The following is a 56360-nucleotide window of genomic DNA, read 5'->3' as shown; positions in this document are numbered from 1 at the left end:
GGACACCCGGCAATGGTCGCGCGAAGGTCATTTCGGGCTCGAGTTGCCCGAATGGGGCGCTTTGCATGTGGATTGCGGCGATACGCTCGTGTGCGCGCCGCATAGCACGGTGCCGGTCTGCGTGCTCGAGGGGCTCGATCTGAATCAGCTTGACGGGCCGTTCGAAGGCGAGGTCGGCCGCGTGCAGTGGTGCGTGGAACGCGGCCGCAGCCTGATGTGTGGCCACTGGCGCGTGCAATGCATCGACGTGGAACGGGCGGAACCGGAAAACAGCGTATTCGCAAGCGACGAAAACGCCTGAATCGGGGCGTCGCAAGCGGGGAGGCGATCGCCATGGCTCTCGTCGCTGATCTCGATGGCGTGCGGCAAGCGTACGCTTTGTGCTTCATCCGTACGCCGTGGGCCTATTTCACGCGACTGCGGCTCGATCAGCAATGGGGCGACGGCACCACCGCTCCGTACCGCCTTAGACGTTACGAAAAGAGGCCTCGAGCTGCGTCAGGTTATGGACATCTAGTTTCGCGTAAATTTTTCGCACGTGGTCGATCACAGTGCTTTCGCGAATACCCATCAATTGCGCAATATCCCCATGCGAGCGTCGGAGCAACAGGTAAATGCAGAGTTGCCGCTGCCGTTCGCTCAAGCCAAGCTGAAATCCCCGCGTCTCGATTTCGAACGCGAGCGGAGGGAAATGCTCAGTGTAGATAGCGATACATGCGTGGTCCGCGCTCGCTGCTGCGTGGTCGAAGCGATACGCCCTGAACGTAAATCGACCGGCGGCGTTGAACCGTTCCAGGAAAGGTGGCGCTGCGGCGCAGCCTCGCCAGATTCCGTTGAAATTGGCGAGTAGCGGCGCTAGCCAACCCGGGAGCCGTGTGTGTTGCGCGCGGCTGGCCGACTCTCCGCCTGCCAGCGCAAGCATCCGCATGCCGTCCTCATTCTGCAACATGATCTTGCCGGTGTCGTCGACCACGATAACCGACGAACGACCATCTTCCGTGTGATTGGGATGCCGGCCTTTGGGTGACGTGAGCGCATGCGCGATATGTGCCGACAAAGGTCGAATGTCCGCGAGGTCCCGTTCGGAAAACGGCCGGCCGCCGGGCATTCTCTTGAGCGTCACGCTGCCCCACCCGCGCTTCCCATCGAAGGCCGTCAGTTCCAGGCTGTGCCGGATGTACATAGGCCGGTAAAGCTCGTTATACATCGTGCTGTTGAGCAACACCCCATCATGGCGCGCCGAGTTTTCGTACCCTCGTCCTCGCCGCATCGCAGTCGAAAAGCTAACCCCCATCGCATCAACCTGCATTTCCGTATTGTGCACTTCGGACATGTAGAGCGGCATCATTGCGTAGATGGCCTCGTTCTGGCTGAACATGTCGCTAAGCGCATACTGCGCGTCGGCGTAGAAGAACATGCCCCAGTCCGCCCCGACCAACGTACGAAGCGTTTCGACGACGTGCGGAATGACGATGTGCGGATCAGATCCAAGCAGGCACAGCCGCCGGACGTGACCTGACAAAGCAGCGTGTTTTGAAGACATTTCTGTCTCCGGGGAGCGTAGAAGTCCGCTATGCCTTTGGTTGCTTTCTATACTGTCAGACGTTAGGCACGACTGTTACTCCCATTTGCGAGGGAGTCAGTCCAGCGGAGATGTAAAGATGGGACGAGTCGATGACATTCACGCGGCCGTGCGGCTCGTCTATCAGGCGGCGCTCGATCCCGGGGAATGGCATGCGGCGCTCTATTCGGTCGTGAACGCTATTGGTGCACATAAGGCGGTGCTCAACGGAGTGACCGGAGATGCCGTTGGTGTCGTCGCGTCGACCGGCATCGAGCTATCTTCCGCGTTACGACTGCACCACGAGTTCGCGTCACGAATGCCGGACTGGATCAGCGCCATTCCGGCAGGAACGTCCTTGCGTCAATCGTCAGCGATCTCGGACGCGGATTTCAGACGCTCTGATCTGTATAACGAGGCGGTTCGGCCAGCTGGCGGATTCTACGGGATCGTCACGCCACTTGTGCGCACGCCTGTGCGTCAGGTCTATCTTTCGTCCGGCCGCGAATTAGGTGCAGCGGATTTCGATAACGAAGATGTAGACGCCTTGAATCTCGTTGTGCCCCACCTTATCAACTCGCTTGAACTTGGCAAGCGCCTCGTGCGCGCGGACGCGAACGTCAAGTCGGTATTTGATCTGCTTGACCGCGCGAGCGTCGGCGTCATTCTGTTCGACGCCGCGCTGTGCCCTGTGTTCGTGAACAGACGCGCCGAGGCGCTTGCATCGAGCGGCGACGGATTGATGCTGTCTAAACGCACGGTGGCGGCGACGAAGCACGCGGAAACACTGTTGTTGCAGAAGGCGATGGCCGGCTCGGTTGGCTTGCACGACATAAAACGCAACGGCCGCGAGAGTGCGATACAACAAGCCGCCCCTACGCGTTGCTATCTTTCGCGCGATCCGCCGCGCCTGCCACTCGTCGTCAGGATCATGCCATTCGACCTGCACCAGCGCTCTGGCGCGTATGGAGATGCGGGCGAATCCAACACCACACGTGGCGCTCTGTTCCTGACGGAGGCCGACCGTGCGCCGAACGTCGATGCGGACGTACTCGTTGAAACGTTCCGACTCACGCGCCGCGAGGCGCAACTTGCAGTGTTACTTGCCAACGGCTACTGCCTCGAAGAGGCGGCGACGAAGCTCACAATCGGCTTAGGCACAGCGCGGGGATACCTGAAACAGATATTGGGCAAGACGTTCACTCATAGACAGGCCGAGCTCGTCGCGCTAATCCTGCGCAGCAGCCTGCAAGCTTTCGAATCTGCCGATGGCCGCTAGAGTCGCGGCGGCGAGGCCGTCTCCGCCAGACCGGCAAGCGGACGTTTTTCGCGCACGCGCTGACTCAGCATGCCGAGCGCGAGTAGTGCTATCGGATAGAGGATCTTGTAGTTCGAATCCGCCATCAGGAAACCACAGGACAGAAATGCGAGCGGTGTCAGAAGCCATCGCTGTGCTCCGCGTTCGATCTTCCAGCAAGCGAAAATACATATCAGGTAGAGCACCAGGAAATTCTGGTTAGCAACGATCAATAGATCCGGGATCTGGATGTGAAATGCCGTCACCCCTGCCAGTACGGCCGCAAAGCTTGCCGCCACCAACAATACTGCGTTGCGAGGCGTTCCTTGCCCGTCCAGGCGCGCAAAGACTCCGGGCAGCAGGCGGTTCCTGCTGGCGGCATAGAAAAGACGGCTGGCAGCGAAGACCCACGCATTGGCTGTCGCCTGGATAATCACAACTGTCACGAGCGCGAATGCAGACTGCCAGCGCAAGGGAACGAGATGGGCAATCCCTTCCGCCGCGTTCACTGACGATTGGTTACTTGACGCACCGTTTACGGTGCCTGCCAGCAGGGAATACAGCACCACCACGACGAGAAAGCTAGCCAGATAAACGAGCTTGATCGTTCGCTGCGGCTGCTGGAACTCCTCGAGACCGAACGAGACGTTCTCCCAGCCTATAAATGCCCAGAAAAGCAGAGCACTCACTCTCCAGACTTGCGATGGCTTCACGCCTGTCCAGTCGGGACGAGTCCACAGCAGCATACCGGTGCGCAGGTCGGCGTGCCTCGTCACGCAAAGGGCGAGCACGGCAGCGACGATCAATGCGAGCGAGAGCTTATTGACGAGTGCGGCCTTGCGAATGCCGAACAGGTTGAACGTGATGGCAACCAGCAAGATCGATATGCAGATAGGGACATGAGCACTCTTGTCGAGGCCAAAGGCAACGAGCGCATAGCTTGCCCCGATCATCGATTGAGCCGGAACGGTAAGCGGGAACGTGCCGCATAGAACGGCCGTGACGGCAGATTCGGCGCGCCGCCCGAGCGCGGCTTCGGCGTAACGCGAAACTCCCGCGGCGGAGGCGTAGCGCGTGCCAAGGATTGCAAACACCCAAAGCAGCGGAAGACAGGCGATCGCGCAGGCCAACCATCCGAATGCCGCGATTTGCGGCGAGCCGAGCTGCAGCGCAAGGCCGGGAAGACCAAACACGCCGGAGCCGACGACCATTCCGACAGCCAGCGCCGTGCCGCCGAACAGCGAAATCTGCCGACGCAATTCTGGCACTTCTTTCTCCTTCGCTGTTTCCTGTGCTGTGACTCGATGCAAGTCCAGATCGATTGCGGTGACTAGTACGGTCGTATTCATGCTAGATGTCGCGCGAAGGCGAAACACCCCATGTGCAGGGGGCATCTGCGACTCGGCCGTGAGCGGCCGGAGCGTCCGTTGGACGTACCGTCGCCACGCGCGAATCGGCTGGAAGCACAGCGGAAGGTTCTCTGAGACCACCCGCCGCGTCAGGCTGTCGTCAATGGCAGCGCCACACGTGCCTCCGGAATGCATTGGAGGCGATGGGCAGTCTGGAGGGGGCTCGACACGTGCGGGTCAGCACAAGCGAGGCGGGCGCGGCCGTTCAGTTCACGGTGCCCCTGCACGCGTCGCCAATGCTATGACGCACCGCCGGATATTTTCGCGAGAACGCTCGCAACGATGCGATCGCACTGCGCCCCGCCGAATTCGAACGCATCGCGCTCGGCGAGATCGAGCGCCTGAGCAAGCGACTCGCGCAACATGCTGCGCGCGCGAAAATGCCGGCTCCGCACCGTCGCTTCGGGAATGCTCAGACACTGCGCGGTCTCCTCGACGCTCATTTCCTCTATCGCGCGCAGCACGAAGACGACGCGAAACGGCTCGGGCAATTCATCGAGTGTGCGTTCGAGCAGCACGCGCACTTGCGAACCCGCAAGCGCCCGGTCGGGGGCATCGTCGTCGTGTGTGGTCATTGCATCGTCATGTTCGATGTATTCGGGCGCGTCCACGATCGGAATCACATTCTGACGCCGCGCCGCGCGCCGCAATCGAGCAAAGCATTCGTTGAGCACGAGCCGCGACAGCCACGTGAACAATTGCGACTCACCGCGAAACTGGCTGATCGATCTGTACGCATGCAAATACGCGTCCTGCAGCGCATCTTCCGCCTCGGCGTCGTTGCGCAAGGTCGCGCGCGCCATGCGATAGAGCCGGCGGTTGTGCCTTCGCATCAGCAGTTCGAACGCGTCGATCACGACGACGTACGTCGCCGCCATCGCATCGACGTGCAACACGAGCAGGCCCATCAGACAAACGAGCAGGCGCATATCACGCACCGCTCTTTGCCAGTTCCGCCTGCACATGGCGCGCATGTTCGAGATGCGCAACGAACGCCGGCCGCACCTTCACGAGCAGCGCCTTCAGTTCCTCGTTCTTCGCGCTCGGAATGACGAGTTTCATATGACATCTCCCCATATTCCATTGCGGATATGGGATTGGATGTCACGTCGGAGAAGCGCGTTCCGGATCGACCAGCAACGCGCCCGGAATGCGCGCGCCACGTTGACGCGTGACGCCGGAAACCACCGCACACTACATCGCGATCACCTTGCCGGGGTTCAGGATATTGTGCGGATCGAGCGCAAGCTTGATCGCCTTCATCGCGGCGAGTTCGGCCGGCGAGCGCGACATGCCGAGCACGCTCAGCTTTTCCTCGCCGATCCCATGCTCGGCCGATACCGAGCCGCCCATTTCCCCCGTGAGTTCATAGACGACGCGCTTGACCTCGTCGATGTCCTCGTCGGTCCAGCCCGGTTCCTGCGCCACCACGTGCAGATTGCCATCGCCGAGATGCCCGTAGACGAGGATCGTCGCTTGCGGCCAGCGCGCGCGCAGCCGCTCGTCGCAACGCTGCGCCGCATCGCCCGCCTGCGCGACCGCGAAGCTGATGTCGAACGAGATGCGTCCGGGGATCAGGCGCGGATATTCGGCCGGCGCGTCGCGAATCGCCCAGAACGCCGCGGCGTCGGCGTCCGATTGCGCGATCGCGGCGTCGGAGATCACGCCGGCGTCGAGCATGTCGGCGAGAAAGTCCTCGAACGCCGCCGACTGCCGCTCCGGGTCCGCGCCGCAAGTCTCGAGCAATACGTAGTAAGCGTGATCGCTGCCGAGCGGCACGCGCAATTCGGGCAGGCGTTCCCGCACGAAGTCGCAATAGCTGGGCCACATGACCTCGAACGCGGACACGCCGGCCGGCAGCCGCTCCTGCGCGCGGCCGAGCAGCGTGGTTACCGCCTCGTAATCCGGCATGCCGCACCATGCGGTCGAGATTGCGCGCGGTTTGGCGCGCAGGCGCAGTACCGCGCGCGTAATGACCCCGAGCGTGCCTTCGCTGCCGGTCAGCAGGTTGCGCAGGTCGTAGCCGGTATTGTTCTTGATCATCTTGCGCTCGCCGCCGATCACGCTGCCGTCGGCGAGCACCGCTTCGACGTCGAGCACCTGGTCGCGCATCATCCCGTAGCGGATCACGCGGTTGCCGCCCGCATTGGTTGCGATGTTGCCGCCGATCGTGCAACTGCCGCGCGCGCCAAGGTCGAGCGCGAACATGAAGCCGGCGTGATCGGCCGCTTCCTGCACCGCCTGCAGCGGCGTGCCCGCGAACACGGTGATGGTCGCGCTGACCGGATCGATGTCGATGACGCCGTTCATCCGCTCGACGCTCAGCGCAACCTCGCCGCCGAGCACGCAGGCGCCGCCCGCATGCCCGGTCATGCCGCCTTGCGTGACGACCGGCTGGCGGAATTGATGACAGATCCTGAGCGCGGTGGCGACTTCTTCGGTCGTGCGCGGTCGGATCAGCGCGATCGGATCGGTCGATGGCGTGCCGCTCCAGTCGGCGAACTGCCGCCCGCCAAATTCGGCCGGCAAACTCACGATGTCCGCGCCGAGCGTTTCGCGCAGCGCGGCGACGGCTTCGTTACGGCGGGTCGCGACGTTCGGTTCTTGCTGCATCAGATATCTCCAGTTCGTCAGGCGGACAGAGCCGCTGCGCGCGCCTGCACCGTTTGGGTCTGCGTTTGCGATTGCACGTGCGACAGTGGCGCCTGCTGCCCTGGCCAACGCAGATAACTACGGTCGAGCCCGGCGATATCGCAGCAACCGAGCAAGCCGAGCGCCCGGTCGATCTCGGTCTGCAGAATCTCGATAGCCCGCTCGGCGCCCGGCTGACCGCCCGCGCTCAGACCATAGGTGGTCGCGCGTCCGAGCAATACCGCATCGGCGCCCAGCGCGACCGCCTTCAGGATCTCGGAGCCGCGGCGAAATCCGCCGTCGAGCATCACGCACAGCTTACCCCCAACCTGCTCGACGACTTCGGGCAGCACGTCCATCGCCGATACCGCGCTGTCGAGCTGCCGCCCACCGTGGTTCGACAGCACGATGCCGTCGACGCCGGCCTCCAGCGCCTTCAGCGCATCCGGCGCACCCAGCACGCCTTTGACGATCAGCCGACGCGGCCACAGATCGCGCAGCCAGCGGATATCGTCCCACGACAACGACGGGTCGAGTTCCCGGCCCAGTGTGATCGTCGCGCCCTTCACGCTGTCCTGCCCCGGCGGCAGCAGGTCGCCGAGATTGGCGAAGCGCGGCATGCCGTTCGGCCACAGCACGTTGGCCATCCAGCCCGGATGGCGCAGCACGTCGAACTTGTTGCGCCAGTCGAGTTTCAGCGGCTCGATGTAGTTGCGCAGGTCCCATTCGCGTTTGCCGAACACCGCGCTGTCGGTCGTGACGACCAGCGCCTCGATGCCCGCGGCCTTCGCGCGCTGCGCCAGTTTCGCGAGAGATTCGCGCGTGCGGTACATGTAGACCTGCATCCACACGCGACCGCCCGCGCGCCGCACGACGTCCTCCAGCGAGACCGTCGACACGTTGCTCAGCACGAATGGAATGCCGGCCGCTGCCGCCGCGCTGGCCAGCTTGACGTCGCCTTCGCGAAACATCAGGCCGCTATAGCCGGTCGGGCCGATCATGAACGGCGACGCGCTGCGCTCGCCGAACAGCGTCACGCTCTGATTGCGCTTTTCGACGTTCACCAGCGTGCGCGGCAGAAAAGCGATTTCGCGGAACACGTCGCGGTTGCGCCGCAGTGTCGCTTCGTCTTCGGCGCCGCCCTCCACATACTCGAAACAGAAATTCGGCAGACGCTTGCGGGCCATCGCGCGCAGATCATCGATGCTGTGCGCGCGCTTCACGTCGCGGCCTGAATAAAGGCGGCGTTCCAATTGCATCCTCCAGTGCGTGATTGACTCGTCTATTTGATTGTTGGCTGTGTCGCTGCGCAGCCGTTCAGGTCACCACGCCGACCTGCCACGGCACGAACTCGCTCTGCCCGTAGCCGTGCAGCTCGCTCTTGGTGCGCGTACCGGAAGCGCAGTCGAGCATCATGCGGAAGATCGCTTCGCCGAGTTCGTCGATACTCGCGGTGCCGTCGATCACTCCGCCGCAATTGATATCGATGTCGTCCTGCTGGCGCTCCCACAACGCGGTGTTGGTCGCCAGCTTCAACGACGGCGACGGCGCGCAGCCGTAAGCGGAGCCGCGCCCGGTCGTGAAGCAGATCAGGTTCGCGCCCGAGGCGACCTGTCCCGTCGCGGACACCGGGTCGTAGCCGGGCGAATCCATGAACACGAAGCCCTTCGCGGCGATCGGCTGCGCGTATTCGTAGACGTCGACCAGATTCGTCGTGCCGCCCTTCGCGACCGCGCCGAGCGATTTTTCGAGGATCGTCGTCAGACCGCCCACCTTGTTGCCCGCCGATGGATTGTTGTCCATCGCGCCGCCATTGCGCGCGCAATAGTCCTGCCACCATGCGATGCGCGCGAGCAGTTTGTCGCCGACCGCGGCGCTCACCGCGCGGCGCGTCAGCAGATGCTCGGCGCCGTAGATTTCCGGCGTTTCCGACAGAATCGCGGTGCCGCCGTGCCGCACGAGCCGATCGACCGCGGCGCCGAGCGCCGGATTCGCGGAGATGCCCGAGTAGCCGTCCGAGCCGCCGCATTGCAGACCGACGCATAGATGCGCAGCCGGTACCGGCACGCGCTGCACGCGGTTCGCGTCGGCGAGCATCTCGCGCACCATCGTGACACCGCGTTCGATCGTCTTGCGCGTGCCGCCGCTGTCCTGGATCGTGAAGCTGCGCAGCTTCGTCGAGCTGGCGTCGAGGCCGCCCGCCGCGAGCACACCGTCGATCTGATTCGTCTCGCAGCCCAGCCCGACGAACAGCACCGACGCGAAGTTCGGATGCACCGCATAACCGGCGAGCGTACGACGCAGGATCGCAATGCCCTCGCCTTGCATGTCGATGCCGCAGCCGAGCCCGTGCGTCAAGGCGATTACACCGTCGACGTTCGGATAGTCGGCGAGCGCGTCGGGACGCACGTCGCGCCGGAAATGATCGGCAATCGCGCGCGCAACCGTCGCCGAGCAGTTCACACTGGTCAGAATGCCGATGTAATTGCGCGTCGCGATGCGGCCGTCGTCGCGACGAATCCCCATGAAATGCGCCGGTTCATCGACGTAGACGGTCGGCTGCGCATCGGCGCCGAACGCGTGCTCGCGCGCGAACTCGGACATGCCGAGATTGTGCGTATGAACATGCTGGCCGCGCGCGATCGCTTCACGCGCTACGCCGATGATCTGGTTGTAGCGCTTGACCGGTTCGCCCTGCGCGATGTCGCGCGTCGCGATCTTGTGTCCCGGCGGAATCAGCCCGGCGACGACCAGTTGTTCCGCGTCGATGCGCGTGCCCGGCAACAACTGCCGGGTCGCGATGATGACGTCGTCGGCGGGATGCAGGCGAATGATCGGGCACGCGCCGCTAGCTTGAGTCGACATGAAAAGCCTCGAAGACAGGGTTATCCGTAAGCGTTCGAACAGAATACGTCAGATCGTGGAGCCCACGCCCTTGGGCAGATCGCGGCTGTCCGATTCCAGCGACAGCGGCTCGATGCGTCCCACGATGAAAAGATAGCTGAACGCGCCAAGAAAGCAGAAGCCGCCCGCGACGACGAGCGGAATCGTGAACGAGCCCTTCGACATCGCCACCATCACGCCGGTGAACGTCGTGATCACGATCCCCGCCAGATTCGATGCGAAGTTCTGAATGCCGCCGATCGACGCGACATGACCCGGCGTCGGCGCGACGTCGCCTGGCAGCGACCAGATGCTCGCCGCGGCGAACGCGAGGCTGCCATAGGCGATGCCGAAGAACGCGAGCATCAGATACGTGTTCTCCGTGAACGCCGACAGCGTGATCACCGACGACAACAGCATGCCGCCGACCATGCAGGTCTTGCGCGCGGCCGTCAGGCTCCAACCGCGCCGGAACAGCGCGTCGGACACGAAGCCGCCGAGCCAGCCGCCCGGAATCGCGATCAACGCCGGAATCATTCCGAGCGTGCCGAGCGATTTGAGCGAGAAGCCACGGGTCTCCACGAGGTAGCTCGGAAACCACGTAATGAAGAAATAGATCACGAAGTTCAGGCAGAAGAAGCCGAGCATCATGCCCCACAGCGTGCGGTGGCGAAACAGCGACGCCCATGTCACCTTCTCCGCGCTTACCTGAGCCGCGGGAGTAGCCTCGAGTGCGACGGCCATCTCGTCTTGCACAGGATTGCGATAGATCACGAACCAGCCGACGATCCAGACCGCGCCGAGCAAGCCGGTGAGAACAAAAGCCGCCTTCCAGCCGAGCGTGCTGATGATCAGCGCAACCACGGGAATCGACAGCGCGGAGCCGACCCGCGAGCCGCTATCGAAGATGCTCGTCGCGAGCGCACGTTCCTTGGGCTGGAACCATTGGCTCACGAGCTTCGTGCAGGACGGATACGCGCCCGCCTCGCCGACGCCGAGCAACAGGCGGCAGCCGAACATGCCCGCGACGCTGGTCGTGACCGCGGTGGCCGCGGTAAACACCGACCACCAGCCGACCGCGAGCGGCAGCGCGATGCGCGCGCCGACGCGATCGACGAACCAGCCGAACGGCATCTGCATGAACGCGTAGGTCCAGAAGAAGCCGCTCAGGATGAAGCCCATCTCGGCGGGGCCGATGCCGAGCGCCTTTTCGATTTGCGGCGCGGCGACCGCGAGATTCGCACGATCGATGTAGTTCACCGCGATCGCGAGAAAGCACAGAAAAATCACTACCCAACGCATCTTCTTCATGAAACCGTCTCCTCCTAGCCAGGCTAAGCCTATGTTTAGATGAACCTTGCGACCTCGTGAGCCGCTGGTGTACTGCGGGGTCGACGACCCGATTTACTGCGGATTTGCGGCCCGCGCCTCTAGCCGCGTTGCACGCACGCGGCAAGCGCCGCGTTCAGACGCGGTTGCTCGACACGCACGCCGAGCTTGCGGGCGAGTTCGATCACCGGCTTGAAGCGCCGCTCTTTCTTTTGCTCGTGATTGCGCGCGATGTCGGCGAGGCGATGATCGAGGAACGGATTTTCGAATCGCTCGCGCACGTCGTCGAGATAGGCGCGCGCGTCGCTGCCCTGACCGAGCGCATCGAAGACCGGCAGTACCTCGTCGCGCCACAGCGATTCGAGATCGGCGCGCAACAGCGGATCGCGCATCGCGTGCAGTACGTTCTCGTCGGGATCGCGCGCGTCGGCCTGCCAGCGCTCGGCGAGCCACGTATGCCCGAGATTCAGCAGCAGCAGCTTCAGGCGTTCGTAGTGCAACAGATCGTCGGTGACGATCATCGCTTCGTGCTCGCACGGCAGCACCATGCCGGCACGCCGCTCGATCGCCCACAACGCGTAGGGTTCGGCAACCGCGCCGACCGGCCGGATCGGCTCGGACACGATGCGGTCCACCAGCGAATTGACCCAGATGCAGGTGTGCTCGATGTAGCGCAGGAACTCGGTCCCGCCGCCCCACCCGCGCGCGATATCGGCGACGAGGCCACGCAGCGTGTCGCCGTTGCCCGATACGAGTTCGCATGGCAGCAGCGTCAGCGGCGCGGCGCCGGCTTTGAAGCGCGCGTGCAGCAGCACTACGAGCTTCGCCGCGAATCCGCGCGGCACGCTCTTGTCGTTGCGCAATAGCTCGGCGGTGTCGTCGGCGAAACACTCGTAGCCTCGGTCGCCGGTGTTCGAGATCACCACGCGCGCGTCGCGCGCAAAGCGCTCAACCACCGTCGGCCAATCGGTATTCGCGTTCAATGCCTCGCTGATCGCATGACATTGCGTGGTCGTATCGATCACCGCTTCGCGACGCAGACCGCGAATGCGCACCTCGTACTGCCGGTGTGCGCGCAACGCGTCGATGCGCGCGAGGCTCTCGGGGTTGGCCGTCGTCTGCACGACGCTCACGTGCCCCAGCGCGCGGCCCGAGTCGAGCGCCGCCGATACGAACAGATCCGCGTGCGCCTGCAGAAAGCGACTCGTGCCGAATTGAAGAATCGGGTTGCCCATCGTCCGGTTTCCCCGCTCGCTCAACAGGCAACCAGCGCCTTGATGACGCCGGCATCCGGTTTCAGCAGCTCGGGGAATTCGCCCGGCAGATTGGCGAGTTCGACGACGTGGGTATTGAGCGCGGCCGTCGGAATCTTGCCGGCGCGCATCGCTTCGAGCACCGTTTCGAAGTCCGCGACGGTCGCGTTGCGGCTCGCGAGCAAGGTCGTCTCGCGCTTGTGGAACTCGGGATCGGCAAACGAAATGCGCTCGCTGACGATCGACACCAGCACGTACTTGCCGCCGTGCGCGACGAACTGCAGCCCGCGCTCCATCGCCTTCACGTTGCCGGTCGCGTCGAATACCACGTCGAAGAACTCGTTATCGGTCAGCGCGGCGAGTTGGGCGGCATCGGTCGCGGCGTCGGTGGTGTCGAGCAGCACCGTGTGACCGGCCTGCAACGCGCCGGCGCACACGGACAGGCGGTCCGCGCGGCCGTCGAGCACGCTGACCTCGGCGCCGCGCAGTTTCGCGAAGATCGTCACGGCCATGCCGATCGGCCCAGCCCCGACTACCAACGCACGCTGCCCGGCTTGCACGTCGGCGCGCGCGACCGCGTGTGCGCCGATAGCCAGGAACTCGAGCATCGCGGCCTGGTCGAGCGTCACGCCGTCGGCCTTGAAGACGAACGCCTGCGGCACCGCGAGGTACTCGGTCATGCCGCCGTCGGTATGGACGCCGAGCACGCGGATGTTCACGCAGCAGTTGCCCTTGCCCGCGCGGCAGGCCACGCAGCGCCCGCACGACAGATACGGCATCACGTACACCTGATCGCCGGCCGCGACGCGCGCGCCGGCCGGCGCCGCTTCGACGATGCCGGCAAGCTCGTGCCCCATCACGCGCGGATACGACAGATACGGCTGATTGCCGGTGAAGATATGGAAGTCGGTGCCGCAAATGCCGACTCGGCGGATGCGGATCAGCACATCGTCAGGGCCGGCGTTCGGCATCGCGCGTTCGGTGAGCGCGAGCTGGCCGGGTTGTTCGCAAATGACTGTCTTCATCGTCATGGAGGAATTGATCGGGTATCGGGAGCGGAGCGGCCTGCAGGGCTGCTCGCCTGGCGTCTACTTGGCGTCGATCTGGCCTTACCAATTTGCAAAAGTAACGGCACATGCGATACTGGTCAAGCCAATTTGCACGGAGTTGGGGGAAACCCCGAACGCTGTCAGCGCGCTGCCGAGCGCGCGCGATTTGCGCGCCGGGCGCTTCGATCTACAATCGGCGCTCGCCTTATCGGGATTGCACAAGCTCCATTGCCGGGAAACGTTTCGTGAACACCAAACCTGCCGACACGCGCCGTCTGTATCTTCAGATCGCGGAAAAATTGCGCGATCTGATCGCTCAGCCGGAGTTCGCGCCGAACGGCCGCCTGCCGCCCGAGCGCGCGCTGGCGGAAACGCTCGGCGTATCGCGGCCGTCGGTGCGCGAGGCGCTGGTCGCGCTGGAACTGGAAGGCCTCGTCGAGATTCGCATGGGCTCGGGCGTCTATCTGTGCGCGACGCCGTCCGCGCAAAGTGATGCGTCGCTGTCGCAGGCCGAACTCGGCGATAGCCTGCTCGACATCCTCGGCGCGCGCTGCCTGATCGAAGGCTCGATCATTGCGAGCGTCGCACCGTTCTGCAAACCGAAAGACCTGAAGATGCTGCGCGCGATCTACAACGAGATGGAGCGCGAAGTGAAGGCGGGCAGAATTCCGGTCGCCGCCGATCGCGCGTTCCATCTGGCGATCGCGCAGATGTCCGGCAACGAAGTGCTGGTGCGCACCGTCAGCTCGCTATTCGATGCGCGACATAGTCCGCTGTCGGAAAAGCTGCGTGGCCACTTCGAAAACGAAACGACGTGGCGCGCCGTGCCCGAAGAACATCTGGTGATTCTGGAAGCGCTGGAAGCGCACGATCCGCTGCAGGCGCAGGCGGCGATGCAGCGCCACTTGAAGCTGTCGTTGGAGCGGGTGATTACGGGGGGACAGCGGACGACTTAGAAACGGTTTCATCAAGACTTCTGGGCACGCTTGAGCGTATTCCAGCAGATCAAGGAACAACCGAGTCTGAGAAACGCCTCATCAACGGTTCGTCGTCAACGATTGGTTTTCCCATCTCCTCAGTCCGCTTGTTTGCGCCGCAACGGCAAACGTGCCAGCGTCGACGCGGCTCGTGTCAGCGCGCCGCCTCGGCCCGTGCGCTGCGCGATTTCACGCGCCAGTTCGCGAGCGCGCCGAACGCCATCAGCACGCTGGTGCCGAGAAACACCGCGCGCATGCCGATGTGGCCGCCGACGAAACCGCCCAGCAGCGGACCGGCCACCTGCCCCGCGTACTGCGACGACACCGAGTAGCCGAGAATCGCGCCCGTCACGCTCGCCGGCACGTTGTGCCGGATCACGCTCGCGATGCACGGCAACAGGCCGCCGAGTGCGATGCCCATCAGGAAACGCAGCACGATCAGCTGCCAGCTCGCGGTGACGAACGCCTGCGGCACGAGCAACACCGCCGATACCGCGAGGCAGCCGACGACCACGTTCCAGTGCCCGGCGCGATCCGCGAACCTGCCGAGGCGCGACGACGAGATCACGCTGCCGAGCGCCGCGCCCGACATGACGAAGCCCGCGACCATCGTCACGCTTTGAGGCTTCGTGAGCTGGGCGACGTAGACGGTGATGATCGGTTCGATCGACATGTTCGCGACCATCAGCAGCAGGCCGGTGGCAAGCATCGCGATGGCCGGCCGCTTGTCGTCCACCGAGGCCCACGCGCCTTTCTTCGACGCGCTGTCCGCGCGCTTGCGGACCGGCTGCTCGCGAATCAGAAACGCGGTCGCGAGAAAGGCGACGAAGATTGCCGCGCCCGAGGCCCAGAAGGTCGCGCGGATGCCGATCAGCGGCGGCAGGAAGCCGCCGATCAGCGGGCCGACCAGATTGCCCGCCATGATCCCCGACGACAGCACCCCGAGCGCCCAGCCCGAACGCGCCTTCGGCGTCTGCGTCGCGACGAGGATCATCGAGCCCGACGCATAGCCGCCGAGCAGCCCAGCGAGCAGCCGCAACGCGACCAGTTGCCAAGCCGAGTGCGCCATGCCGATCAGCGACATCGCGACCGCCATGCCGAGGCTCGAGCGGATCAGCATCAGCTTGCGGCCGTAGAGGTCCGCGAGCTTGCCCCACAGCGGCGCGACGAGCGCGGCGCTGAAAAACGTCGCGCCGAACGCGGCGCCGGACCACTGCACGATCGCCGCATGATCCTTCACGCCGAGTTGCTCGACGTAAAGCGGCAGGAACGGCAGCAGCAGCGTCATCGCGACGATGGTCGTGAACGAGCCGAACACGCACACGCACAGGTTGCGCTGCCAATGCGCGGCGGCTTCATCGCCGGCCGCAGGGGCGGCCTTGGCCGCCGCCGTCGCCTGCGGCGGCACCGGTTCGGCCGTCGGTACGTCGAGCTTGCGATTCATCTTCGAGACTTTCCAGGTGATTAGGGGCCGTTCGAGCTATCCGAAGCATGCTAACGGGCTGCGTCGCCGTCAGGCAGTCAACCCATCATCCTGGTATCGCTACTACCTCTTCCGACTAGTGGCCCGCGGGCGACGCGCTGTGCGACGTCTGCGGCGCGGCCGCCGCCGATGCCGCCGCATCCGACACCCCCGCCGCGCCGCCCGGCAGATCGGCCGGCTTCGTCGAACTCACCGCATCCGGATAGAGCTGCATCAGCACGCGCAGCACACCATTGGTCCAGCCAAAGCCGTCCTGTAGCGGATACTCGCCGCCGCCCGCCGACTTGTCGCTCGCGTCGACGTCGTACTTCTCGACCAGCTTGCCGGTGCGCTGGTAGTACGCGACGTTGGTGCGAATCCAGCGGGTCGCGATATCACGCGCGAGCTCCGGCTCGCTGTAGCGGCGCAGCCCGATCACCGCGAGGTACTGCAGCGGCGCCCAGCCGTTCGGTTCGTCCCACTGCTGTCCGGTATCGGTCCGCGTCGTCGCGAGACCGCCCGGGCGCAGTAGATCCCGCCGGATCGTCTGCGCCACTTCGCGCGCGTCGTTGCGTGTCGCGACGCCGGTGTAAAGCGGGTAGACGGTCGCGGCGGTCAGCCGGTGCGTGAGCGTGCGGTGCACGAAGTCGTAGTCGGCGAAAGCGTGCAGTTGCGGATCCCACAGCATCCGGCGGATCGCATCGGCTCGCACGCGGGCGCGTAGTTCGAGATTCTCCGCGTGGCCTGCGTCGCCGGTCACCCGGTAGGCTTTCGCGAGCGCGCGTTCGAGCTCCACTATCAGGCAGTTCAGGTCCACTGGCACGAGCGAGGTCACGTCGATGGTCGCGAGCGTCCTGCCGTCGGCGAACCAGCGCGAACTGAAATCCCAGCCGGTTTCGCCGCCCGCGCGCAGGTTGCGCCACAAATCCTGCGCGTCGCGTTGCGGTATCTGCTGCGCCGTCATCACATCCTCGCGGTACGACTCGTCGCGCGGCGCCGCGCGCTCGTCCCAGTAGCGATTGAGCAGCGTGCCGTCGGCGAGGCGCACCAGATGGCGCGCCGCGTTGCCGGGCGACAGATGATCGCTGCCCGCCATCCAGTACGCGTATTCACGGCGCAGCTCGGGCAGATAGCGGGCGTAGACCTGATCGCCCTCTTTGCGCGCGACGAGCTGCACCATCTGCGCGAAGAACGGCGGCTGCGAACGGCTCAGGTAATACGTGCGATTGCCGTTGGGAATATGGCCATAGCGGTCGATCAACGTTGAGAAATTGTTCAACTCGTCGTCGACGAGCGCGCGCTGGCCGCTCGCGTCGAGCCCCAGCAGAATGAAGTACGAGTCCCAGTAGTAGATCTCGTCGAAGCGGTCGCCCGGCACGATGTACGACGACGGCAGCGGCAACAGCGAAGCGTACGGGCTGGCGCTCGCATCCGGTTCGCGGCGCAGCACGCTCCACAGCGTATCGATGTGCGCGGTGACGCTTTCGTTCGGATCGGACACATAGCGCTTCGGCTCGCGCGGAGGCAGCGTGAAGCGCTGTTCGACGAATTGCTTCAGGTCGAAGCGCGGCTGAGCACGCTGGCTTTCGTAGTCGGCGTTGACTTGCGGCGGCGGCTCGTTGGGTGACATGTCGGCGAACGTCTTGCTGTCCGGGTACAGATGCGCGAGTTCGACGTCGCGATACAGCTCGCCATACAGCTCGGATGGCGGCGTCGGCACGACCGGCGACGGCTGCGCGTGATCCGTGTTGCCAACGCGCCCGGCCGCGGCGCTGCTCCCGGCATTCGCAGCGGCAGCCGATGCGGGCAGCGTAAGGGCCGGCACGGCCGGCTCGGTCGGCGCGACCGTCGGCGCGGATTGCGCGGTGACGCTGCTGCTTGCGGCGAGCGCCAGCGCGGTGGCCACGGAGGCTAGAACGCTGCGGTACGGCCGCTCGCGGGAAGACCAAACGGGAAGATCGGAACGAAATGGCATCGGCGGACCCGTTGAGGACGACGCGGTGACGTCGACGTAGGCGGCCCGCCGCGCGTGCCGATCCTATGCTGCACGCAACCGCGGGGCTTCGAGAGGGTCTCGCCAGCAAATGCGGGGCCCGCTCCGCAAAACGATGTCGCGTTAGCCTCCGGTCGCGAATCCTAATGACGCCGCCTTCGCGCGCAGATCCGCGAAGCGGTCCGCCGTCGGGTTGATCGCCCGCTTTTGCGACTGATCGATCGCCGATACCGAGCTCGACGGCGAAGGCACGACCGCCCCCAGGCAGGTTCCGCCGAACGGCCCCTGGGCGACAGTGAACGCGGGAGCGTCGGTGCGCGGCGCGTCGTTGAAATCGAGCGCGTAAGCGAGATTGAAGGTCGCCGGATCGCCGCCGCGCACGCCGAGCGGCTGCAAGCCGAAGCGCCATTGCAGCAGCGCGTGAATCGAGCTGGGGTCGAACGGATAGCGCGTGATCGAACCCGCGCGCACGTGCGGGCCCAGCAGCGCGAGCGGCACGCGAAAGCCGAGCTTGCCGTCGTTGCCGAGCGTGAGCTCGTTGTTGCTGATCCGCCTGGTGGGCGGCACCACGTGCTCGAGAAACCCGCCCCATTCGTCGTAGACGACGATCATCAGCGTGCGGCTCCACGTCGGGCTCGTGCGCAGCGCCTCGTAGACCTGCGCGAGAAACGCCTCGCCGTCGCGGATGTCGGCATGGGGATGATCGTCGGAGGAAACGCCTTCCGGCTCGCCCGTAAATGACGGATCGACCATGCAGAATGGCGGCAGCGTCCCCGCCGCGGCATTCACGAGGAAATCCGCAAACGGGCGGGAAATGCCGACATACCGCGTGCTATAAAGCGCCGTGATCGGCACGTCGTGGTAGTAGTAGCGAGCGTCGACATCGGCGTCGCTCAGCTTGTCCCAGATCGTCGCGAGCGACGATGTGTCGGCGCTGTCGTCGAGCCGGTCCGTTGCGCCGCTGTGCAGATAGAGGCGATTGGGAAACGTGCTGGTCAGGATGCCGCTGAAGTAAAAGTCGCCGATCGTGTAACTGCTGGCCACGGCGTTGAAAAATTGCAGGTCGGCCTGCGTGTAGAAGCCGATAGGCAGCAGGTCGCCCCGGCTCAGGCTCGTGCCCGGCGTGAGCAGCCAGCCATTCATCGCGCCCGATGCCAGTTGCGTGCGGGCCCCCGAAAAGCTGTGATTGGGGTCCAGGAACGCGCACGCCTGATAGCCGTACGCGGCATTCGCCGCGAGCGAAAACGGCGTTTGCGTCGCGCCGAACGCGTCCTTGAACTTCTGGTTCGCGGGCATGCCCTCGGAGCCCGGCACCCAGCCGAGGAAATGGTCGAACGAACGATTTTCCATCGTGACCAGCACGATGAAGTCGATGCCCGAGCTGGCCGGCGCGGGCAACGCCGGGCGCGGCAGGCTATAGCGGTCGGCGGCGTTGGGCGCCGGAATGTCGGTAATCGAGGGCGCGGGGTCGCCGCCTCCTCCGCCCGTTAAGTCGTCTTCGCCCGATCCGCCACCGCAACCCGCTAGCGCAACGCTGCCGGCCACCGCGGCTACGCCGGCAAGAAAGCGGCGGCGGTCGTGTGCGTGAGTCTTGCGAGTCTCGTCGCCCATCACACGCCTCCTGATTGGCTGCGGTGCGGGCATTCGTCCATGCCTGCCTGCCGCGAAGCAACACGCGCGCGCCGATTGGAGCGGCGGTTGGTCGTTGGCAGCAAGTTTCGAACCCGAGGGAGTGGCGGGCCGTTGCGAAGTGGCGATGTCCAACGAATTACTTCAAAGGTAGATGAGGCCTTGTCCGCCTAGATCTCCACGCGCGCGCCGACTTCGATCACCCGATTGGCCGGCAGTTTGAAGAAAGCCGCGATATTGCCCACGTTGTGCAGCATCACCGCGAACAGCCGCTCGCGCCATAGCGCCATGCCGTGGACGCGTTTGGGCACGACAGCCGCGCGGCTCAGGAACCAGGATGTGTCGTCCAGGTTGAACGTGAGTTCCGGCGACTTGTAGGCGGCCAGCGTGCGCGGCAAGTCCACTTCGTCCTTGAAGCCGTAATTCACCGTTGCGTGCCAGCAACCCGCGCACAGCGGCCTGATCTGCACGCGCTCGCTGTCGGCCACCCTCGGCACGCTTTTCGTCATTACGCTCAGGAAAACCGTGCGCTCATGCAGCACACGGTTGTGCCGCAGGTTGTTGACGAGCGCGTGCGGCACCGCTTCGGCGTCCGGCGTCAGGAAGATCGCCGTGCCGCCCACACGCGTCGGCGAACTTTCGAGCAGCGTGGTGAGGTACTGTTTGAGCGGCGTCTTTCCCGCCCGCGTGCGCGCTTCGGCCAGCATCATCTCCCAGCCGCGTCCCCACGTCGCCATGATCGTGAACATGATCGCGCCGACCACGAGCGGGAACCAGCCGCCGTCGACGATCTTGAGCAGATTCGCCGAGAAGAACAGCGCGTCGATCACGAAGAAGAACGAGGTGGAGAGCACGCACAGCAGCCAGTTGTAGCGCCACGCGTATCGCACGACGAAGAACGTCAGGAACGTGGTGATCAGCATCGTGCCGGTCACGGCGATGCCGTACGCGGCCCCGAGCGCCGTGGACGAGCGGAAGCCCAACACCGCCGCGACCACGGCGATCAGCAGAATCCAGTTGATGCCGGGCACGTAGATTTGCCCGATCTCGCGCTCCGACGTATGTACGATGTTCATGCGCGGCAGGAAGGAAAGCTGCATGGCCTGCATCGTCATCGAATAGGTACCCGAAATAACGGCTTGCGACGCGATCACGGTGGCGATCGTCGCCAGCACGATCATCGGCACGATGGCCCACTGCGGGAACAGTCGGTAGAACGGGTTTTGCACCGCGCCAGGGTTCGCCAGCAGCAGCGCGCCCTGGCCCAGATAGTTCAGCGCGAGCGCGGGAAAAACGACGCCGAACCACGTAACACGGATGGGTCGCTTACCGAAATGGCCCATGTCGGCGTAGAGCGCCTCGGCGCCCGTCAGCGACAGCACCACCGCGCCGAGCGCGACGAACGCCAGCCAGCGGTGATGCATGACCAGGCGGAGCCCTTCCAGCGGATTGAGCGCGTACAGCACGACCGGCGTGGCTATGATGTTCGCGACGCCCGCCGCGCCGATCACGACGAACCAGAGCACCATCACTGGCCCGAACACGGCGCCGATGCCGCCCGTGCCGTGCTTTTGCGTGACGAACAGGACGATCAGCGCGGCGAGTGTCACCGGAACCACATAGGTCTTGAGCCCGGGCTCGACGACTTCGAGCCCTTCCACGGCGCTCAGCACGGATATGGCCGGCGTGATCACGCTGTCGCCGAAGAACAGCGCCGCGCCCATCACCCCCACCACGAGGAGCCCGCGACGCAAGCGCGGCCGCGACGCGACCGACGACGCCGCGAGCGCGAGCAACGCCATGATCCCGCCTTCGCCGTGATTATTCGCCCGCAGGATCAGGACGACGTACTTCAGCGAAACGACGATCATCAACGACCAGAAAATCAGCGAAACGATGCCGACGATATTGAAAGCATTGAGCGTGAGACCGTTGGCGGGATCGAACACGGTGGCGAGCGTATAGAGCGGGCTCGTGCCGATGTCGCCATAGACCACGCCGAGCGCGGCCAGCGCGAGCGCTGGCAGAGCCGGTGAGGCGTCGCCGTGGCCTTCCTTCCCCGACGCGGCGGTTGCGGAATGTGCCATGTCTCCCTCCTCATACGAATCGCGCGTGAGCCGTGATGGCCGCGCCGCGGGTTCGCTTCGATTCTTTCGTTTCGTTGACGCGAATTCGTCTTGGTCGTGCGCGCTGGATCGTGCCAGTGCGCTAGAGAAGTATAGAAATTTCCGGCGAAAATGCGCTTTGCGCAGCAGTCACGCATTTGGCCGACGCCGTCGCTGCGTCCACCGTCAGCTCAACGTCAGGTAGAACGGCGCAAGTGTCAGCAGACCGCCTCGTCCGTCCGCCTCGAAGGCGCCGTGCCGGCGTGCTCTCCGAGTTCCATGATTTCCACGAGCCGCTGCTGGTAGTGCTCCGGCAAATACTCCGCGAGTGAATAGCTTCTGCCCTTGTCCGCCAGATGTATCGCGAGTCGATCCAGTGCCAGTTCGAGGCTCTGAGGCTCCGACCGAAATTTGATCTTGTTGCCCACCGCGTCAGCGGTCGTCGCCATGCTGCCGCCGTCGTGGACGAGGGCAGGCAAGCCGAGCATGGCGGCCTCGATAATGACGAGCGGCGCATTCTCGGCTCCCAACGATGGCACGACGACCGCGTCGGCAAATCGCCGCATCCGCGGAAACAATTCCTCCTGCGGCAGTCTGCCGAAAAAAACCAGCTTGCCGCGCTCGATCAGCGACGCGAAGCGCTGCTCCATCGCACGACGATCCGGACCGTCCCCGTAGACTCCCAATACGTCAATACGATGAAAGTTCACGCTCTCCGCGAGTTCGATAAATTCCGCGAGTCCCTTTTCCTGTGAAATCCTGCCGACAAAGGCAAGCCTGAATCTCTGCTTGCCAGCAACACGCGAAGGCTGAAACGCAACCGGTACTGAAGAGGGATTAAAAACGACTCTCGTATTCGTGATGCCACTGCGATGCAGCGCTTCTTCCATGAAGGCGCTTGGACAAACGATCGTCTCGAAGATCCGCGTGGCAGGGAATACCTCGCGCACTGCGTGCCAGTAACACTTCGTCATCAGGTCGTGCAGAAGACCTTTCGTCGTCGACCGACGGGTCAACGCCGCACGCGTGCCCAACACTTCGAGCGGCACGATCACCGGCCGCCGGTTGTCGAAATATTGCAGTGCCGGGTTGTAATAGACGAGATGGTAGTCGTGGCTCGTGTGATATGCGCGAAAGCCGAGCTTTCGCTTTTGACGGGCGATAACGCTCAGTATCGAATTCGATAGAGCGTTATGGTAGTTGTGCACCATCACCCGATGCGGACGAAAACCCACAATAGTCTTCTCGAGTGCGCGCGCGGCCGCGACATTCCAGGATCTGGACCACTTGGTGGTTCCCACCGGAAAGCGGGTGTCGTCGAAGCGTTCAACTTCGACCCCGGGCAATCGACTCAGAAGATCTGCCGATTGCTGATAAACAACTTCCGCGCCGCCCATCGACGCATAATCGTTTATTACCAATATCCTGCAGCGCTTCATGTTTAGGCCCGCTGTTGGTGCACAACTCACGACACCGAGTACATGCATGATGGTGGTTAATTCGTCGGGAATTTTATGAAGTCATTTTCGACGACTGTGTGTGAGAGCGCACCAAGCAAGTACCCGTTCTGTTACTGCGTCTTACAGGCCGGGGTGATTTTAGAAGTGCTATTACGCTGCGAAAGCTGCGGATGAAAAATTGACCGGAGATGGACAGTAATCGTTAAGTTGTGGGAAGAGAAAACATCTCAGGACGAATCGACGACACAACGGCGGCCACCCTCAGCCAGGGTTTCCCCTCCTTCAGCACATCAAAACTTGTCCTACTATCAAGCAGTCAAAACTAACTAACTCATCAGTTAGTCCGGTGTCCATGCCGCAAGTCGCCCGTTCCAGAATGGGTCGTCGTCCCCATCCGCAGGACTTCGACGCACGCGAACATCTGCTCGATGTCGCGGTGGCGCTGTTCGCCGAGCGCGGGATCGCCAACACGACGGTGGCGCAGATCGCGGCGGCGAGCGGCGTGACGTCCGCGATGGTGCACTACTGGTTCCAGACCCGCGAAAAGCTGCTCGACGCGTTGTTCGAGGAAAAGCTGGTCGCCGCGTTCGGCGCCATCTGGGACCCGGTCGATGCCGAACGCGACGATCCGCTCGCGCTGACGCAAGGCATCGTCAAACGCATGTTCGACGTCACCGAGGCCATGCCGTGGCTGCCTTCGCTCTGGCTGCGCGAAATCATCAACGAAGGCGGCCTGCTGCGCGAGCGCGCGTTTGCGCATGTCCCCGTGCAAAAGGTCGCCGCGTTCGGTCAGAACATCGCACGCGGTTGCGCGTCGGGTCAGTTGAATGCGCAGCTCGAACCGTTGCTGCTGTTCAACTCGGTGCTCGCGCTCGTGATGCTGCCGCAGGCAACCGCCAGGATCTGGCAACGCCTGAATCCGCGCAGCTCGTTCGATCGCGCGACGCTCGAACGCCACGTCGTCGCACTGCTCACGCAGGGCATGAGCGCAACCACGGCGGTCAAGACCAGCGCCAGGGCAAGGAGCCGGGCGACGTCCACCGCACGCCGCGCGAAAGGAAAGCCGTCATGATTCCGTCCGCCCGCTCATCCACACGTGTCGCGTTGCTTGCGCTGTGCATCGCGTGCGCGAGCTGTTCGCAACAACCGGCGAACACATGGCAAGGCTATGTGGAAGGCGAGTTCCTGTACCTCGCGTCTTCGCAGGCGGGCCAGTTGACCGAGCTCGCGGTCTCGCGCGGGCAGACCGTCGCGCAGAACACGCCGCTGTTCGCGCTCGAAGCGCAGAACGAAACCGACGCCGTGGCGCAGGCCAACGAGCAACTGCGCTCGGCCCGCGCCCAGCTCGCCGACCTCGGAACCGGCAAGCGTCCGCCGGAAGTCAACGTGACGCGCGCGCAACTCGTGCAGGCCGAAGCCGATGCGGCGCGCGCCGCGACCCAGTTCCGCCGCGACCAACAGCAATTCGACGCCGGCGGCATCGCGCAAAGCCAGCTCGACGACTCGCGCGCGAGCGCGCTGTCGAGCGCCGCGCACGTGCGCGAGTTGCAAAGTCAGCTCGCCGTCGCGCGTCTGCCGGGACGGATCGAGCAGATCCGCGCACAGCAGGCGCAAGTCGACGCCGCGCAGGCCCAACTCGGCCAGGCCCAATGGAAGCTCGATCAGAAAAGCGTGCACGCGCCGCACGCCGGCCTCGTGTTCGACACGATGTTTCGCAGCGGCGAATGGGTGCCGGCGGGCAGCCCCGTCGTGCGCATGTTGCCGCCGGAAAACGTCAAGGTGCGCTTCTTCGTGCCGCAGGGAGTCGTCGGTTCGCTCGCGCCGGGCCGTCGCGTATCGATTCATTGCGACGGGTGCGCCGCCGATGTGCCGGCCGTGCTCAGCTTCATCTCGGACCAGGCGGAGTACACGCCGCCAGTGATTTTCAGCAACGAAAGCCGCGCGAAGCTCGTGTTCATGGTCGAAGCCAGACCGCGAACCGCCGATGCGCCGAAGCTGCGGCCCGGCCAGCCCGTCACGGTCACGCTGCAATGAGTGCGCCCGCGCCGCCCCCCGCCAACGCCAGCGACCCCGTGCACGCGATCGATGTGCACGGGCTGAACAAGCATTTCGGCACCAAGCACGTGGTCAACGACGTGACGATGCAGGTGCAGCGCGGCGAGATCTTCGGTTTTCTCGGCCCGAACGGCAGCGGCAAGACTACCTGCATCCGCATGATGTGCGGACTGCTGACGCCGGACTCCGGCAGCGGCACCTGTCTCGGCTACGATATCGTGCGGGACAGCGCGCAGATCAAACGCCGCACCGGCTACATGACGCAGCGCTTCTCCTATTGGGAAGATCTGTCGATCCGCGAAAACCTCGACTTCGTCGCACGCATCTACGAGATGAAGAACCGCCGCGAGGCGGTGGATCGCGCGCTCGAACAGCTTGGCCTGCAAAGCCGTGAGAAGCAGTTGGCCGGCGCACTGTCGGGCGGATGGAAGCAGCGTCTCGCGCTGGCCGCGTGCATGCTCCATGAACCGGAACTGCTGCTGCTCGACGAGCCGACCGCCGGTGTCGATCCGAGCGCGCGCCGCGACTTCTGGGAAGAGCTGCACCGCCTCGCGGCGCGCGGCATCTCGGTACTCGTCAGCACGCACTATATGGACGAAGCGGAACGCTGCCACAAGCTCGCCTATATCGCGTACGGCAGGCTGCTCGCGCAGGGTACGTCGAAACAGGTGATCGACTCGCAAGGGCTCGTGACGTGGGCCGTGTACGGCCAGAATCTCGTCGAGCTCGGCGACCGGCTGCGCAGCTCGCCCGGCGTCGAGCAGACGGTCGCGTTCGGTTCGTCGCTGCACGTGAGCGGGCCCGACACGCCCGAACTCCACGCGAGCATCGACCAGTTGGAACGCTCGAACTCCACGCTACGAATCGAAAGACAGGAAACCGGCCTCGAGGACGTGTTCATCTACATGATGAACCGCTCGACCGACAACTATGCAACGCCTTCCGCGGGCAAAGCATCGTGAATTCCGCGCGCCGACTTCCGCGCTTTTCGCTGATGCGTTGGTGGAGCATCGTGCGCAAGGAGTTTTTGCAGCTGAAGCGCGACCGCATCACGTTTGCGATGATGATCGTGCTGCCGATCATGCAGATGGCGCTGTTCGGCTTCGCGATCAATACCGACCCGAAGCATCTGCCGACCGCCGTCATCGCCGCCGATCACAGCGAGTTCACGCGCAGCTTTCTGATGGCGATGCGCAACTCCGATTACTTCGACATCGTCTCGACGCTGCCCGATGAAGAGTCCGGCCGCCGCGCACTCGCGCAAGGCAAGGTGCTGTTCGTGCTGAATATTCCGGTCGGTTTCACCCGCGAGCTGGCCAAGGGCGCGCGGCCATCTCTGCTCGTCGAAGCCGACGCGACGGACCCGATGGCGGTGGGCACCGCGCTCGGCGCATTGCCGTCGATCACGCAGTCGGTACTGCAGAAGGACCTCACGGGTCCGCTGTCGCCGCTCGCGGTCGGCCCCACCGCTTTCGATGTTCAATTGCACCGGCTCTACAACCCCGAAAGCATCACCCAGTACAACGTGGTGCCCGGCCTGATGGGCGTGATCCTGACGATGACGATGGTGATGATGACGGGCCTCGCGATCACGCGCGAACGCGAGCGCGGCACGATGGAAAATCTGCTGGCTACGCCGGTGCTGCCGCTCGAAGTGATGACCGGCAAGATCGTGCCTTATGTGGCGATCGGTCTGGTGCAGGTCAGCATCATTCTCGCGGCCGCTCGCTTCGTGTTCAACGTGCCGTTCGAAGGTGGTCTGATCGCGCTGTATCTGTCCGCGCTATTGTTCGTCGCGGCCAATCTGACGATCGGCATTACGTTGTCGTCGCTCGCGCAGAATCAGTTGCAGGCCATGCAGCTGACGATGTTCTATTTTCTGCCCAACATCCTGCTGTCGGGATTCATGTTCCCGTTCGCGGGCATGCCGAAGTGGGCGCAGTACATCGGCAACCTGTTGCCGCTCACCTACTTCAACCGGCTCGTGCGCGGCATTCTGCTAAAAGGCGTCGGTTGGGCCGACATGTGGCCGCATGTGTGGCCGCTGCTGATCTTTCTGTTCGTCGTGATGGGCGTCGCCGTGAAGTTCTATCGACGCACGCTCGATTGAGGAAGGCCTGCAATGTGTTCCGCTCCTCGCTTTCGTGACGTGGTTTTTCATCGCGCGGCTTGTTTATCCGTCACGCGTCGGCTCGCCGCCTTCGGCGCAAGCGCGGCATTGTGCGCGTGCACCGTCGGCCCCGATTTCCATCGGCCCGACGTGACCAGCGTGTCGAGCTATACCGCCGCGCCGCTTGCGGCAAGCACGGTCGCCGCCGACGGTCCCGGCGGCGCCGCGCAACACTTCGTGCCGACCGATGTGCCCGGCGACGGCTGGTGGCGCGCGTTCGGCTCGCCGGCGCTGAACGCGCTGGTGCAGCAGGCGCTCGACGACAGCCTCACCCTCGCGCAAGCCCGCGCGAAACTCGACGAAGCGCAGCAGGACTACCGCGCGCAGGCGGGCGGCACGCTGTGGCCGCAGGTCGATGCGAACCTGTCGACCACGCGCGAGAGGATCGATCCCGAAGCGCTGGGCTTCGGCCAGCTGACGCAAGGCCGCGCGTTTGCGCCGTTCACGCTGTACAGCGCGCAAGTCACCGTGTCGTACACGCTCGATCTGTTCGGCGCGAATCGCCGCGCGCTCGAAGCGGTGGCCGCGCAGGTCGACTATCAGCAATACGAACTCGAAGCCGCGCGTTTGACGGTCGCGGGCAATGTGGTGACGGCGGCGATCCGGCGCGCGTCGCTCGCGCGGCAGATCGCACTCACAGAAGCACTGCTCGCGAATCAGATGCAGCAACTCGATATCGCCGAACACCGCTATCACGCGGGCGGCATCTCCGAGGTCGATCTGCTGAGTCAGCGCACACTCGTGCAGCAAACCCGCGCGACCTTACCGCCGTTGCGTACGCAGCTTGCACAGACCGATCATCAACTGGCGATCTATCTGGGACGCGCGCCAGCGGAATTGGCCACCACGCACGACCTTGCCGCGCTCGACCTCGATACGCTCGTGCTGCCCGCCGACCTGCCGCTGACCTTGCCGTCGACGCTCGCGCAGCAGCGGCCCGACATTCGCGCGTCCGAGGCGTTGTTGCATCAGGCGAGCGCGAACATCGGCGTCGCGACCGCGAACCTGTATCCGCGTATCACGCTGTCAGGCAGCGCGGCGACCGAACGCGTCAACGTGTCCGATCTGCTGACGGGTTTCAACGTGTGGAATTTCGGCGCGGGTCTCACGCAGCCGCTGTTTCATGGCGGTGAACTGCTGGCGCGCAAGCATTCGTCCGAGGCGGCCTATCAGGCGGCGCTCGCCGTGTACAAACAAACCGTGCTGCAGGGACTGCAACAGGTCGCCGACGCGCTGCGCGCGCTCGATCAGGATGCGATTGCGTTGCAGGCGCTCGATGCCGCGCAGCGCAGCGCGCAGCACAGCGCCGGTATTGCGAGTCAGCGTAATGCGGCGGGCGGCATCAGCCAATTGACGCTGCTCGATACGCAGCGCCAGCAATTGCAGACCGGACTCGATCGCACCAAAGCCGCCGCGCAGCGTTATGCCGATACCGCCGCGCTGTTTCAGGCGCTCGGGGCGCGGCCTTGAGTTACCGCTTCGTCATTGGTTTGCCGACGTCTCGCGCCGCACCTTGTTCAGCACGAGGTAGGCGAACGAGCCGATCACGATGCCCCAGAACGCGGAGCCGAGCCCGAGGAAGGTCATACCGGATGCGGTCGCGAGAAACGTGATGACCGAGGCCTCGCGATGGTCTTCGTCCTGGATCGCGCCCATCACGTTCGACGTGATCGCACCGATCAACGCGAGGCCCGCCAGAATCGCGACGAATTCCTTCGGCAGCATCGTGAACAGCGCGACGATCGCACCGGCGAAGGTCCCGCCGATAAGATAGAACACGCCGTTGGCGATGCCCGCGATATAGCGCTTGTCCGGGTCGTCGTGCGCGTCCTTGCCGGTGCACAGCGCCGCCGTGATCGCGGCGATAACGATCGTGATGCCGCCGAAAAACGCCACGCCGATCGACGCGATGCTAGTCGCGGTGATGATCGGCCGGGCCGGCGTGTGATAGCCGGACACGCGCAGAATCGCCATGCCCGGCAGAAACTGCCCGGTCAGACTGACGACGACGAGCGGCAGCGCAAGACTCAGCGTCGAGCTCAGCGTCCATTCGGGTTGGATGAAGATCGGCCGCGTGACTTGCAGCGGCAGCGCGCCGAGGTGCGCGGCGCCGAGCGCAATGGCGAGCACCGTGCCCGTCAACAGCACCAGCACGATGCAATAGCGCGGCAGCAGGCGCCTGAAGACGATGTACGCGCCGATCATGCCGAACGCCAGCGCCGGCATCGACGCGGCCGCCTTGAACGCATGCGTGCCGAACTGCAGCAGAATGCCGGCCATCATCCCGCAGGCGATGCCCTTCGGAATGCGGCGCACCATGCGATCGAAATAGCCCGATATGCCGATCAGCAGAATGATCATGGCCGCGCTCAGATACGCGCCCACCGCCTGATGCAGCGTCAACGCGGGGAACAGTCCGACCAGCAGCGCGGTGCCGGGCGCGGACCACGCGGTCACGACCGGCACCTTCAGCTTCCAGCTCGCGAAGATGCCGGAGACGGCCGCGCCGATCGAGATGCCCCATACCCACGACGCGACCATCTCGTTGGGCATGTGGGCCGCTTGCGCGGCCTGGAAGAAGATCACGAGCGGGCCCGCGTACGAGATCAGCACGGCCAGAAAGCCGGCCACGATGGCGGACACGGACCAGTCGGCCGCAATGGCGCGCATGGTAGGCGCCTGGCTAGGGGTGGGATTCATCGTCGATGTGGGTCGTGGCGGCCCGCTGTTGGTGACACGCGCCGGGCGGCGCATGTCACCGCGAGTGACCGCGAATCACCGCATGTCACCATCCGGCAGCGGAGTCATTGCGGGCCGATAGTATGAAGGACAATCGCCGCGCGGCCTATCGGCGTCGTTCGGCCCGACGCTCGCTAGCCCTGATCGCCGCCGCCGACCGGCAACACGGTGCCGGTGATATACGACGCTTCGTCGGAAGCGAGGAACAGGATCGCGCCGACCTGTTCGTCGATCGTGCCGTAGCGATGCATCAGACTCGACGCGATCGTCTGGTCGACGATGCCCTGATACCACGTCGCTTCCTGCTCGCTTTGCGGTGCGGTATTGCGCGGCACGCGGCGCGGCGGCGCTTCGGTGCCGCCGGTCGCGACCGCGTTGATGCGGATGCCGTGTTCGGCATGCTCGAATGCGAGGCTCGCAGTCAGCGCATTGACGCCGCCTTTCGACGCCGCGTACGGCACGCGATAAATACTGCGCGTCGCAATCGACGACACGTTGACGATCGCGCCGCTCGCGCGCTCGAGCATCGCGGGCAACACCGCGTGGCAGCACCACAGCGTCGGGAACAGCGAACGCCGCACCTCGGCCTCGATCTGCTCCGCTTCATACTCCTCGTACGGCTTCGCCCAGATCGTGCCGCCGACATTGTTGACGAGTGCGTCGATGCGGCCGAACGTATCGATCGCGAAAGCCGTCATCGCAGTCGCGCCCGCATAGGTTTCGAGGTCGGCGATGAACGCACGCGCGTCGCCGCCGGCGCGCGCAATCTCTTCGGCCACCTCGTGCACGATCGGCGAACGGTCCACCAGCACCACCGCCGCGCCCTCGCGCGCCGCGCGCAGCGCGACGCCGCGGCCGATGCCCTGGCCCGCGCCGGTCACGACGAGCACCTTGTCCTTGAAGCGATCGGTAAAGGTCGAGGTCATGCTACGTTGCTCGCCGAGAATTTTTCGTAGTAGAAGTTCGCGGGCTCGACGCTGCTGTCGTGCAGCCAGCCCTGCACCGCTTCGACCATCGCGACCGGGCCGCACAGGTAGACGTCGACGTCGCCGCTATTGAGCCATTCGCTGTCGACGTGCGCGGTCACGTAGCCTTTGCGCTCGTGGCTGCTCGCGGCATCGACGACACAGGTGCGGTAGCTGAAATTCGGCAGCGTGCGCTGCGCTTGTTCGAGCTGTTCGAGCGCGACGAGATCGATGTCGTGGGTCACGCCGTACACGAGGCGCACCGGCTGCGTGTTGCCGCTCGCCTTCAGCACGTCGAGCATCGACAGGAACGGCGCGATGCCGGTGCCGCCCGCGAGGAACAGCACCGGGCGCTGCGGATCGCGCAGATAGAAGCTGCCATACGGACCCGTGAAGCCGATCCGTTGACCCGGCTGCGCATCGCGGCTCAAGAAGCCGCTCATCTTGCCGTCCGGCACGTTGCGCACGACGAACGCCGCGCGCGTCGCGCCCGGCGCCGAGCTGAACGAATACGACCGGCTCTCGCCGCTCGCGCCCGGAATCTCGACGTTCACGTATTGCCCTGCGAGAAAGCTCGGCGCGCTCGCGCCGTCGATATCGATCGAGAACTGGATAGTCGAATCCGACAGCCGTTCAACCGCCGCGAGCGTACCGTCGAAGCGCGAAACCCCGGTCTTGCACGCCGCCGACGACGCCTGCACGCGAATCACCAGATCCGAGCGCGGCCGCGTCTGGCACGCGAGGATATAGCCCTTGCCCGCTTCTTCGGGGGTCAACGCATCTTCGACGTAGCTCTCCTCGGGCATGTCGTACGCGCCCGATTCGCACAGTCCGCGGCAGGTGCCGCACGCGCCTTCGCGGCAGTCGAGCGGAATGTTGATCTTCTGCCGGTACGCGGCATCCGACAGCGTTTCGTTCTCGCGGCAGCTGATGAAGCGCGTGACGCCGTCTTCGAATTGAAGTGCAATAGTGTGTTCCATGACCTGTCTCCTGCAACCGCATCGGCTAGATGTGGTAGATGTCGATGACCTGATTGATGTAGTCGTTCTTCAGCACGACGTACTTGCTCAGGATTTGCGGCTCGGCGCCGTTGAAGTCGATCACGTAGCGCGACATGCCGAAGTAGCTGTAGTTGGTCTTGTAGCGATGGCTCAGCGTGTGCCAGTTGAAGCGCACCGTGTACACGCCGCTCTCCGCGCTCTCCACTTCGACGTTCGCGACGTTGTGGCTCGTGCGCGTATCGGGCATCGTCGCGCTGGAACGCTCGGTCTTGATGCGAAACACGCGGTCTTCGAGGCCCTGGCGGTTCGGGTAATAGATCAGCGAAATCTCGCGCTGCGGATCGGTGACGAGCTTGTCCTCGTCGTCCCACGACGGCATCCAGAACGACGCGTCCGGGTGATAGCAGGCGAGCCATTCGTCCCATTGCTCGTCGTCGAGCAGGCGGCATTCGCGGAACAGGAAAGCCTGAATATCGGTGATGGCGATGTTGCTCATGCGCGGCTCCCCGGCGCGTTCAGCGCCTTTTTCATCGTGTCGATCCAGTAGCGGTGCTGTACCGTGTAGAGACCTTCGTCTTCGGTTTTCACGCCGCTCATCACGGGGTTCAGGCCGATCTTTTGCGCGGCTTCGTCGGCGCCGTCGATCCAGTGCTTCGAACCGCGGCACATGTCGTTCCATTCGACCGCGCGGGCCGCATAGCCCAACTGGCAGGCGCGGAATTCCTCGAGGTCATCGGGCGTGGCCATGCCGCTCACGTTGAAGAAGTCCTCGTATTGACGGATGCGGCGCGAGCGCGCTTCGTCGGACTCACCCTTCGGCGCGATGCAGTAGATCGTCACCTCGGTCTTGTTGACCGACAGCGGCCGCAGCACGCGAATCTGCGAGCCGAACTGGTCCATCAGATACACGTTCGGGTAGAGGCACAGGTTGCGCGAGTTCTGGATCATCCAGTCAGCGCGCTCGGCGCCGCAGCGCGCGGCGAATTCCTCGCGGCGGCTAAAGTTCGGACGGTCTTCGGGATTCGCCCAGCGCGTCCACAGCAGCATGTGGCCGTGCTCGAACGCGTAGAAGCCGCCGCCCTGGCGGCCCCAACTGCCCGCATCCATCGCGCGGATCTTGTCTTCGCGCGCGTTTTCTTCCTTGCGATGATTGGTCGTCGCCGCGTAGTTCCAGTGCACGGCCGACACGTGATAACCGTCCGCGCCGTTTTCCGCGGTCAGCTTCCAGTTGCCTTCATACGTGTAGGTCGACGAGCCGCGCAGCACTTCGAGTCCGTCTTCCGACTGGTCGACGATCATGTCGATGATGAGCGCCGCCTCGCCGAGGAACGTCTCGAGCGGCGGCACGTCATCTCTCAGGCTGCCGAACAGGAAGCCGCGATAGTTGCCGAAGCGCGCGAGCTTCTTCAGATCGTGCGAGCCTTCCTTGTTGAAGCAGTCGGGATAGCCCGCTTCCGACGGGTCTTTGACCTTCAGCAGCTTGCCGCTGTTGTTGAAGGTCCAGCCGTGGAAGGGGCACGTATAGGTGGCCTTGTTGCCGCGCTTGTGGCGGCACAGCATCGCGCCGCGGTGCGTGCACGAATTGATGAACGCGTTCAGCTCGCCCTGACGGTTGCGCGCGATCACGACCGGCTGCCGGCCCATGTAGGTCGTGAAATAGTCGTTGTTGTTCGGAATCTGGCTTTCGTGCGCGAGATAAATCCAGTTGCCCTCGAAAATGTGCTGCATTTCGAGTTCAAACAGACGCTCGTCGGTAAACGCGCTGCGATGCAGGCGGTAATCGCCGCGCTCGCGGTCTTCGACGAGAAAGTCGTCGATGTTCTTCAATTGTGGAGTGTGATCCGGGTAGATCGGAATCATGCGTGTCTCCTGGTGCGGACTGTCGGTATGCGTGCGAAGCACGCGTGTAGGGAGCGGCCTGCCTGCCGGGAGGCCGGCTGGCCGGTTGGTCTTTCACGTCGGGAAGTGGAGGCGGTGCGCCTCCGGGGGCTGCGTCAGGTCGCGGCGCGCAAGGGCTCGACCTTCGGCACGAGAGGCGGGATATCGGTGGACAACCCTTTCGGCAGGGTTTCGATTTCAGCGTGTTTCATTGCTGCTCCTGAACTCTTTCTAAGTCTTGGATCCCATGCGCGAGGATTTGCCTGCGCCGTCTCCGTGGGGCCGACCGACGCTTCAGACCGGGCCGAGTTGTCAATGCTCGGGAGGTATAATTTTGCGGGGCGTCTACGGTAACTGAAGGATAGTTGCACGCCGTTTGCATCGTCCAACACTGATTTAGTATCGCGGCGATACTTAGAAGGTATTTTTATGGAATTGCGCCACCTGCGCTACTTCGTGGCCGTTGCCGAGGAATGCAACTTCACCAAGGCCGCCAAACGTCTGCATATTGCGCAGCCGCCGCTGAGCCGGCAGATCCAGCAGCTCGAAGACACGCTCGGCGTGCAGCTGTTCGAGCGCAACTCGCGGCCGCTGAAGCTGACCGAGGCGGGCCGCTTTTTCTATTCGCACGCGGTGCAGCTGCTCGCGCAAACGACGGAAATCGAGGCGATGACGCGGCGCGTCGGCAAGATCGAGCGGAGTTTGTCCGTGGGCTTCGTCGGCTCGACGCTGTACGGCATGCTGCCGAAAATCATCCGGCGCTTTCGTACCGAGAACAGCACGGTCGAGCTGAGCCTGCACGAGATGTCGACGATGGATCAGATCAAGGCGCTCAAGGAAGGCCGCATCGACGTCGGCTTCGGCCGCATTCGTCACGAAGACCCGAGCATCCGGCGCGTCGTGCTGCGCGAAGAACGGATGATCGTCGCGCTGCCGCTCGGCCATCCGCTGGTCGACGCGAAGCCGGTGCTGTCAATGCACGACCTGACTAGCGAAACGCTGATCATCTTTCCGAAGGCGCCTCGGCCCAGTTACGCGGACCAGGTGCTGGCCGCGTTTCACGATCGCGGGCTGAAACCGCAGCGGCTCTACGAGACGCGCGAGTTGCAGATCGCACTCGGCCTCGTCGCCGCGGGCGAAGGCATCTCGATCGTGCCGGCGAGCGTTTACGGCTTGCAGCGCGGCGACATCGCCTATAAGGATCTCGACGATGAGAACCTCGTGTCGCCGATCATCATGAGCATGCGCATGCTCGACGAATCGGCCGACATCCAGCGCATGCAGGAACTGATCTACGCGCTGTACAACGAACAGCACATGACCTATCTACCGCCTTCGCATCAGTAGCGCGGATCGCGCGGTTCGCGGCCAGACGTCCATGCGGGCGTCGCCGTAACTAAGTTGTATGGACAAGCTCGTCGCAACGGTATAGACCGCGGGTATACGCGAAAATTCCGGCTGAGCCCGCGGCCTTTCAATCAGCCTGAAAAGCGTGTCTGCAAAGGCTTTTACTCCTATTCTCCGTCTCTCCTCCTAGGTACGCGTAAGCACTAACCCTGATTGCCGCTCATCGGCGGTACGGGATAATTTGTCTATACAAGATCGCACCTCGTTGCATCCCTCCCGGAGACTTTGATGAAGAAACTTGCCTTGTCCCTCGCCCTCGCCCTCGCTGCCACCGGCGCTTTCGCCAAAGATTGGTCCACAGTCCGCTTCGGCGTGGATGCGAGCTATGCGCCGTTCGAATCGAAAGCGACCGATGGCAAGCTGGTCGGCTTCGACGTCGATCTCGGCACCGAAATCTGCCGTCGTCTGAATGCGAAGTGCGTGTGGGTCGAGCAGGACTTCGACAGCATGATTCCGGCACTGAAGGCGAAGAAGTTCGACGGCGTGCTGTCGTCGATGTCGATGACGCCGAAACGTGCTGAACAGATCGCTTTCTCGTCGAAGCTGTTCAATACGCCGACACGACTCGTCGCGAAGAAGGGCTCGGGTATCGTGCCGACCGCCGACTCGCTGAAGGGCAAGACGGTGGGCGTCGAACAGGGCACGATCCAGGAAACCTACGCGAAGACCTATTGGGAGGCGAAGGGCGTAAAGGTCGTGCCGTACCAGAACCAGGACGCGGTCTACACCGACCTGCAGTCGGGCCGTCTGGACGCAGCGTTGCAAGACGCGGTGCAGGCTGACCAGGGCTTCCTGAAGATGCCGCGCGGCGCAGGCTTCGCCTTCGTCGGCCAGAACATCGACGATCCGAAGATCCTCGGCAACGGCGCGGGCATCGGCATGCGCAAGGAAGACGAAGATCTGAAGGTCAAGGTCGACAAGGCGATCGCCGACATGATCAAGGACGGCACGTACAAGAAGATCGAGCAGAAGTACTTCGACTTCGACGTGTACGGCGGCTAAGCCCGCGCGTAACACCACGAGCCCGCTCCACCCGATCGCCAGGCCCGCGCGCATGCGCGCGGTCCGCTCCTTCAACAAGGACACTCCCATGCTGTTTCAAGGCTTCGGTCCGCTGCTCCTCGCGGGCACGTGGGTAACCATCAAGCTCGCGGTGCTGTCGCTCGCGGCGTCGTTCGCGCTGGGACTTCTCGGCGCCGCCGCGAAGCTGTCGACCAACCGCGTGCTTTCGCGCATCGGCACGATGTACACGACGCTGATCCGCGCCGTGCCCGACCTCGTGCTGATGCTGCTGCTGTTCTACAGCATCCAGATCTGGCTCAATGAGCTGACCGACATGTTCAGCATGGAGCAGATCGACATCGATCCGTTTCTCGCCGGCGTGATCACGCTGGGCTTCATTTACGGCGCGTACTTCACCGAAACCTTCCGCGGCGCGTTTCTGTCGGTGCCGCGTGGGCAGATCGAAGCGGGCTTCGCGTACGGCATGAGCGCGCGCCGAGTGTTCACCCGCATTCTGTTCCCGCAGATGATGCGCTTCGCGCTGCCCGGCATCGGCAACAACTGGCAGGTGCTCGTGAAGGCCACCGCGCTCGTGTCGATCATCGGTCTCGCGGACGTCGTGAAGGCATCGCAGGACGCCGGCAAGAGCACCCAGTCGTTCTTCTTCTTCACGCTGGCGACCGGGGCCATCTACCTCGCCATCACCACCATTTCGAATCTGATATTGATCCGCCTCGAGAAGCGCTACTCGATCGGCGTACGGAGGGCCGCGCTGTGATCGAACTGATCCGTCAATACTGGCAGAACTACATTTTCACGGATGGCTTCAACTACACCGGCCTCGTCATCACGCTGTGGTTGCTGGTTGCATCGATCGTGCTGGGTTTCGTGCTGGCCGTGCCGCTCGCGATCGCCCGCGCGTCGCGCAACCGTTACATCTGCGGGCCCGTCTGGCTTTTCACCTACGTGTTTCGCGGCACGCCGTTGTACGTTCAACTGCTGCTGATCTACACGGGGCTCTACAGTCTGCATTTCGTCCACTCGCACGCGATGCTCGACAGCTTCTTTCGCAATGCGATGAACTGCACGCTGCTCGCATTCGCGCTGAACGAATGCGCGTACGCCACCGAGATCTTCGCGGGCGCGATCCGCGAGACCTCGCACGGTGAGATCGAGGCGGCCCAGGCTTACGGCATGTCGAAGTTCAAGCTGTATACGCGCATCATCCTGCCGTCGGCACTTCGCCGGGCCCTGCCCTCGTACAGCAACGAGGTGATTCTGATGCTGCACGCGACCACGCTCGCGTTCACGGCGACCATCCCCGACATTCTGAAAGTAGCGCGCGACGTCAACTCCGCGACCTACGCGACGTTCCAGGCGTACAGCATCGCGGCGATCCTGTATGCGGCGATCGTGTTCGCGCTGATCTGGGGCTTCCGCAAGATGGAAATCCGTTTGCTGGCTTATCTGAAACCGCAAGGGCATTAAAGCGCATTCGCGCCATGATGGAGCATACGAGCATGTACAAGCTGACAGTCGACGACCTGCACAAGAAGTTCGGCGACAACGAGGTATTGAAGGGCGTCTCGCTGAAGGCGAAGGCGGGCGACGTGATTAGCCTCATCGGGTCGAGCGGCTCCGGGAAAAGCACCTTCCTGCGGTGCATCAACTTTCTCGAATCGCCGTGCTCCGGGCGCATCACGCTAAACGGCGAGGAAATCAACACGAGCAGGGACCGCAACGGCTCGCTACGCGTGACCCATCCGAAGCAGTTGCAAACGATGCGCACGCGTTTGTCGATGGTGTTCCAGCATTTCAACTTGTGGGCGCATATGACGGTGCTCGAGAACATCATCGAGGCGCCGATCAGCGTGCTGGGATTGAGCCGCGCCGAAGCCGAGGAACGCGCTCGCAAGTATCTGACCAAGGTCGGTTTGCCGGCCAGCACGGAGAAAAAATATCCGTCGCATCTGTCGGGCGGTCAGCAGCAGCGCGTCGCGATTGCCCGCGCGCTCGCGATGGAGCCGGAAGTGATGCTGTTCGACGAACCGACTTCGGCGCTCGATCCCGAGCTCGTCGGCGAAGTGCTGCGGGTGATGCAGGCGCTCGCCGAAGAAGGCCGCACGATGATCGTCGTCACGCACGAAATGGGCTTTGCGCGCAACGTGTCGAATCATGTCGTGTTCCTGCACAAGGGCAAGATCGAGGAGCAAGGGCATCCGCATCAGGTGCTGACGAATCCGCGTAGCGAGCGGTTGCAGCAGTTTCTGGCGGGGCGGTTGAAGTAGCGGCGGCAGGGTATGGCGCGTGGTTCAGTCTCGTGCCTTAGCCCGAATCATCCGCAGAACGACTGCGCCACTCACCAGATTGCCCCCGCGTAGGAGAACTCGCGCAATCGCGCGTCGGGCGTGATCAGGGTGCCGCCAAGCGTCATCGCCGTGGATGCGATCAGCCGCTGATGCGACCTGAGCGTGGTGGGTAGCGCCGCGGCCTGGACGGCAATCGCCATATCCACCGGCACCACGCGCAGGCCCTCGACCGACGCCAAGATCGACAACCAGCGCCGTGTATCGACACACAGTTTGAGCCGGCCATCCTCGACGAATTCCGCTACCTCGAGGACGCTAATCATCGAAATGGCGATTTCGCCCGCATTCATTTCGCGGTCGATCGCCTTGCGAGCCGTGACGCTCAGCTTGTCGTGAGCGCTCAGCCACATGATCAGCGCAGCGGTATCGAGCACAATCATCGAGCCCTCGCCGATCGCGCAGTGCAATCAGGTGCCGGTTCGGGATCGAACGAGGCGATCCCGGATCGAAGCACGTCGAGCGGATTCGTGTGGCCAGCGGTGTAGCGTCGAATCTCGATGGTAGGTTTGCCGTGGTCGGTGACAACCACACTGCCCCCTAGTGTTTCCACTTGCCGGAACAGTTCGCAAGCCTTTGCCTTGAACAGCGCTTTTGAAATCTGTCGCTCCATTTTTTCTACCCATTTCAATGCGGGCAGTCAGGCCCGCAGCTAGTCTGCGCTCCGTTCACAGGTGCACCGTGTGTTCGCCGTCTCCCTCAGGCAAGACGAGGATCACGCCTGACTCGTGTGACCGCATCTCGAGGCCGCCGGCGTCGCGCAACGCCGGCCACTGCCGTAAGAGCAGCGGCAATCTCGCCTTGACGCCATGACTGCGAATCCGCAGGGTATGGTCGCCGCGCGTCACGCTCACGCTCGTCACCGCCGCACCGTTCGGGCCGCGCAACGTCACGCTCGCCGATTTGCCGGAATCCAGCTCGAACAGGTGCAGTTCGCTGCGCAACGCGTAGTCGTAATCGGGCCGCTGGTTCTCGGTCCCGATCGCGAGCAGCGTATTCGGCCGCACGTACAAAGGCAGGCTCAGAAAGCCGTGCCGCTCGCGCACCCACCTGCCGCCCTCGACCTGCGCGCCGGTGAACAGATGAGTCCAGCGCCCCGCCGGCAGCCAGAAGTCCACGTCGCCCGTGGCATTGAATACCGGCGCCACCAGCAGCGCGTCGCCGAGCAGATACTGGCGGTCCAGATGATCGCAGGTCGGGTCGTCGGGAAACTCCAGCAGCATCGCACGCAACACCGGCGTACCGTGATCGACGGCCTGTTGCGCGGCGTCGAACAGGTACGGCATCAGGCGCGACTTCCATTCGGTGAAATGGCGCACCACGTCCACCGCTTCTTCGTCGAACAGCCATGGAACGCGGTATGACTTGCTGCCGTGCAGGCGGCTGTGACTCGACAGCAGCCCGAATGCGCACCAGCGCTTGTAGACGTCGGCGGGCGCGGTGTGCTCGAAGCCGCCGATGTCGTGGCTCCAGAAGCCAAAGCCGCTCAGGCCGAGCGACAGGCCGCCGCGCAGGGTCTCGGCCATCGACTCGTAGGTCGCGCTGCAGTCGCCGCCCCAGTGCACGGGCAACTGCTGGCTGCCCACGGTCCCCGAGCGTGCGAACACCACCGCCTCGCCGTCGCCGCGCACCTCGCGCAACACGTCGAACACCACCTTGTTGTACAGGTAGCTGTAGTAGTTGTGCATCTTCTGCGGGTCGGAGCCGTCGTGATAGACCACGTCGGTCGGAATGCGCTCGCCGAAGTCCGTCTTGAAGCAGTCGACGCCCATCTCCAGCAGTCGCCGCAAGTGGCCCGCGTACCATTGCGCCGCGGCGGGGTTCGTGAAGTCGACGATGGCCTGGCCGGGCTGCCAGCGGTTCCACTGCCAGACGTCGCCGTTCGGCTTGCGCAGCAGGTAGCCCTTCGCGACGCCTTCGGCAAAGAGCGGCGACGGCTGCGCGATATACGGATTGATCCACAGACAGATCTTCAGTCCGCGCGCCTTCAGCCGCGCCAGCATGCCCTGCGGGTCCGGGAAGGTCTCGCGGTTCCACTCGAAATCGCACCAGTGGAAGGCCTTCATCCAGAAGCAGTCGAAATGGAACACGTGCAGCGGAATGCCGCGTTCGGCCATGCCGTCGATGAAGTGGTTCACCGTGGCTTCGTCGTAGTTCGTCGTGAAGGACGTGGTGAGCCACAGGCCGAACGACCACGCGGGCGGCAGCACCGGCCGCCCGGTCAGCTGCGTGAAACATTCGAGCACGGCTTTCGGAGTGGGACCGTCGATCACGTAGTATTCGAGCCGCTCTCCGGCGACGCTGAACTGCACCTTCGCGACCTTCTCGCTCGCCACTTCGAACGACACGTTCTCCGGGTGATTCACCAGCACGCCGTAGCCGCGATTGGTCAGATAGAACGGCACGTTCTTGTACGCCTGGTCGGTGCCGGTGCCGCCGTCGCGGTTCCAGCTCTCCACGACCTGGCCGTTCTTCACGAATGCGGTGAAGCGTTCGCCGAGGCCATAGACGTTTTCGCCGACGCCCAGATCGAGCCGGTCGAACATGAACGCGGCGCCGTGCTGGTTTGCATCGTGGACCTGGCCGCTCGCGCGAAAGCCACTGCCGGTGATGCGCTCGCCGTCACGCAGGAAATCGACCGACCAGTCGCCCGACTTGACGACGCGCACCGTCAGCGAGCCGCTGGTGAGGCTCGCCTCGGTCTCGGTGTTGCGGGTTACGACGGCCCCGGGCTCGCGGTTGAGCGCGAAATGCGGGCCGCGGTCGAGCGCGCCGGAAAAGTGCTCGATGCGCACACCAATCACGCCGCTTTGCGGCGCAAAGAAGCGCCATGTAAAGAGCCCGGTATCGAGCTGCCGTTCGCGGTTCGATACATCGCGCGGCGCCACGCGCACGTGCAGTTCGTCGCCGACGATCTCCACGCTGTGCGGTGCGGCCGAATACGACACGTTCAGGCCGTCGCGGATCAACCAGTTGCCATCGCTGATTTTCATTTATACGTTCTCGAAGGGTATTCGTTGCCCGTTCCGCTCGATCGCGGAACGCTTGCTGCTCGCCTACAGCGCACGCTCGCTTTTGCGGTCGAAAACGTGGACGTGCTCGCTCGCGATGTCGAGACCAAAAGCCTCGCCGCTTTCGATCGCGCATACCCCGGCTTGCGCAACCAGCACGGGCGCCGCAACGCCGTCGAGCTTCACCGTGATGAAGCTCATCGAACCGGTGGACTCCACCACGTCGACTACGCCACGCAGGCCTCCAGCGCCGCGCTGCAGACGCAGATGCTCGGGGCGCAGGCCGATCCATACTTCGGTGCCCGCCGGCAGCGAGCGGCCCAGCGCGAGCGTCTGCCCGCTCGCGCCGCCGAAATGCGCGCTGTGTCCGTCGGGACCGACTACGGCCTCGATGAAATTCATCGCCGGGGACCCGATGAAGCCCGCGACGAACCGGTTGGCCGGCCGGTGATACAGCGCCAGCGGCGCGCCTTGTTGCTCGACTTGTCCCGCGCGCAGCACGACGACGTGATCGGCCATCGTCATCGCCTCGATCTGGTCGTGCGTGACGTATACCGAGGTCGCACCGAGACGTTGATGCAGCTTGCGGATCTCCGTGCGCATGTGCACGCGCAGCGCCGCATCGAGATTCGACAGTGGTTCGTCGAACAGAAACACCTTCGGATTGCGCACGATGGCACGGCCCATTGCCACGCGTTGGCGCTGTCCGCCCGACAGCTGGCGCGGCATGCGCGCGAGCAGATGGTCCAGCCCCAGCGTACGGGACACGCTGTCGATGCTTTCCCGGATCGCATGTGGCGCCGCGCGTCGCAGTCGCATCGAGTAGGACATGTTCTTTTCGATGTTCATGTGCGGGTAGAGCGCATAGCTTTGAAACACCATCGCGACATCGCGCTTGCGCGGCGGCACGTCGTTGACGACCTGGCCGTCGATGCGCAGCGTGCCGCCCGTGATCTGCTCGAGGCCGGCGATGGTACGCAACAAGGTGGATTTGCCGCAACCCGATGGCCCGACCAGCACGACGAAGCACCCTTGCGGCACACTGATGTCGATGTCCTTCAAAATCTGGACGGACCCGTAGCTCTTGCTCAGGCGCTCGATCTGTATGCGATCCACAGCGATTCTCCGACCGGCTCGCGCCGGCAAAAAAAGAGGTATGCGTTACTTGAGCGCGCCGGCGGTCAGGCCAGCAACGATCCTGCGTTGCAGCAGCATGAAGACGACGAGGATTGGCGTAACGAAGATCGCCGAGTACGTCATGATGCCGATCCAGTCGACCCTGGTTGCGCCGACGAAGGCGGACAGGCCCACCGTGGCGGTTTGGTAACGGTCATCGAGAATCAGTGAACGGGCGTAGACGTATTCGCCGAACGATTGCAGAAACACGAGGATCGCCGAGACCAGAATGCCGTTGACCGCAAGCGGCAGAATCACGCTAAAAAATGCCCGCATCGGCGACGCACCATCGACGAGCGCCGCATCGCGCATCTCACGCGGAACCTGCACGAAGCTCGGGCGGCACAGCACGATATAAAACGGCAGCGTTTTCGTGATCTGCGCGAGCACGACCGCGAAGCGAGGAGTATCGAGCAGACCGAGGCTTTTGAAGGCCGTGAAGATCGGCGTCACCATCAGGCTCGACGGCAGTGCCTGCAACACCAGCACCGTGAAGATCGCGAGGCTGGTCCAGCGGTTCTGCACGAACGCCAACGCATAGGCACCGCCCGTGCCGAGCAGCACCGTCACCGCCACGGTGCCGCACGCGGTCACGAACGAGTTCCACAGGAAGTTGCCCATGCCGCTGTCGCTGAACACCCGCCACAGATGCGACTGCGGATGCTGCGGCCAGAACGTGGGCGGGAAGTGGAACATCTCGCCCGCGCTCTTGAACGCCGTGATGTACATCCAGTACAGCGGGAACAGATAGACCGCGGTCACGCACAGCGCGATGACGAACAGCACGTAGCGCTTCATGTCAGACCATCCTTTCGTTGCGCGTCGAGCGCACGTAGATCACCGCGACGATCAGCACGAGCACCAGCATCATCGTGGCGACCGCGGAGCCCGCCGAGACTTCGAATGTCTGCAGCGACAACTGCCACGACCAGAACTGCGCGACCTGCGACGAGTTGGCCGGACCGCCCTGCGTGAGCGCCGCGATCAGGTCGAACTGCTGCATCGTCATGATTGCGCCTAGCGCGATCACCGCGCCCAGCGTCGCTTTCATCATCGGCAGCGTGATGCCGGTGAAACGTTGCAGCGCGTTCGCGCCGTCGAGTTCGGCCGCTTCGTACAGGTCCGCCGGAATCGCCGCGAGCCCGACCGACAGCAGCAGCATGTTGAACGGCACGCCGAGCCAGACGTTGGCTGCGATCACGGCATACAGTGACCAGCGAGGATCGGACAGCCAGAAGATCTTTTCGTCGAGCACGTGCATTTGCATCAGCACATGGTTGAGCACACCGCAGTCGCCGGCGAAGATCAGCTTCCAGATCACGCCGACCACCAGCCCCGGCATGATCCATCCGGCGAGAAACAGGCCGCGCATCAGGCTCGCGAACGGGAAGTCCTGCGCAAACAGCAGCGCCAGCAAGAAGCCGATCGACACCTGGAAGGTCAGCGACAGTCCGGCGAACAGCACCGTGTTCACGGCTACCTGATGCATCTCCGGACGGCTGAACACATCGCGGTAATTCGCGAGTCCGACGAACGGACGCAGCAACGTGGCAGGCGCCATCAGATCGACCTGCTGAAACGACAGCACGATGTTGTAGATCAGCGGCAGCCCGGCAAAGACCAGCAGATACAGCAGCGCGAACACCGCCAGCGAGATCTCGAAGGCGTGAGCGCGCGGAATGCGGCTCAAGACCCCGGGGGCCTGGTCGGACGGGGCACGGCGTGACAGTGTGTTCATGGCGTTCATCGCTCGAAGACGGGACAGCGTCCGAGGGCGGTCGGCGCCGGACGCCCGGCGCACGGCCACCTCGATCGGGTCCTTCGCAATGCCTAGTTCTGGACTTCCTGCACGGTCTTTGCCGCTGCCGCCATCGCCTGTTGCGGCGTGGCCTGATGCGTGATCACGGATTGGATCGCATCGGAGATCGCCTTCGAAATTTTCGGCCACTGCGGGTTCGGTCCGCGCGGACGGGCGTACTGCATCTGCTCGTTGAAGACCTGATACGCCTGCGGCCATTTCGGGCTCTGCGTATCGGTGTCTTTCGACGGCGGCTGCATGCCGAAGTCGTTCCAGTTCCGGTCGGGCTGCGCGTACATGTATTCGAGGAACTGGAAGGCCGTATCCGGGTTCTTCGCACCGCGCAAGATCGCGTGATTCTGTTCGCCCAGCGCCGATGCGCGCGGGCCGCCCGCCTTCTCGACCGGCAGCAGCGCGACGCCCCACTTGAACTTGGCGCCCTTGTCGACGGCGCTCAGCTCCCACGGACCGTCGATGTCGATCGCGGCATTGCCGTTGATGAACGTGGCGGCCGCCTCCGACTGGCTATGCGTGAGCGTGTCCTGCGACGCGACCTTGTTGTCCAGCAGCTTTTGCCAGAAGGCCGCCGCCCGAGCCGCGCCCGGATCGTTCAAACGGTTCCAGTCGGCGCCCGCCGCCTGAACGAACGGCAGGAACTGGAACACGCCCTCTTCGGTGTTGATCGCAGAAAACGCCAGCCCGTACACGCCCTTCTTCGCGTCGGTCAGCTTCTGCGCGTCGGTGTACAGCTCGTCCCACGTCTGCGGCGGGTGCTCGGGATCGAGTCCCGCGGCCTTGAACATGTCCTTGTTGTAGTACATGGCCAGCGTGTTCGTGCCGCGCGGAATCGCATACACCTTGCTGTTCCAGGTGGCATTCTTCAGCGGCCCGGGGAAGATCGTCTTCGCGTCGATTACCTTCGACTTCGCGAGGTATGGCCCGAGATCGAGCAGCGCATTCTTCGAAGCGAACATCGCCGTGTTCGGGTTGTCGATCGGCACGACGTCCGGCATGTTGCCGGACATCACGGCGCGCATGGTTTCGTCGTTGAGCGCAGCGAAGCCCACCTTGCGGATCTGCAGATGGACATCGGGATGCAGCTTCGCGAATTCCTGCGCCATCTTCGCGGTGTAATCGTCGGGCTCGTCCACGGCCCAGACCGACAGCGACGCCGCATGCAACGGCGCGCAGGAAAGCGAGAATGCCAGACCGATCGCCGCGGATGCGGCAAGTAGCTTCTTCATGCTGTCTCCGTTTTTGCGCGCCGCGACCGCGCTTTGTCTAGGTTTCTTCTTCGTCGGGCTGTGCGGCAGCCGTCTCGTTCGGTGGGCGCAGCAGCACGATCGTTCGCGCCGTTGCGACCGGAGTTCCGGAAACGTTTCCGGAACCGCTTGAATGATCGTCCGGGCGGGAGGTGTCGTCAAGCAGCCCACGAAAATCGCAACTGCATTTGGCGCAAACCACAATGCGCGCCGGCGCGGCGAGGACCATGTGGCACGCAGCTCGCGATGCGTGCGGGCCGATTGCTATCTGGCTGCCGGGGACGCAGCGTCGTCGTTGTCGCGCAGGGTCAACGGCCACAGCACCGGCTCGCGCTCGGCGCGATAGGTGTCGGCAAGGTCAGGAAGCTGGGCGAGCAGCGCTCGTGCGAGGCGCTGGCCCAGTCCGCGGGCATCCAGCGTAAACCCGCTCAAAGGCGGCGCGAGGTATTCCGACACCTCGCCGGCCAGCACCCCGGCCGAAATCGCCAGATCGCGGCCCGGCATCTGGCCCACTTCGTGAAGCTTCCGATAGGCGCCGATCGCCATGCAGTCGCTCTGGAACATCAGCGCGTCCGGCGCGTCGTCGAGAGCGAGCAGCGCCTCGGTCGCCAGATACCCGCCGCGCTCGGACAGCCTGTTGCGCTGCACGTATCCCGCGGGCACTTCGAGCCCGTGCTTCTTCATCGCCTTCTTCCATGCACGCAAATAGATGTGCGCCTGCATGGCGTCGCCGTCGGGGACCGCCAGCGCGATGCGCCTATGTCCCCCTGCCACGAGTCGAGCGACACCCGCGGCAGCGGCCGCTTCGAAGTCGAGATCGATCCACGTGTGCTCGCCGCCCGACTCGCTGCGGCCCAACGCGACGAATGGAAAATTACGACTCGCGACATAGTCGAGCCGCTCGTCGTGCCGCCGCGTGCCGGCGAGAATCACGCCGTCCACCTGGCGGCGATCGACGATGCGCCGCAGTCGCGCGAACTCGTCGTCCCAGGACTCGCTCGAGTACATGACGAGGTCCATGCCATGCTGCGACAGAACCGATTGCAATCCGTCGGCCAGCCTCATGAAGATGCCGAGGGTGTAGGTCTCTTCTTCACGTCGCACCGGTAGCATCAGGCCGACGATGTCCAGGCGGCCCCGGCGCAGACTCGCCGCGGACTTGCTGGGTGCGTAGCCGAGTTCGAGTGCCGCGGCGCGGACGCGTTCGCGTGTCTTGGCGCTGACCTCGTCGGCGTCGTTCAGGGCGCGCGAAACGGTCGAAATGGACAGCTTGAGCTCTCTGGCTAATTCCCGAATATCCATGCGCCTGTCTATCGATGAAGGAAATCTGCCCGGGCTGGCGGAGCGAGCCCGATGCGGGAGGCCATAACGGTACGTCACTGGAGGGCTGCTGTCGAGACTCGGGTTGCGCGGGGGAATGGTCGGTCCCGGGCTTCAAATCTACATGCGGCGACAGGTGCGAGCCAACGAACGCCCGCATACTCGAAAAGGAGCTTTTGGACAGGTCGCGCAGCGCGCCTCCTGCAAGACTCAATATGAGGTTTTTTAAGATGGCGTCCTGTTGCACAATCGGGCCTCCTCGACTGACTGTGAGGCGCGATGACTTCACTTTCCCTCGGTTCCTTCCGTGAGGTCCGTGAAAGGCGGCACGGACATTTCTTCTCGATCAGTCTTTACAGATCGTTCAACCTTCACATCGAGTCTCCGTGGCTGTTCGACGTCGACCGGTGGTTCCATTTTGCATTGCCGGCGAGCGTGCCCCGCGAAGCACGCGACGACATTGTGCAGGGCATGGAGGAAGCGCGCGCAGCATGGCTGCGATATAGCCCATCCATGCTGCTGTCACTCCAGTCGTACGAGTTGCGCGATATGCTCGGCCGGAGTGGCAACCGCTTTCATATGTACAGGATGAGAGACCATGAGGTTGCCAAAGCCCTGTACAACGAAGTGAAGGACGGTAGTCTGATCTTCGTCCCTGAGCGCGACGAGATGCGCAAGTGCGTGCAGGCGATACGAGAGCAGCGAGAAAAGGCCTCACAGTCCGACCCCGCGCGCGCGCAGCAACCGGACCGCGCGGACATGCCAAGGTCGCTCTATGGCAACGGACCGCGCCTGCCGCAGAACCTCGGCAATGCACAGCCGTTAGACTATCAGCCCAATATGCCGGATGGTGACGGGGTGCAGGTCGCGGGTAGCGAAGGTGCGCCGCGCAACGATCAGGCGCAAAACGGGCAGTTCAAGGCCGTTGTCAGAGCGTTGGGTCTGAATAAAGATCAAGCCCAGCGACTTCATCGAGAAACCAGTAGACAGGGCTTCGGCTATCACGAGATGCTAGAGCGCGGGCGGGAAATGTTCGGAGATGGTGATGACTGATATTAAAGCAGAAATTACGAAGCGGCTTGCCGTGCTTGTTGGGCTCGAGGTGAGTTGGGTCAGTCATGCGGGAGACATGCTCACCATGCAGTTTGGTCCCCAAAGGCGGTATACGCTCGGGGGCGAAGAGCACGAGGATGGAGCGTGGGCGCTCCACGTGCAATGTGCCTGGCAGATCAAGCGAGATGGATTAACCGTAGCAACACGGGAAGATCTGCGCGGCTCTGATGAAAAAGCGCACGACACGGCCAGGCGCTTGCACGAAATGCTCGTAACGCAAGAGCCTTTCAAGTGCGCGGACGCATCGGCAGACGACGCGGGCGGCATCGTCGTTTTGTTCTCGCGAGGTTATCGCCTTGTGGTGATTCCAGACGGAATCGAAGATGACGAGGACTGGCGCCTTTTCGCGCCCAGCGTCGATGAGAAGCACTTCGTGATCGAGGGTGGCAAGGTCGATCCCTGGTCGTTGTCGTGACGGCGCGATGTTATCGAGCGAAGTCGCGTCGGCTACGGATTCAACACCACCCACGCGTCCCCATCGACCGCAATCTTCACCGCATCGAGGCTCGCCCCCGGTGACCGAGGCTAGTGAAAAGCCTGTCCACGCGCAGCGTCCCCGCAAGGCTTGATCCGGGGTTTTTTGGGATGGCGTCCTGTTGCACAATCGGGCCTCCTCGACTGACTGTGAGGCGCGATGACTTCACTTTCCCTCGGTTCCTTCCGTGAGGTCCGTGAAAGGCGGCACGGACATTTCTTCTCGATCAGTCTTTACAGATCGTTCAACCTTCACATCGAGTCTCCGTGGCTGTTCGACGTCGACCGGTGGTTCCATTTTGCATTGCCGGCGAGCGTGCCCCGCGAGTCGCACGACGACATTGTGCAGGGCAATGGACGAAGCGCGCGCAGCGTGGCTGCGATATAGCCCATCCATGCTGCTGTCACTCCAGTCGTACGAGTTGCGCGATATGCTCGGCCGGAGTGGCAACCGCTTTCATATGTACAGGATGAGAGACCATGAGGTTGCCAAAGCCCTGTACAACGAAGTGAAGGACGGTAGTCTGATCTTCGTCCCTGAGCGGGACGAGATACGCAAGTGCGTGCAGGCGATACGAGAGCAGCGGGAAGATGCTTCCCGGTCAGACTCTGAGCGCACTCGGCTACCGAACGACGCGGACATGCTAAGGTCGATCGACGGAAAAATCCCGCGCCGCGCCGCACAATCTTGGCAACGCAAAGCCTTTCGGGTATACAAGGGACGCGCTAAGCGACGACGTGCAAAAGATTTCGGCGCGCGGAGTGAGTGAATTTCACGAGGCCGAATGCTTCGCGGAGTACGAGCGAAATCTTGACGAATGCAATCTCTACAAGCGAATGACGAACGCTGCCTATACTTTCATCGCATGCAAGCAAAACGCTTTCACACTCTATAACCAGTGCCGAGGATACTAAGCATGGTCGGCCCAAAATCGTTTGTTGTTTCCTATAACCCGGAATTGCAGCAATTCGAAGTATTCTCGGTGAAGGATGAGGACCTTGCCCCGCTAAGGAGCAAAAATGTTGTCGCACCGTGGCGCCTCGAAGACATTCCTGGCGAGGAATTGACAGAGAACATCGCAAGCCGACTCGGAGCGACAGCACTCGGCATCCTCTCGATATATCACGCCGAAGTGAAACAACGTTTGCGCGTGAAGCCGGATCAGTTCCCTTTTCCCTAAGCCGTTCGCCTAATAGCGCCTATTCTGACGTGGGAACGAAAGACCGTGCAGTTATCACTTTTTATGACGATGCAACACAAACGGTGAAGACTTGTGTTGTTCTTCGCGACCGGGTGCAAAGTGCAATGGATAGAGTTGTAGTACATGCCACCGAGCCGGAAAATCCTGGTGCGCCAGGAACAGATGAGCACGCCAGGCTTCTCGGTGGAACGTCACTTCTCATTATCGAGCGAAGTCGCATCGACTACGGATTCAACACCACCCACCCGTCGCCATCGACCACAATCTTCACCGCATCGAGGCTCGCCCCCGCGCACGGCCCCTCGATACAGCGTCCATCTTCGAAGCGAAACAACGCGCTGTGATGCGCGCACATCAACACCTGCGAGCGATAGCACAGCACATCGCCGGGTTCGAAATCGAGCGGCACAGAAAAATGCGGACAGCGGTTCGCGTAAGCCCACACCTGCTCGCCCCGCCGCACCACCACGACAGGCACGCCGGCGGCCGTTGCATCGACGACCCGCGCGCCGCCATCGGGCACGTCGGCGAGCGGACATAGCGGCGTTTCGTTCATCGCTCAGACTCTCCGTTCCGGGTTGCCGAGGCTCCAGTCCCACGGGCGAATCTCCACGCAATCGAACAATCCCGCCTGCATGTACGGATCGTTGCTGACGAACTCCATCACGTCGTCGATACGCTCCGCTTCGACGACCAGCAACGTGCCATTCATCGCATCGCATTGCGGCGCGAGCGTCGGACCACCAAGGCGCACGAGCACGCCGCGATGGGTACCGCCGCGCAGCCACGTGCGATGCACCGGACGCACCCGTTCGCGCACTTCGCGCATGCCGGGCTTGTCGGTCGCGAATACCGCGAAAAAACGTGCCATCGCCATCAGCTCCGATCGAGGATGAAGTCGTAGCGCGCTTCGCGGAACGGTCCATCGAAACCGAAGCGGCGCGCGAGTTCGTGATCCGCGGGGCACTCGCGGTAATCGACCATCAGCGACGGCTTCACGCCGAACACCGCGTCCGAACCCAGATAAGGGTCTTCGCGGTCGAACACATGCGTGACGAGCGTACGATACCCCGGCGCGTCGATCATGAAGTGCAGATGCGCGGGTCGCCACGGATGCCGTCCGGTCGCTTCGAGCATGCGGCCGACCGGGCCGTCGGTCGGAATCGGATAGCTGACCGGGACGATCGTCGAAATCGCGTAGCGGCCTTCGGCGTCGGTACGAAAACGTCCACGCAGATTGCCGTGCGGCTGCTCCGTGTCCTGCCCCGAGTACATGCCGTTCCCGGCGGTCTGCCAGACGTCGAGCACCGCGTTGGCAAGCGGCTCGCCGTCCGTCGACAGCACGCGTCCGTGCACGAGCGCGGGTGTGCCGGGCGTGAACGCGATGTTCTCGCCATACGCGCGCTCGGGCATGCCGCGAATGTAGAACGGGCCAAATACAGTAGTGTCGGTGGCGCCCGTCGCCAGACGATGGTTGATCGCGTCGACCAGCATCGATACGCCGAGCGTATCCGACAGCAGGATGAATTCCTGGCGCACGAGGTCGTCGCACATCTTGCCGGTGTCGGTCAGAAAGCGAATAGCCGACATCCATTCGGCCTCGGTCGGCTCGACTTCGCGCACGAATGCATGCATGTGCCGCACGAGGCTTTGCATCAGCGTGCGCAGCCGATCGTCGGGTGTGCCGGCGAAGCTTGCTACCACCTGCTCGGTCAGGGCCTGCTCGGCCTCTTTGCTGTCTGTCGACATGTCTTCCTCCATCGATTGATCTGGCGGCGCCGCGTTGCCCGGCGCTCAGACGGGTTCGGCACCCTGCCACGCCCGTTGCAGCAGCACGCGGATCGCATCGCGTTCCACGGGACGCGGGTTCGCATACGGATTCTTGCACGCGAGATCGGCCGCTTCGTCGAGTCCCTGCTCGGGCATGCCGATCTGCGCGAGCGCCAGCGGAACGCCGAGCGCGCGATTCAGTTCGAACAGCAGCGGACCCGCGTCGGCCTCGCGCTTGCCGCCGAGCGCGCGCGCGACGCGCGCGAGCGCATCGGGCGCGGCGCCGTGGTTGTAGTGTGCCGTATGCGGCAGCATCGCCGCATGGGTTTGCGCATGCGGCAGGTTGAACGTGCCACCCAGCGTATGACAAAGCTTGTGATGCAGGGCCATGCCGACCGCGCCCAGACAGGTGCCCGCAAGCCACGCGCCGTACAGCGCGCTGCTGCGCGCGGCGGCATCGTCCGGTGCTCGCACGATCGTGGGCAGCGCTTCGCCGAGCGCGCGGATCGCTTCCTCGGCCATCAGGCTGATCACCGGATTCGCGTCCTCGGCATACAGCGCTTCGACCGCGTGCGCCATCGCGTTGATGCCCGACGCGGCGGAAATGCCCGCCGGCAACGACAAAGTCAGCGACGGATCGTAGATCACCGTGCGCGGCAGCACGCGCATATCGCGGCCCGTGCGCTTCAGACGCCCTTCGGTGAGCCCGTAGATCGGCGTCATCTCGGAGCCCGCATACGTGGTGGGCACGGCGATGATCGGCAGCGACGATTCGAGCGCGATCGCCTTGCCGAGGCCGACCGTCGAACCACCGCCCACCGCGACGCAGCAGTCGCCATCGAGCGCGGCGGCCGCATCGCGCGCCGCGCGAGCGACTTCGATCGGCACGTGCATCACGGCTTGCGCATGCACACCCGCCGCGCGCTTGCCGAGCACCTCCGCGACCCGCTCGGCCAGCGCGTGCTGCTCGGATGTCGCCAGGATCAGCGCGCGCTTGGCCCCTAGCCGCTCGACCTCCGCGGGCAGCGTCGCGAGCCCGCCCCATTCGAACACCACACGCGACGGCGTGCCCTGATAGACGAAGCGCTCCATGCGGCCCTCAGCGTTTGAAATGCGGCGGCACGTTGCCGTCGACGTTGACCCACACCGAGCGCGCTTCCGTATAGTCGTGCATCGCCTCGAAGCCCATCTCGCGGCCATAGCCAGACTGTCCGACGCCGCCGAACGGGCTGCCCGGATTGACGCGCTTATAGCAGTTGACCCAGCACATGCCCGCATGGATTCTCGCGGCCATCGCATGCGCGCGCGACAGATCGCGCGTCCACAGCCCGCTGCCGAGTCCGTAGTCGGTGCCGTTGGCGATCGCGAGCGCTTCGTCGTCGGTACGGAAACGGAGCACCGTGACGAACGGGCCGAACACTTCCTCCTGTGCGACGCGGTCGTTCGGACTCGCAGCCTCGACGACGGTCGGGCGCACGTAGTAGCCGTTCGCAAGTGACGCATCGCTCGGCGCGCTGCCACCGGTCAGTACGCGACCGCCCTGCTGGCGCGCGATGTCGACGAACGCGAGCACCCGTTCCTGATGCTGCTTCGACGTGAGCGGCCCCATCTCGGTGTCGCCATCGAGCGGATCGCCGAGCCGGATCGACGACGCCAGCGACACGAAACGTTCGAGGAACCGATCGGCGATGCGCTCGTGCAGGATCAGCCGCGAGCCCGCGATGCACGCCTGGCCCTGGTTGTGGAAGATCGCCCACGCGGCGCCGTTGATCGCGGCGTCGAGGTTCGCGTCGTCGAACACGATGTTCGCGCCCTTGCCGCCGAGTTCGAGCTGCACACGCTTCAGGTTGCCCTGCGAGGCCTCGACGATGCGCCGCCCGGTCGCGGTCGATCCGGTGAACGCGATCTTGCCGACACCCGGATGCTCGGCGAGCCACTGCCCCGCCGTATGACCATAGCCCGCGACGATGTTGACGACGCCCTCGGGAAAACCGACCTCGGCCATCAGCTCGACGATGCGCAGCGTGGACAGCGGCGTGATCTCCGACGGCTTCAGCACGACCGTGTTGCCGGCCGCGAGCGCCGGACCCATCTTCCAGCTCGTGAACATGAGCGGGAAATTCCACGGCACGATCTGTCCGACCACGCCGATCGGCGCGCGCTGCACGTAGTTCAGAAAGCCCGCTTCGACCGGAATCACCGAGCCTTGCAGCTTGTCGGCCATGCCGCCGAAGTAGCGAAAGCATGCCGCCGTGCGTGGCACGTCGAGCGAGCGCGAATCGCGGATCGGGTGGCCGGTGTCCAGCGATTCGAGTTGCGCGAGTTCGTCGGCGTTGGCCTCGATCGCGTCGGCGAGCTTCAGCAGCAGACGGCCGCGTTCGGCCGCGGGCAGCGCGGCCCACTTCGGGAACGCGCGCGCGGCGGCATCGACGGCCAGATCGACATCGGCGGCGGTGGCCGCGGCGATCTGTGTGATCAGCGAGCCGTCGTGCGGATTGAGCACGTCGATCGTGCCGCCTTCGACGGCGTCCGTGAAGCGGCCGTCGATGAACAGTTGGGTTTGCATGAATGGTCCTCGGTGAATGCGGGCGCGGGGCTCTTCAATCGAGCGTTCAGAAATCGACGGGGTACGGCTTCAGCTCGCCGCTTTCGTAACGCTTCGGCAAATTCGGCGTCGCGTTCTCCCACACGAGCAGCATCGAGCGCTTGGTCGAATAACCCTGATGGCGGATATCGGCCGGCATCGCGCAGATGTCGCCCGCACGCATCGTGATCCGCGCGCGCGGTGCGCCGGTGTTCTTGTCGCCGATGTCCCAGACGATCTCATCGGACAGTTGCAGGAACCACTCGACGCGATCGTTGCCGTGAAACACCGGCAGGATGTATTCCTCGGTGGTCGGGCAGAACAGGCTCTGGCCGCACACCGACGTGACCGACGGATTCCAGGTAACGTCCGAGCGCGATAGATACTTGAACAGGTTGAACGCGTGCAGCTGGCCCTCGAAGCCGGGCTCGACATGCACCTCCGGATCGTCCTGCGTGACGTCGGCGAACGCGCGGTTCACCGGCAGATCGTCGCGCAGCGGCGAGTCGCCTTCGAGGCCCGGCATGCGGCGCGTCGCGATGCGCGTGCGCTCGATCGCGGCATCGTTGTCGCCATGCTTGCGGCCGAACGCGGTGCCGGTTTCCTCGGGTGCCGCGAACGGGTCGAAGCCTTCGTTGGTCCAGTCGTGCAGGATCGCCTTGAAGGTCGCCATGATCGTCGGCGTCTCGAAGGTCTCCATGTAATCGACACCCGCGTCCTTCATGATGCCGTTGAACGAACCCGCATACACGTCGACCTTGCCGTAGTGATTGCGCGTGCCGAACACGTGATCGAAATTGACCCAGCCGTAGAAGAAGCCCCAGGCGACGTCGCGCATCATCGCGCGCAGGAACGCATCGGCCGGCACCGCGTGGGTGCGGGTCTGGCCTTTCGCGGGCCAGTTGATCTTGACGAAGTACTCGTCGCGCAGGAATTCGAACGCGCCGAGCGTAAAGCGGCGATACCCGGTGACCGCGTCGGGTTCGCTGGCGCGCACGGTGTCGGCGGCGAACCCGGCCGGGTGATCGAGGGTTTCGAGGGATGCCATGTTTTGTCTCCTATGTCGACCAGAGTTGGCGCTTTAGCGCTTACTCTGGTCCCATGCAACGTAGTTGCGGGGTGGGTGCATGTTCTGCGTATCAGTGCAGGCAGATGTCGGCCCACTTCTCCACCGACAGTTCGCCGAGCATCGTTTGCACGAGTGCGACGCCAGGTTTCTGCGCGGTGAAGCGATATGCGCAGCCGGCCGGCAGCAATGCCTGATGACCGCGACGCAGCACCACGTAACCCATCGCGCGGCCGGCGGGTTGCGCGCCCGCTGCGACGGTGCCCGTGCCGCTCTTCGGCGGGTTGCCGAGCTTGATGAAATCGATGCGTACTTCGCCGTCCATCAGGATCGCGAACTCGTCGTGCGCGCAGGCGAACCATTGCGATTGGCCTTCGGTGCGCAGCGCCTCGATCACGTAGTCGAGGTTCTTGCCGACCACGACCTTCTCGTAGGGCGCCGACTCGGAAGCGACTTCGAAGATGTTGGAAAACACGTAATGGCGCGCTTCGCCGCTCGTGATTTCGATTTCGCCTTTGCGATAGCCGTCGAGCGAGCCAAAGACGGTGTGGAATGACGACTCGGTCATTGCTGTCTCCTAGTTGGAAGCGGGTGTCGTTTGATTCAACTTTAGAAGCGCAACAGGATGGCCACAACCGGCGATCGGGCGATTACAGCATTCGGACTTTGCAAATAATCGCCGCGTGAATAGCCTTACGTCACCCAGCCACGCTCGATCAGCGGCCGGTCCCACGCGGGCTCGGGACCCAGGTACTCGGCCAGAAACTCGACCAGCGCTTTCACCTTGAGCGCCTGTCGTTGGGTCGCCGGATACACGGCCGCGAAGTTCAGCGGCGACAGCGTGTAGCCGGTCAGAATCGGCACCAGCGAACCATCGAGCAGCGCGGCGCTCGCGACCAGCGTCGGCAGACAGACGACGCCGCCGCCAGTCAGCGCATAGTCGCGCAGCAGATGCACCGAGTT

52 protein-coding genes (2 of these 52 cut by a window edge) are annotated in these 56360 nt (G+C 63.8%); 16 read left to right on the top strand and 36 right to left on the bottom strand.

All coding sequences use genetic code 11. From position 1 onward, the window contains the following. Positions 1–301 carry the 3' portion of a DUF3564 domain-containing protein gene (locus AB3X96_RS22065; RefSeq protein ID WP_368591381.1) on the top strand. It extends 74 nt beyond the left edge of the window, so the window shows 301 of its 375 coding nt (coding positions 75–375); its start codon lies off the left edge, out of view; it ends in the stop codon at positions 299–301. A 165-nt stretch (positions 302–466) separates the two neighbouring features. Here AB3X96_RS22065 and AB3X96_RS22060 read toward each other — a convergent pair whose 3' ends face one another. Further along, positions 467–1543: a helix-turn-helix transcriptional regulator gene (locus AB3X96_RS22060; RefSeq protein ID WP_368591380.1), complete on the bottom strand. Its 1077-nt coding sequence runs from the start codon at positions 1541–1543 to the stop codon at positions 467–469. 118 nt (positions 1544–1661) lie between these two features. On the opposite strand from AB3X96_RS22060, the gene AB3X96_RS22055 reads away from it, so the two are divergent. Further along, positions 1662–2840, top strand: coding sequence for a helix-turn-helix transcriptional regulator (locus tag AB3X96_RS22055; RefSeq protein WP_368591379.1), 1179 nt, complete (start codon positions 1662–1664; stop codon positions 2838–2840). Here the strand turns inward: AB3X96_RS22055 and AB3X96_RS22050 are convergent. The 9 genes from AB3X96_RS22050 to AB3X96_RS22010 all read right to left on the bottom strand — a co-directional run bounded on the left by AB3X96_RS22050 (position 2837) and on the right by AB3X96_RS22010 (position 13388). Then, a complete protein-coding gene (locus AB3X96_RS22050) occupies positions 2837–4207 on the bottom strand; it encodes an APC family permease (protein WP_368591378.1) in 1371 nt (456 codons plus the stop codon). The two genes, AB3X96_RS22055 and AB3X96_RS22050, sit on opposite strands and share 4 nt — an antisense overlap. A 299-nt stretch (positions 4208–4506) precedes the next feature. Next, the gene (locus AB3X96_RS22045; protein ID WP_368591518.1) at positions 4507–5175 is read right to left on the bottom strand and encodes an RNA polymerase sigma factor; all 669 of its coding nucleotides are present in this window, start codon (positions 5173–5175) and stop codon (positions 4507–4509) included. A gap of 22 nt (positions 5176–5197) precedes the next feature. Further along, positions 5198–5329, bottom strand: coding sequence for a hypothetical protein (locus tag AB3X96_RS22040; RefSeq protein WP_368591521.1), 132 nt, complete (start codon positions 5327–5329; stop codon positions 5198–5200). Between the two features lie 132 nt (positions 5330–5461). Then, on the bottom strand, positions 5462–6880 hold the full coding sequence (locus AB3X96_RS22035; protein ID WP_368591377.1) for an FAD-binding oxidoreductase: 1419 nt from the start codon (positions 6878–6880) through the stop codon (positions 5462–5464). A gap of 17 nt (positions 6881–6897) precedes the next feature. Continuing rightward, positions 6898–8151, bottom strand: coding sequence for an alpha-hydroxy acid oxidase (locus AB3X96_RS22030; RefSeq protein WP_368591376.1), 1254 nt, complete (start codon positions 8149–8151; stop codon positions 6898–6900). A 64-nt stretch (positions 8152–8215) separates the two neighbouring features. Then, complete coding sequence (locus tag AB3X96_RS22025) at positions 8216–9763, bottom strand: UxaA family hydrolase (protein ID WP_368591375.1); 1548 nt, start codon at positions 9761–9763, stop codon at positions 8216–8218. Positions 9764–9811: 48 nt separating this feature from the next. After that, complete coding sequence (locus tag AB3X96_RS22020) at positions 9812–11092, bottom strand: MFS transporter (RefSeq protein ID WP_368591374.1); 1281 nt, start codon at positions 11090–11092, stop codon at positions 9812–9814. Between the two features lie 119 nt (positions 11093–11211). After that, positions 11212–12345 (bottom strand): mannitol dehydrogenase family protein, encoded by a 1134-nt coding sequence (locus AB3X96_RS22015; protein WP_368591373.1) that lies wholly within the window; start codon positions 12343–12345, stop codon positions 11212–11214. A 20-nt stretch (positions 12346–12365) separates the two neighbouring features. Further along, complete coding sequence (locus AB3X96_RS22010; RefSeq protein WP_368591517.1) at positions 12366–13388, bottom strand: zinc-binding alcohol dehydrogenase family protein; 1023 nt, start codon at positions 13386–13388, stop codon at positions 12366–12368. A gap of 269 nt (positions 13389–13657) precedes the next feature. On the opposite strand from AB3X96_RS22010, the gene AB3X96_RS22005 reads away from it, so the two are divergent. Continuing rightward, entirely contained in the window at positions 13658–14368 is a 711-nt protein-coding gene (locus tag AB3X96_RS22005) for a FadR/GntR family transcriptional regulator (protein ID WP_368591372.1), read from the top strand. Positions 14369–14543: 175 nt separating this feature from the next. On the opposite strand, the gene AB3X96_RS22000 is transcribed toward AB3X96_RS22005, so the two are convergent. The 5 genes from AB3X96_RS22000 to AB3X96_RS21980 all read right to left on the bottom strand — a co-directional run bounded on the left by AB3X96_RS22000 (position 14544) and on the right by AB3X96_RS21980 (position 22975). Then, a complete protein-coding gene (locus AB3X96_RS22000) occupies positions 14544–15833 on the bottom strand; it encodes an MFS transporter (protein ID WP_368591371.1) in 1290 nt (429 codons plus the stop codon). A 115-nt stretch (positions 15834–15948) separates the two neighbouring features. After that, positions 15949–17757: an alpha,alpha-trehalase TreA gene (treA, locus tag AB3X96_RS21995; RefSeq protein WP_368591370.1), complete on the bottom strand. Its 1809-nt coding sequence runs from the start codon at positions 17755–17757 to the stop codon at positions 15949–15951. Between the two features lie 210 nt (positions 17758–17967). Continuing rightward, entirely contained in the window at positions 17968–19455 is a 1488-nt protein-coding gene (locus AB3X96_RS21990) for an alkaline phosphatase family protein (RefSeq protein WP_368591369.1), read from the bottom strand. Between the two features lie 188 nt (positions 19456–19643). Then, positions 19644–21560, bottom strand: a complete 1917-nt coding sequence (locus AB3X96_RS21985; RefSeq protein ID WP_368591368.1) for a potassium transporter Kup — start codon at positions 21558–21560, stop codon at positions 19644–19646. Positions 21561–21796: 236 nt separating this feature from the next. After that, positions 21797–22975 (bottom strand): glycosyltransferase, encoded by a 1179-nt coding sequence (locus AB3X96_RS21980; RefSeq protein ID WP_368591367.1) that lies wholly within the window; start codon positions 22973–22975, stop codon positions 21797–21799. 439 nt (positions 22976–23414) lie between these two features. Here AB3X96_RS21980 and AB3X96_RS21975 point away from each other — a divergent pair, with 439 nt between their 5' ends. Genes AB3X96_RS21975 through AB3X96_RS21955 form a run of 5 tightly spaced genes read left to right on the top strand, consistent with a single transcriptional unit; the run spans position 23415 to position 28733 of the window. Then, positions 23415–24110 carry a TetR/AcrR family transcriptional regulator gene (locus tag AB3X96_RS21975; protein ID WP_368591366.1) on the top strand — a complete coding sequence of 232 codons (696 nt, stop codon included), beginning with the start codon at positions 23415–23417 and terminating at the stop codon, positions 24108–24110. Continuing rightward, positions 24107–25072, top strand: coding sequence for an HlyD family secretion protein (locus tag AB3X96_RS21970; RefSeq protein ID WP_176111466.1), 966 nt, complete (start codon positions 24107–24109; stop codon positions 25070–25072). Before AB3X96_RS21975 ends, AB3X96_RS21970 begins: the two co-directional genes overlap by 4 nt. After that, positions 25069–26055: an ABC transporter ATP-binding protein gene (locus AB3X96_RS21965; RefSeq protein ID WP_368591365.1), complete on the top strand. Its 987-nt coding sequence runs from the start codon at positions 25069–25071 to the stop codon at positions 26053–26055. The genes AB3X96_RS21970 and AB3X96_RS21965 overlap by 4 nt, the downstream gene beginning before the upstream one ends. Positions 26056–26087: 32 nt before the next feature. Beyond that, positions 26088–27203: an ABC transporter permease gene (locus AB3X96_RS21960; protein WP_176378610.1), complete on the top strand. Its 1116-nt coding sequence runs from the start codon at positions 26088–26090 to the stop codon at positions 27201–27203. A gap of 12 nt (positions 27204–27215) precedes the next feature. Then, entirely contained in the window at positions 27216–28733 is a 1518-nt protein-coding gene (locus AB3X96_RS21955; protein WP_368591364.1) for an efflux transporter outer membrane subunit, read from the top strand. Between the two features lie 12 nt (positions 28734–28745). Here the strand turns inward: AB3X96_RS21955 and AB3X96_RS21950 are convergent, their stop codons facing one another. From AB3X96_RS21950 to benA, 5 genes are all read right to left on the bottom strand, one after another. Continuing rightward, the gene (locus tag AB3X96_RS21950) at positions 28746–29963 is read right to left on the bottom strand and encodes a benzoate/H(+) symporter BenE family transporter (protein WP_368591363.1); all 1218 of its coding nucleotides are present in this window, start codon (positions 29961–29963) and stop codon (positions 28746–28748) included. A gap of 173 nt (positions 29964–30136) precedes the next feature. Next, positions 30137–30928, bottom strand: coding sequence for a 1,6-dihydroxycyclohexa-2,4-diene-1-carboxylate dehydrogenase (locus AB3X96_RS21945; RefSeq protein ID WP_368591362.1), 792 nt, complete (start codon positions 30926–30928; stop codon positions 30137–30139). Beyond that, positions 30925–31947 (bottom strand): benzoate 1,2-dioxygenase electron transfer component BenC, encoded by a 1023-nt coding sequence (gene benC / locus AB3X96_RS21940; RefSeq protein WP_368591361.1) that lies wholly within the window; start codon positions 31945–31947, stop codon positions 30925–30927. The genes AB3X96_RS21945 and benC overlap by 4 nt, the downstream gene beginning before the upstream one ends. A gap of 25 nt (positions 31948–31972) precedes the next feature. Next, positions 31973–32464, bottom strand: a complete 492-nt coding sequence (gene benB, locus AB3X96_RS21935) for a benzoate 1,2-dioxygenase small subunit (RefSeq protein WP_368591360.1) — start codon at positions 32462–32464, stop codon at positions 31973–31975. Further along, entirely contained in the window at positions 32461–33828 is a 1368-nt protein-coding gene (gene benA / locus AB3X96_RS21930; protein WP_368591359.1) for a benzoate 1,2-dioxygenase large subunit, read from the bottom strand. The genes benB and benA overlap by 4 nt, the downstream gene beginning before the upstream one ends. A gap of 447 nt (positions 33829–34275) precedes the next feature. Here benA and AB3X96_RS21925 point away from each other — a divergent pair, with 447 nt between their 5' ends. The 5 genes from AB3X96_RS21925 to AB3X96_RS21905 all read left to right on the top strand — a co-directional run bounded on the left by AB3X96_RS21925 (position 34276) and on the right by AB3X96_RS21905 (position 38543). Continuing rightward, positions 34276–35193 (top strand): LysR family transcriptional regulator, encoded by a 918-nt coding sequence (locus AB3X96_RS21925; protein WP_368591358.1) that lies wholly within the window; start codon positions 34276–34278, stop codon positions 35191–35193. A 288-nt stretch (positions 35194–35481) separates the two neighbouring features. Beyond that, complete coding sequence (locus AB3X96_RS21920) at positions 35482–36255, top strand: ABC transporter substrate-binding protein (protein WP_368591357.1); 774 nt, start codon at positions 35482–35484, stop codon at positions 36253–36255. An 88-nt stretch (positions 36256–36343) separates the two neighbouring features. Next, on the top strand, positions 36344–37033 hold the full coding sequence (locus AB3X96_RS21915; RefSeq protein WP_368591356.1) for an ABC transporter permease: 690 nt from the start codon (positions 36344–36346) through the stop codon (positions 37031–37033). Further along, on the top strand, positions 37030–37743 hold the full coding sequence (locus AB3X96_RS21910; protein WP_368591355.1) for an ABC transporter permease: 714 nt from the start codon (positions 37030–37032) through the stop codon (positions 37741–37743). The genes AB3X96_RS21915 and AB3X96_RS21910 overlap by 4 nt, the downstream gene beginning before the upstream one ends. A 32-nt stretch (positions 37744–37775) precedes the next feature. Further along, on the top strand, positions 37776–38543 hold the full coding sequence (locus tag AB3X96_RS21905) for an ABC transporter ATP-binding protein (protein ID WP_368591354.1): 768 nt from the start codon (positions 37776–37778) through the stop codon (positions 38541–38543). A 71-nt stretch (positions 38544–38614) separates the two neighbouring features. Here AB3X96_RS21905 and AB3X96_RS21900 read toward each other — a convergent pair whose 3' ends face one another. From AB3X96_RS21900 to AB3X96_RS21865, 8 genes are all read right to left on the bottom strand, one after another. Continuing rightward, positions 38615–39004, bottom strand: coding sequence for a type II toxin-antitoxin system VapC family toxin (locus tag AB3X96_RS21900; RefSeq protein WP_368591353.1), 390 nt, complete (start codon positions 39002–39004; stop codon positions 38615–38617). Then, positions 39001–39234, bottom strand: a complete 234-nt coding sequence (locus AB3X96_RS21895; RefSeq protein ID WP_217910250.1) for a type II toxin-antitoxin system Phd/YefM family antitoxin — start codon at positions 39232–39234, stop codon at positions 39001–39003. Before AB3X96_RS21895 ends, AB3X96_RS21900 begins: the two co-directional genes overlap by 4 nt. A gap of 55 nt (positions 39235–39289) precedes the next feature. After that, positions 39290–41614: an alpha-xylosidase gene (yicI, locus tag AB3X96_RS21890; protein ID WP_368591352.1), complete on the bottom strand. Its 2325-nt coding sequence runs from the start codon at positions 41612–41614 to the stop codon at positions 39290–39292. 63 nt (positions 41615–41677) lie between these two features. Then, positions 41678–42748, bottom strand: coding sequence for an ABC transporter ATP-binding protein (locus AB3X96_RS21885; RefSeq protein ID WP_368591351.1), 1071 nt, complete (start codon positions 42746–42748; stop codon positions 41678–41680). Positions 42749–42793: 45 nt separating this feature from the next. After that, positions 42794–43606: a carbohydrate ABC transporter permease gene (locus AB3X96_RS21880; RefSeq protein ID WP_368591350.1), complete on the bottom strand. Its 813-nt coding sequence runs from the start codon at positions 43604–43606 to the stop codon at positions 42794–42796. A 1-nt stretch (position 43607) separates the two neighbouring features. Beyond that, positions 43608–44546, bottom strand: a complete 939-nt coding sequence (locus AB3X96_RS21875; protein ID WP_368591349.1) for a carbohydrate ABC transporter permease — start codon at positions 44544–44546, stop codon at positions 43608–43610. Between the two features lie 92 nt (positions 44547–44638). After that, on the bottom strand, positions 44639–45850 hold the full coding sequence (locus AB3X96_RS21870) for a sugar ABC transporter substrate-binding protein (RefSeq protein WP_368591348.1): 1212 nt from the start codon (positions 45848–45850) through the stop codon (positions 44639–44641). Between the two features lie 282 nt (positions 45851–46132). After that, positions 46133–47170: a substrate-binding domain-containing protein gene (locus tag AB3X96_RS21865; protein ID WP_368591347.1), complete on the bottom strand. Its 1038-nt coding sequence runs from the start codon at positions 47168–47170 to the stop codon at positions 46133–46135. A gap of 297 nt (positions 47171–47467) precedes the next feature. Here AB3X96_RS21865 and AB3X96_RS21860 point away from each other — a divergent pair, with 297 nt between their 5' ends. The 3 genes from AB3X96_RS21860 to AB3X96_RS21850 all read left to right on the top strand — a co-directional run bounded on the left by AB3X96_RS21860 (position 47468) and on the right by AB3X96_RS21850 (position 49956). Continuing rightward, entirely contained in the window at positions 47468–48241 is a 774-nt protein-coding gene (locus AB3X96_RS21860) for a hypothetical protein (RefSeq protein ID WP_368591346.1), read from the top strand. Then, the gene (locus AB3X96_RS21855; RefSeq protein ID WP_176121453.1) at positions 48234–48716 is read left to right on the top strand and encodes a hypothetical protein; all 483 of its coding nucleotides are present in this window, start codon (positions 48234–48236) and stop codon (positions 48714–48716) included. Before AB3X96_RS21860 ends, AB3X96_RS21855 begins: the two co-directional genes overlap by 8 nt. Positions 48717–49692: 976 nt before the next feature. Continuing rightward, entirely contained in the window at positions 49693–49956 is a 264-nt protein-coding gene (locus tag AB3X96_RS21850) for a hypothetical protein (RefSeq protein WP_368591345.1), read from the top strand. A 244-nt stretch (positions 49957–50200) separates the two neighbouring features. Here the strand turns inward: AB3X96_RS21850 and AB3X96_RS21845 are convergent, their stop codons facing one another. The 8 genes from AB3X96_RS21845 to AB3X96_RS21810 all read right to left on the bottom strand — a co-directional run. Continuing rightward, the gene (locus AB3X96_RS21845) at positions 50201–50533 is read right to left on the bottom strand and encodes a Rieske (2Fe-2S) protein (protein WP_368591344.1); all 333 of its coding nucleotides are present in this window, start codon (positions 50531–50533) and stop codon (positions 50201–50203) included. A gap of 3 nt (positions 50534–50536) precedes the next feature. After that, positions 50537–50848 (bottom strand): YciI family protein, encoded by a 312-nt coding sequence (locus AB3X96_RS21840; protein WP_176111488.1) that lies wholly within the window; start codon positions 50846–50848, stop codon positions 50537–50539. A gap of 5 nt (positions 50849–50853) precedes the next feature. Beyond that, the gene (locus tag AB3X96_RS21835) at positions 50854–51726 is read right to left on the bottom strand and encodes an intradiol ring-cleavage dioxygenase (RefSeq protein ID WP_368591343.1); all 873 of its coding nucleotides are present in this window, start codon (positions 51724–51726) and stop codon (positions 50854–50856) included. Between the two features lie 45 nt (positions 51727–51771). After that, positions 51772–52839, bottom strand: coding sequence for a maleylacetate reductase (locus AB3X96_RS21830; RefSeq protein WP_368591342.1), 1068 nt, complete (start codon positions 52837–52839; stop codon positions 51772–51774). 7 nt (positions 52840–52846) lie between these two features. Continuing rightward, positions 52847–54313 (bottom strand): aldehyde dehydrogenase family protein, encoded by a 1467-nt coding sequence (locus AB3X96_RS21825; RefSeq protein ID WP_368591341.1) that lies wholly within the window; start codon positions 54311–54313, stop codon positions 52847–52849. A gap of 46 nt (positions 54314–54359) precedes the next feature. After that, entirely contained in the window at positions 54360–55379 is a 1020-nt protein-coding gene (locus AB3X96_RS21820; RefSeq protein ID WP_368591340.1) for a hydroxyquinol 1,2-dioxygenase, read from the bottom strand. A 91-nt stretch (positions 55380–55470) separates the two neighbouring features. Then, the gene (locus AB3X96_RS21815; protein ID WP_368591339.1) at positions 55471–55965 is read right to left on the bottom strand and encodes a hydroxyquinol 1,2-dioxygenase; all 495 of its coding nucleotides are present in this window, start codon (positions 55963–55965) and stop codon (positions 55471–55473) included. 125 nt (positions 55966–56090) lie between these two features. Next, positions 56091–56360: the 3' end of a LysR substrate-binding domain-containing protein gene (locus AB3X96_RS21810; protein ID WP_368591338.1), read on the bottom strand. It continues 660 nt past the right edge of the window; 270 of the gene's 930 nt are visible here — the last part of the coding sequence; its start codon lies beyond the right edge, outside the window; the stop codon is at positions 56091–56093.

The organism is Paraburkholderia sp. BR13439, from assembly GCF_040948805.1.
Lineage (GTDB): Bacteria > Pseudomonadota > Gammaproteobacteria > Burkholderiales > Burkholderiaceae > Paraburkholderia > Paraburkholderia youngii.
Note: the sequence above shows the minus strand (reverse complement) of the source record. Positions and strands in the feature narration are given on the sequence as shown.

What these genes read in the sequence shown, in the direction of transcription:
- AB3X96_RS21870 (WP_368591348.1), bottom strand. Translation starts at nt 45,850, where the DNA reads ATGAAGAAGCTACTTGCCGCATCCGCGGCGATCGGTCTGGCATTCTCG.
- AB3X96_RS21950 (WP_368591363.1), bottom strand. Translation starts at nt 29,963, where the DNA reads ATGAATCCCACCCCTAGCCAGGCGCCTACCATGCGCGCCATTGCGGCC.
- AB3X96_RS22040 (WP_368591521.1), bottom strand. Translation starts at nt 5,329, where the DNA reads ATGAAACTCGTCATTCCGAGCGCGAAGAACGAGGAACTGAAGGCGCTG.
- AB3X96_RS21840 (WP_176111488.1), bottom strand. Translation starts at nt 50,848, where the DNA reads ATGGCACGTTTTTTCGCGGTATTCGCGACCGACAAGCCCGGCATGCGC.
- AB3X96_RS22015 (WP_368591373.1), bottom strand. Translation starts at nt 12,345, where the DNA reads ATGGGCAACCCGATTCTTCAATTCGGCACGAGTCGCTTTCTGCAGGCG.
- AB3X96_RS21905 (WP_368591354.1), top strand. Translation starts at nt 37,776, where the DNA reads ATGTACAAGCTGACAGTCGACGACCTGCACAAGAAGTTCGGCGACAAC.
- AB3X96_RS21970 (WP_176111466.1), top strand. Translation starts at nt 24,107, where the DNA reads ATGATTCCGTCCGCCCGCTCATCCACACGTGTCGCGTTGCTTGCGCTG.
- yicI (WP_368591352.1), bottom strand. Translation starts at nt 41,614, where the DNA reads ATGAAAATCAGCGATGGCAACTGGTTGATCCGCGACGGCCTGAACGTG.
- AB3X96_RS22060 (WP_368591380.1), bottom strand. Translation starts at nt 1,543, where the DNA reads ATGTCTTCAAAACACGCTGCTTTGTCAGGTCACGTCCGGCGGCTGTGC.
- AB3X96_RS21855 (WP_176121453.1), top strand. Translation starts at nt 48,234, where the DNA reads ATGACTGATATTAAAGCAGAAATTACGAAGCGGCTTGCCGTGCTTGTT.
- benA (WP_368591359.1), bottom strand. Translation starts at nt 33,828, where the DNA reads ATGATTCCGATCTACCCGGATCACACTCCACAATTGAAGAACATCGAC.
- AB3X96_RS21830 (WP_368591342.1), bottom strand. Translation starts at nt 52,839, where the DNA reads ATGGAGCGCTTCGTCTATCAGGGCACGCCGTCGCGTGTGGTGTTCGAA.
- AB3X96_RS21960 (WP_176378610.1), top strand. Translation starts at nt 26,088, where the DNA reads ATGCGTTGGTGGAGCATCGTGCGCAAGGAGTTTTTGCAGCTGAAGCGC.
- AB3X96_RS21895 (WP_217910250.1), bottom strand. Translation starts at nt 39,234, where the DNA reads ATGGAGCGACAGATTTCAAAAGCGCTGTTCAAGGCAAAGGCTTGCGAA.
- AB3X96_RS21980 (WP_368591367.1), bottom strand. Translation starts at nt 22,975, where the DNA reads ATGGGCGGCGCGGAAGTTGTTTATCAGCAATCGGCAGATCTTCTGAGT.
- AB3X96_RS21900 (WP_368591353.1), bottom strand. Translation starts at nt 39,004, where the DNA reads ATGATTGTGCTCGATACCGCTGCGCTGATCATGTGGCTGAGCGCTCAC.
- AB3X96_RS21975 (WP_368591366.1), top strand. Translation starts at nt 23,415, where the DNA reads ATGGGTCGTCGTCCCCATCCGCAGGACTTCGACGCACGCGAACATCTG.
- AB3X96_RS21850 (WP_368591345.1), top strand. Translation starts at nt 49,693, where the DNA reads ATGGTCGGCCCAAAATCGTTTGTTGTTTCCTATAACCCGGAATTGCAG.
- AB3X96_RS21880 (WP_368591350.1), bottom strand. Translation starts at nt 43,606, where the DNA reads ATGAAGCGCTACGTGCTGTTCGTCATCGCGCTGTGCGTGACCGCGGTC.
- AB3X96_RS21835 (WP_368591343.1), bottom strand. Translation starts at nt 51,726, where the DNA reads ATGTCGACAGACAGCAAAGAGGCCGAGCAGGCCCTGACCGAGCAGGTG.
- AB3X96_RS21990 (WP_368591369.1), bottom strand. Translation starts at nt 19,455, where the DNA reads ATGGGCGACGAGACTCGCAAGACTCACGCACACGACCGCCGCCGCTTT.
- AB3X96_RS21955 (WP_368591364.1), top strand. Translation starts at nt 27,216, where the DNA reads ATGTGTTCCGCTCCTCGCTTTCGTGACGTGGTTTTTCATCGCGCGGCT.
- AB3X96_RS22020 (WP_368591374.1), bottom strand. Translation starts at nt 11,092, where the DNA reads ATGAAGAAGATGCGTTGGGTAGTGATTTTTCTGTGCTTTCTCGCGATC.
- benC (WP_368591361.1), bottom strand. Translation starts at nt 31,947, where the DNA reads ATGGAACACACTATTGCACTTCAATTCGAAGACGGCGTCACGCGCTTC.
- AB3X96_RS21845 (WP_368591344.1), bottom strand. Translation starts at nt 50,533, where the DNA reads ATGAACGAAACGCCGCTATGTCCGCTCGCCGACGTGCCCGATGGCGGC.
- AB3X96_RS21815 (WP_368591339.1), bottom strand. Translation starts at nt 55,965, where the DNA reads ATGACCGAGTCGTCATTCCACACCGTCTTTGGCTCGCTCGACGGCTAT.
- AB3X96_RS21945 (WP_368591362.1), bottom strand. Translation starts at nt 30,928, where the DNA reads ATGACCTCGACCTTTACCGATCGCTTCAAGGACAAGGTGCTCGTCGTG.
- AB3X96_RS21925 (WP_368591358.1), top strand. Translation starts at nt 34,276, where the DNA reads ATGGAATTGCGCCACCTGCGCTACTTCGTGGCCGTTGCCGAGGAATGC.
- AB3X96_RS22045 (WP_368591518.1), bottom strand. Translation starts at nt 5,175, where the DNA reads ATGGGCCTGCTCGTGTTGCACGTCGATGCGATGGCGGCGACGTACGTC.
- AB3X96_RS21825 (WP_368591341.1), bottom strand. Translation starts at nt 54,313, where the DNA reads ATGCAAACCCAACTGTTCATCGACGGCCGCTTCACGGACGCCGTCGAA.
- AB3X96_RS22055 (WP_368591379.1), top strand. Translation starts at nt 1,662, where the DNA reads ATGGGACGAGTCGATGACATTCACGCGGCCGTGCGGCTCGTCTATCAG.
- AB3X96_RS22025 (WP_368591375.1), bottom strand. Translation starts at nt 9,763, where the DNA reads ATGTCGACTCAAGCTAGCGGCGCGTGCCCGATCATTCGCCTGCATCCC.
- AB3X96_RS21875 (WP_368591349.1), bottom strand. Translation starts at nt 44,546, where the DNA reads ATGAACACACTGTCACGCCGTGCCCCGTCCGACCAGGCCCCCGGGGTC.
- AB3X96_RS22000 (WP_368591371.1), bottom strand. Translation starts at nt 15,833, where the DNA reads ATGAATCGCAAGCTCGACGTACCGACGGCCGAACCGGTGCCGCCGCAG.
- AB3X96_RS21915 (WP_368591356.1), top strand. Translation starts at nt 36,344, where the DNA reads ATGCTGTTTCAAGGCTTCGGTCCGCTGCTCCTCGCGGGCACGTGGGTA.
- AB3X96_RS21920 (WP_368591357.1), top strand. Translation starts at nt 35,482, where the DNA reads ATGAAGAAACTTGCCTTGTCCCTCGCCCTCGCCCTCGCTGCCACCGGC.
- AB3X96_RS22050 (WP_368591378.1), bottom strand. Translation starts at nt 4,207, where the DNA reads ATGAATACGACCGTACTAGTCACCGCAATCGATCTGGACTTGCATCGA.
- AB3X96_RS21820 (WP_368591340.1), bottom strand. Translation starts at nt 55,379, where the DNA reads ATGGCATCCCTCGAAACCCTCGATCACCCGGCCGGGTTCGCCGCCGAC.
- AB3X96_RS21865 (WP_368591347.1), bottom strand. Translation starts at nt 47,170, where the DNA reads ATGGATATTCGGGAATTAGCCAGAGAGCTCAAGCTGTCCATTTCGACC.
- benB (WP_368591360.1), bottom strand. Translation starts at nt 32,464, where the DNA reads ATGAGCAACATCGCCATCACCGATATTCAGGCTTTCCTGTTCCGCGAA.
- AB3X96_RS21965 (WP_368591365.1), top strand. Translation starts at nt 25,069, where the DNA reads ATGAGTGCGCCCGCGCCGCCCCCCGCCAACGCCAGCGACCCCGTGCAC.
- AB3X96_RS21860 (WP_368591346.1), top strand. Translation starts at nt 47,468, where the DNA reads ATGACTTCACTTTCCCTCGGTTCCTTCCGTGAGGTCCGTGAAAGGCGG.
- AB3X96_RS22010 (WP_368591517.1), bottom strand. Translation starts at nt 13,388, where the DNA reads ATGAAGACAGTCATTTGCGAACAACCCGGCCAGCTCGCGCTCACCGAA.
- AB3X96_RS21985 (WP_368591368.1), bottom strand. Translation starts at nt 21,560, where the DNA reads ATGGCACATTCCGCAACCGCCGCGTCGGGGAAGGAAGGCCACGGCGAC.
- AB3X96_RS22035 (WP_368591377.1), bottom strand. Translation starts at nt 6,880, where the DNA reads ATGCAGCAAGAACCGAACGTCGCGACCCGCCGTAACGAAGCCGTCGCC.